This is a genomic window from Symmachiella macrocystis, assembly GCF_007860075.1.
Classification (GTDB): Bacteria; Planctomycetota; Planctomycetia; order Planctomycetales; family Planctomycetaceae; genus Symmachiella; species Symmachiella macrocystis.
Map to the genome: position 1 here is coordinate 980,417 of NZ_SJPP01000003.1, position 57,671 is coordinate 1,038,087.

Annotated in this window: 44 protein-coding genes and 1 riboswitch (2 of these 45 running past the window's edge); of the genes, 17 read left to right on the top strand and 27 right to left on the bottom strand. The window is 55.4% G+C overall.

From position 1 onward, the window contains the following. Positions 1 to 1,435 carry the 5' portion of a hypothetical protein gene (locus CA54_RS27235; protein ID WP_146374125.1) on the bottom strand. 422 nt of this gene lie to the left of the window's left edge, so only the first 1,435 of its 1,857 coding nucleotides appear in the window; its start codon is at positions 1,433 to 1,435; its stop codon lies off the left edge, out of view. Positions 1,436 to 1,667: 232 nt separating this feature from the next. On the opposite strand from CA54_RS27235, the gene CA54_RS27240 reads away from it, so the two are divergent. Further along, on the top strand, positions 1,668 to 3,317 hold the full coding sequence (locus CA54_RS27240; RefSeq protein WP_146374126.1) for a hypothetical protein: 1,650 nt from the start codon (positions 1,668 to 1,670) through the stop codon (positions 3,315 to 3,317). Between the two features lie 18 nt (positions 3,318 to 3,335). Here CA54_RS27240 and CA54_RS27245 read toward each other — a convergent pair whose 3' ends face one another. After that, positions 3,336 to 4,457 (bottom strand): prenyltransferase/squalene oxidase repeat-containing protein, encoded by a 1,122-nt coding sequence (locus CA54_RS27245; protein ID WP_197532878.1) that lies wholly within the window; start codon positions 4,455 to 4,457, stop codon positions 3,336 to 3,338. A gap of 241 nt (positions 4,458 to 4,698) precedes the next feature. Beyond that, positions 4,699 to 5,205, bottom strand: a complete 507-nt coding sequence (locus CA54_RS27250) for a CinA family protein (protein WP_146374128.1) — start codon at positions 5,203 to 5,205, stop codon at positions 4,699 to 4,701. Positions 5,206 to 5,382: 177 nt separating this feature from the next. Here CA54_RS27250 and CA54_RS27255 point away from each other — a divergent pair, with 177 nt between their 5' ends. Together CA54_RS27255 and CA54_RS27260 are read left to right on the top strand one after the other, a co-directional pair. Beyond that, on the top strand, positions 5,383 to 6,318 hold the full coding sequence (locus tag CA54_RS27255; RefSeq protein WP_146374129.1) for a dihydrodipicolinate synthase family protein: 936 nt from the start codon (positions 5,383 to 5,385) through the stop codon (positions 6,316 to 6,318). A gap of 162 nt (positions 6,319 to 6,480) precedes the next feature. Continuing rightward, positions 6,481 to 7,215, top strand: coding sequence for a Uma2 family endonuclease (locus CA54_RS27260; RefSeq protein ID WP_146374130.1), 735 nt, complete (start codon positions 6,481 to 6,483; stop codon positions 7,213 to 7,215). A gap of 46 nt (positions 7,216 to 7,261) precedes the next feature. Here CA54_RS27260 and fusA read toward each other — a convergent pair whose 3' ends face one another. The 3 genes from fusA to ppdK all read right to left on the bottom strand — a co-directional run bounded on the left by fusA (position 7,262) and on the right by ppdK (position 12,774). Further along, a complete protein-coding gene (gene fusA / locus CA54_RS27265; protein WP_146374131.1) occupies positions 7,262 to 9,379 on the bottom strand; it encodes an elongation factor G in 2,118 nt (705 codons plus the stop codon). Positions 9,380 to 9,726: 347 nt separating this feature from the next. Then, positions 9,727 to 9,918, bottom strand: coding sequence for a hypothetical protein (locus CA54_RS27270; RefSeq protein ID WP_146374132.1), 192 nt, complete (start codon positions 9,916 to 9,918; stop codon positions 9,727 to 9,729). Between the two features lie 108 nt (positions 9,919 to 10,026). Further along, positions 10,027 to 12,774, bottom strand: a complete 2,748-nt coding sequence (gene ppdK, locus CA54_RS27275; protein ID WP_146374133.1) for a pyruvate, phosphate dikinase — start codon at positions 12,772 to 12,774, stop codon at positions 10,027 to 10,029. A 629-nt stretch (positions 12,775 to 13,403) separates the two neighbouring features. Between ppdK and CA54_RS27280 the strand changes: the two genes are divergently transcribed. Then, positions 13,404 to 13,862: a response regulator gene (locus CA54_RS27280; protein WP_146374134.1), complete on the top strand. Its 459-nt coding sequence runs from the start codon at positions 13,404 to 13,406 to the stop codon at positions 13,860 to 13,862. 2 nt (positions 13,863 to 13,864) lie between these two features. Here the strand turns inward: CA54_RS27280 and CA54_RS27285 are convergent, their stop codons facing one another. Next, positions 13,865 to 15,661, bottom strand: a complete 1,797-nt coding sequence (locus CA54_RS27285) for an arylsulfatase (RefSeq protein ID WP_146374135.1) — start codon at positions 15,659 to 15,661, stop codon at positions 13,865 to 13,867. Positions 15,662 to 15,865: 204 nt separating this feature from the next. On the opposite strand from CA54_RS27285, the gene CA54_RS27290 reads away from it, so the two are divergent. The 5 genes from CA54_RS27290 (at position 15,866) to CA54_RS27310 (ending at position 27,187) form a co-directional block, all read left to right on the top strand. Beyond that, the gene (locus CA54_RS27290) at positions 15,866 to 16,588 is read left to right on the top strand and encodes a CAAX prenyl protease-related protein (protein ID WP_146374136.1); all 723 of its coding nucleotides are present in this window, start codon (positions 15,866 to 15,868) and stop codon (positions 16,586 to 16,588) included. Between the two features lie 193 nt (positions 16,589 to 16,781). After that, positions 16,782 to 18,026 (top strand): sugar-transfer associated ATP-grasp domain-containing protein, encoded by a 1,245-nt coding sequence (locus tag CA54_RS27295; protein WP_197532879.1) that lies wholly within the window; start codon positions 16,782 to 16,784, stop codon positions 18,024 to 18,026. Between the two features lie 70 nt (positions 18,027 to 18,096). Further along, positions 18,097 to 19,689 carry a hypothetical protein gene (locus CA54_RS27300; protein ID WP_197532880.1) on the top strand — a complete coding sequence of 531 codons (1,593 nt, stop codon included), beginning with the start codon at positions 18,097 to 18,099 and terminating at the stop codon, positions 19,687 to 19,689. A gap of 27 nt (positions 19,690 to 19,716) precedes the next feature. After that, positions 19,717 to 21,045: a diaminopimelate decarboxylase gene (locus CA54_RS27305; protein WP_146374139.1), complete on the top strand. Its 1,329-nt coding sequence runs from the start codon at positions 19,717 to 19,719 to the stop codon at positions 21,043 to 21,045. 413 nt (positions 21,046 to 21,458) lie between these two features. Next, positions 21,459 to 21,536: riboswitch (cyclic di-GMP riboswitch) on the top strand. A 41-nt stretch (positions 21,537 to 21,577) separates the two neighbouring features. Then, positions 21,578 to 27,187, top strand: a complete 5,610-nt coding sequence (locus CA54_RS27310; RefSeq protein WP_146374140.1) for a PKD domain-containing protein — start codon at positions 21,578 to 21,580, stop codon at positions 27,185 to 27,187. Between the two features lie 132 nt (positions 27,188 to 27,319). On the opposite strand, the gene CA54_RS27315 is transcribed toward CA54_RS27310, so the two are convergent. The 4 genes from CA54_RS27315 to CA54_RS27330 all read right to left on the bottom strand — a co-directional run bounded on the left by CA54_RS27315 (position 27,320) and on the right by CA54_RS27330 (position 30,840). Continuing rightward, positions 27,320 to 28,117: a transglutaminase domain-containing protein gene (locus CA54_RS27315; protein ID WP_146374141.1), complete on the bottom strand. Its 798-nt coding sequence runs from the start codon at positions 28,115 to 28,117 to the stop codon at positions 27,320 to 27,322. 124 nt (positions 28,118 to 28,241) lie between these two features. Continuing rightward, entirely contained in the window at positions 28,242 to 28,928 is a 687-nt protein-coding gene (locus CA54_RS27320; protein ID WP_146374142.1) for a class I SAM-dependent methyltransferase, read from the bottom strand. Positions 28,929 to 28,995: 67 nt separating this feature from the next. After that, positions 28,996 to 29,451 carry a GNAT family N-acetyltransferase gene (locus tag CA54_RS27325; protein ID WP_146374143.1) on the bottom strand — a complete coding sequence of 152 codons (456 nt, stop codon included), beginning with the start codon at positions 29,449 to 29,451 and terminating at the stop codon, positions 28,996 to 28,998. Between the two features lie 33 nt (positions 29,452 to 29,484). Then, entirely contained in the window at positions 29,485 to 30,840 is a 1,356-nt protein-coding gene (locus CA54_RS27330; RefSeq protein WP_146374144.1) for a carbon-nitrogen hydrolase family protein, read from the bottom strand. Between the two features lie 252 nt (positions 30,841 to 31,092). Here CA54_RS27330 and CA54_RS27335 point away from each other — a divergent pair, with 252 nt between their 5' ends. Continuing rightward, positions 31,093 to 32,613, top strand: coding sequence for a hypothetical protein (locus CA54_RS27335; RefSeq protein WP_146374145.1), 1,521 nt, complete (start codon positions 31,093 to 31,095; stop codon positions 32,611 to 32,613). 53 nt (positions 32,614 to 32,666) lie between these two features. On the opposite strand, the gene CA54_RS27340 is transcribed toward CA54_RS27335, so the two are convergent. Then, positions 32,667 to 34,145, bottom strand: coding sequence for an aspartate aminotransferase family protein (locus tag CA54_RS27340; protein WP_146374146.1), 1,479 nt, complete (start codon positions 34,143 to 34,145; stop codon positions 32,667 to 32,669). A gap of 344 nt (positions 34,146 to 34,489) precedes the next feature. Here CA54_RS27340 and CA54_RS27345 point away from each other — a divergent pair, with 344 nt between their 5' ends. Continuing rightward, positions 34,490 to 35,473 carry an adenosine kinase gene (locus CA54_RS27345; RefSeq protein ID WP_146374147.1) on the top strand — a complete coding sequence of 328 codons (984 nt, stop codon included), beginning with the start codon at positions 34,490 to 34,492 and terminating at the stop codon, positions 35,471 to 35,473. A 209-nt stretch (positions 35,474 to 35,682) separates the two neighbouring features. After that, on the top strand, positions 35,683 to 36,573 hold the full coding sequence (locus tag CA54_RS27350; RefSeq protein WP_146374148.1) for a sulfurtransferase: 891 nt from the start codon (positions 35,683 to 35,685) through the stop codon (positions 36,571 to 36,573). A 24-nt stretch (positions 36,574 to 36,597) separates the two neighbouring features. Here CA54_RS27350 and CA54_RS27355 read toward each other — a convergent pair whose 3' ends face one another. Further along, positions 36,598 to 39,483 (bottom strand): serine/threonine protein kinase, encoded by a 2,886-nt coding sequence (locus tag CA54_RS27355; RefSeq protein WP_146374149.1) that lies wholly within the window; start codon positions 39,481 to 39,483, stop codon positions 36,598 to 36,600. A 289-nt stretch (positions 39,484 to 39,772) separates the two neighbouring features. Continuing rightward, complete coding sequence (locus CA54_RS27360; protein WP_146374150.1) at positions 39,773 to 40,075, bottom strand: hypothetical protein; 303 nt, start codon at positions 40,073 to 40,075, stop codon at positions 39,773 to 39,775. A 331-nt stretch (positions 40,076 to 40,406) separates the two neighbouring features. On the opposite strand from CA54_RS27360, the gene CA54_RS27365 reads away from it, so the two are divergent. Beyond that, positions 40,407 to 41,117 carry a metallophosphoesterase family protein gene (locus tag CA54_RS27365; protein WP_146374151.1) on the top strand — a complete coding sequence of 237 codons (711 nt, stop codon included), beginning with the start codon at positions 40,407 to 40,409 and terminating at the stop codon, positions 41,115 to 41,117. A 53-nt stretch (positions 41,118 to 41,170) separates the two neighbouring features. On the opposite strand, the gene CA54_RS27370 is transcribed toward CA54_RS27365, so the two are convergent. From CA54_RS27370 to CA54_RS27390, 5 genes are all read right to left on the bottom strand, one after another. After that, complete coding sequence (locus CA54_RS27370) at positions 41,171 to 41,677, bottom strand: hypothetical protein (protein WP_146374152.1); 507 nt, start codon at positions 41,675 to 41,677, stop codon at positions 41,171 to 41,173. 210 nt (positions 41,678 to 41,887) lie between these two features. Continuing rightward, positions 41,888 to 42,736 carry a cell division protein FtsQ/DivIB gene (locus CA54_RS27375; protein ID WP_146374153.1) on the bottom strand — a complete coding sequence of 283 codons (849 nt, stop codon included), beginning with the start codon at positions 42,734 to 42,736 and terminating at the stop codon, positions 41,888 to 41,890. Between the two features lie 348 nt (positions 42,737 to 43,084). Continuing rightward, the gene (locus CA54_RS27380; RefSeq protein WP_146374154.1) at positions 43,085 to 44,161 is read right to left on the bottom strand and encodes an SMP-30/gluconolactonase/LRE family protein; all 1,077 of its coding nucleotides are present in this window, start codon (positions 44,159 to 44,161) and stop codon (positions 43,085 to 43,087) included. 194 nt (positions 44,162 to 44,355) lie between these two features. After that, a complete protein-coding gene (locus tag CA54_RS27385) occupies positions 44,356 to 44,769 on the bottom strand; it encodes a hypothetical protein (protein WP_146374155.1) in 414 nt (137 codons plus the stop codon). 67 nt (positions 44,770 to 44,836) lie between these two features. After that, on the bottom strand, positions 44,837 to 45,922 hold the full coding sequence (locus CA54_RS27390; protein ID WP_146374156.1) for a ChbG/HpnK family deacetylase: 1,086 nt from the start codon (positions 45,920 to 45,922) through the stop codon (positions 44,837 to 44,839). Positions 45,923 to 46,063: 141 nt separating this feature from the next. Between CA54_RS27390 and CA54_RS27395 the strand changes: the two genes are divergently transcribed. Both CA54_RS27395 and CA54_RS27400 read left to right on the top strand, forming a co-directional pair. Next, positions 46,064 to 47,821 (top strand): hypothetical protein, encoded by a 1,758-nt coding sequence (locus CA54_RS27395; RefSeq protein ID WP_231963218.1) that lies wholly within the window; start codon positions 46,064 to 46,066, stop codon positions 47,819 to 47,821. A 289-nt stretch (positions 47,822 to 48,110) separates the two neighbouring features. Then, a complete protein-coding gene (locus CA54_RS27400) occupies positions 48,111 to 48,509 on the top strand; it encodes a hypothetical protein (RefSeq protein WP_146374157.1) in 399 nt (132 codons plus the stop codon). Here CA54_RS27400 and CA54_RS30275 read toward each other — a convergent pair. Together CA54_RS30275 and CA54_RS30280 are read right to left on the bottom strand one after the other, a co-directional pair. Next, complete coding sequence (locus CA54_RS30275; protein WP_197532893.1) at positions 48,495 to 48,893, bottom strand: transposase; 399 nt, start codon at positions 48,891 to 48,893, stop codon at positions 48,495 to 48,497. The two genes, CA54_RS27400 and CA54_RS30275, sit on opposite strands and share 15 nt — an antisense overlap. Further along, positions 48,824 to 49,330 (bottom strand): transposase, encoded by a 507-nt coding sequence (locus CA54_RS30280; protein ID WP_146374159.1) that lies wholly within the window; start codon positions 49,328 to 49,330, stop codon positions 48,824 to 48,826. The genes CA54_RS30275 and CA54_RS30280 overlap by 70 nt, the downstream gene beginning before the upstream one ends. 1,032 nt (positions 49,331 to 50,362) lie before the next feature. Between CA54_RS30280 and CA54_RS27415 the strand changes: the two genes are divergently transcribed. After that, positions 50,363 to 50,803 carry a hypothetical protein gene (locus CA54_RS27415; protein ID WP_146374160.1) on the top strand — a complete coding sequence of 147 codons (441 nt, stop codon included), beginning with the start codon at positions 50,363 to 50,365 and terminating at the stop codon, positions 50,801 to 50,803. Positions 50,804 to 50,868: 65 nt separating this feature from the next. Here CA54_RS27415 and CA54_RS27420 read toward each other — a convergent pair whose 3' ends face one another. From CA54_RS27420 to bioB, 5 genes are all read right to left on the bottom strand, one after another. Further along, a complete protein-coding gene (locus CA54_RS27420; RefSeq protein ID WP_146374161.1) occupies positions 50,869 to 51,762 on the bottom strand; it encodes a metallophosphoesterase in 894 nt (297 codons plus the stop codon). Between the two features lie 169 nt (positions 51,763 to 51,931). Further along, positions 51,932 to 53,200: an ABC transporter permease gene (locus CA54_RS27425; RefSeq protein WP_146374162.1), complete on the bottom strand. Its 1,269-nt coding sequence runs from the start codon at positions 53,198 to 53,200 to the stop codon at positions 51,932 to 51,934. A gap of 213 nt (positions 53,201 to 53,413) precedes the next feature. Further along, complete coding sequence (locus tag CA54_RS27430) at positions 53,414 to 54,346, bottom strand: DNA integrity scanning protein DisA nucleotide-binding domain protein (protein ID WP_146374163.1); 933 nt, start codon at positions 54,344 to 54,346, stop codon at positions 53,414 to 53,416. Between the two features lie 266 nt (positions 54,347 to 54,612). After that, positions 54,613 to 55,677, bottom strand: a complete 1,065-nt coding sequence (locus tag CA54_RS27435) for a DUF6263 family protein (RefSeq protein WP_146374164.1) — start codon at positions 55,675 to 55,677, stop codon at positions 54,613 to 54,615. A 224-nt stretch (positions 55,678 to 55,901) separates the two neighbouring features. Then, a complete protein-coding gene (gene bioB, locus CA54_RS27440) occupies positions 55,902 to 56,945 on the bottom strand; it encodes a biotin synthase BioB (protein ID WP_197532881.1) in 1,044 nt (347 codons plus the stop codon). Positions 56,946 to 57,261: 316 nt separating this feature from the next. Here bioB and CA54_RS27445 point away from each other — a divergent pair, with 316 nt between their 5' ends. Continuing rightward, a complete protein-coding gene (locus CA54_RS27445; protein ID WP_146374166.1) occupies positions 57,262 to 57,468 on the top strand; it encodes a hypothetical protein in 207 nt (68 codons plus the stop codon). A gap of 22 nt (positions 57,469 to 57,490) precedes the next feature. Here CA54_RS27445 and CA54_RS27450 read toward each other — a convergent pair whose 3' ends face one another. Then, positions 57,491 to 57,671: the 3' end of a 3-deoxy-7-phosphoheptulonate synthase gene (locus CA54_RS27450; protein WP_146374167.1), read on the bottom strand. The gene runs 893 nt beyond the window's last position; the window shows 181 of its 1,074 coding nt (coding positions 894-1,074); its start codon lies off the right edge, out of view; its stop codon occupies positions 57,491 to 57,493.

Below are 57,671 nucleotides of genomic sequence, written 5' to 3' on the forward strand. Positions count from 1 at the left end.
CATAGGCCTGCATCGTGAGCTTGTTTCCCAATCCATCAAAGTACCGACCTGTGAAAGGCAGCGGATTGTCGGCCGGGTGATTTTCCGGTTTTTCCAGCGGCCACCACCAACGTCCATAAAAATTGACAATCGAGGGCACGCAAAACGACACGCCCGCATCTTCCCAGGAATTGATCCCGTGGTGGATCACAGTCGCCAAGTGCTGATCACCGGCGATGTGAAATGCGAAACTCCGTCGCATCTCCTCCAGCGCCCGCGCGCGACCTGCTTGCGGCCAACCGTTGGAATCGAGATCGGCCAGTAACCGACCATTGTGACTGCCGTGAATGTGCGCGCCCCCGGCAAAGATGGTTTGCGACAGCACCGCTTTCATCTCCGCCCCCTGCCAGGTTTGTCCCCACTCCCGTAAATACTTCAACTGCCGGTCTCCCAACAGCCGCGCTTCAGGAACATCGACCGAGGCGCGATCGTAGCTGGGATTATTGATGTGATCGGGGCGCGGGCCTTGCTGCGGAATCAACCCCGCCGGGCCGGTTTTCCATTTGCGATCTTCGATGATGGCAAAATCGATGCCCCCCACATTCAGCGATGTGTAATAGACCGTAATCCCCTGCCCGACCGGGGTCGCGTCGTACGGGTCGGGCAGATGGCTGGTTTGGGCCCGCTGCACCATGTTCACGTATTCCGCCGGCATGATATATCCACCATCCGCCCCGCCGCGGAGTTTCGACACCTTGCCCGCTTCGCCCCACAGGTTCCCCTGCCCCACATCGTGGTCATCGGGGATCGTTATCGTCGGCCGGTCTTTGATGATCTCGCCAAACTGCCGGCCGAACAACAACCACGCCGCCGTGTGTGCGCGGTGGTCGTAACTTTGATCACCCGAGAAAAACAACAAGTCCGGGTCCTGCGCTTTCACGTTCCGTACAATGTCTTCCCGCATGCCGCGATCGCTGTTGGAATTGCCCGTGAAAGCGGCGACCACGATTTCCTCCTTGTCGCGGGGATCCTTACGAATCCGGCCTTCAAATTTCGCCCCGCCGGGATGCGTGACGCGATAACGGTGATCGCGGGAATGATCCCAATCCTCAATCCGAAACGTCGCCAACCAACCCGTCTCGTCGACGTTGGCTCGGGCAATCGTTTTCCAATTCGTGCCATCATGAATCTGCAGCGTCACCTCGCGCGACTCACCATCGCGGAGCGGATAAAGTTGTGCGGACAATTTGAGCACGCCGTTTTGCACCGTATACAGCGCGAAACAAATCGCCTCATCCCGCGGCACCTCGGGAATCGTTGGCTTGCCCCCTTTGCGGTCAATCGTAATCGGCTCCGGAATGGAGTCCGAGGGGAATGCCGTAGTGGCCGTCGCCGTTATGGTGATCACTGTGGCGATTAAGGTGATGTATTTTCTGATGAGGCGTGAGTGGTTCATCGTGGCGCTCGTTTGGCTGGTGGTCTGTGCTAACGGTTTGTGGTCATTGTACGGGCGTTGCGTTAGTTGTGCCAACGTCGTGGAAATTTGAACTTGCCAGGGAAAAGTGGTGGTTTTATGCTCAAAATCAATGTAATCTGGCGTGAGCAAATCGCCGTCCTAAACTAAAAATTGGTTGCTCGACATGTCTGATCTCCTCGCCTCGCGGGAACGTTATCGGCCCGATGGAAAAATGAAATGGGAACGTTTACCACTGCTACTTGGAGGTTCTTTGCTGGCAGCGATCGGTTTGGCATGGCTGCTCAATCTTGCTCTTGAAACCGGCTGGTATTACCTCCCGTTCACACCTCTCATTGCCGCACTGGTACTGAGTGGTGTGCTGGTTTTTCTCATTCAGTGGAGCCATTGCCGCAAGCCGATCTTTGCTGCGTTTCTCGGACTGGTGATGTCATTGATTGCCTTTTTGGGCGTTTATCATTTTGGTTTGATCAATGCATTGCCTCCAGGAAATGCGCATCGCATCGACCTGCTTCCTGAATATATCAAACTGCGCATGCAGTTTGACCAACAGGACGAAATTGGCAAACCGGATAAAGAAGCGGCAAACCCGGCAGGCAACCAGATGCCGCTTCGGCCAAAGAACCCTGCTGACGAAGGGCATAATTGGTTCTTGTTTTTTTGGAGCCTAGTTTTCTACGTTGGCTTTAGCCTTTTTTTTGCGTGGGCGCGTGCGCGTCGCGCGTACTGTCCAGAACTCAAACAGTGGATGATTCGCGAAAAAATTCCACTTCAGAAAGGGGTATCCAGAACAGCGCGTCCACTCTTTGAACAACAGGACATCGCGGGATTCATAAAGGTGATTAACAGTTCTCGCGCTGTGGAACCAAACCGAGCGTCTTATTGTGCAGTCGAATATGCCCCAACAGATGACGAATCCCCCTTGGCGTATCCCACCTATCTCAGTCTCATTGACCCGCATTGGGGATTAGGAACTCTTCGGATACTCACCGGAATGAGTTCGCGATTTCACCAGATACGGCTCGAGCCTCAAGAATCGTTGGCGTTTCAGCCTCTGTTTCCGAATTTCGCCGACAAGTTGGCCGAGGCTCATAGTGAATTGAGAAATGCGCCGGAAGAGGATTTGGAGACAATCAAATCCACCGAACTGCCGTTTTCGCAACATTCCGGGGAAATTGCTACGATCGCGGCGGTCTCAGAGCCCTTTCGCGGAAAGGTCTTTACGAGGGGGCGTTCGATCGTAGGTGGTTTTCTAGTGCTCTTCCCGCTTATTTTGGCAGTCGCCGGATTGTTCGTGGGCGGATGGGGCATTTCAATGCTCAGTCAAGGTGCGAACCCGATCGTTGCAATTTCGATGCTAGCAATGGCGCCAGTACTGGCCATTGGCGGCGTGCTTGTTTTTTACCGTGGGGCGTATTTATTCGAATGCTGGTATTGGTCCCGATTATTGTTTTCTGCATTACGGCAACGTCCCGATCCATATGTGGATCCAAATGACCCAGACGCATTTTTGGTTGGAATCACTTTGCGAGAACGCTGGATGCGCACTCAATTGGAAACCGACAGCGACTTGGGTCTTATGAAGTTGGCCCCGAAAAAGTCGCTAATATTGCTGGAAGCAGACTTCAATCGTTATTCCATCCCTGTAGGTGCCCTGCTGGGAGCTACGCCGGAATGTTTTCGCAATCCGATGGATAACAATAGCGAGTTCTGGTACGTGCGTCTTATCGTACGTACTGAGGAAGGCAAGGAAGAGATTCTTGTCTGCCATCGACTTGCAGAATTCCGCCCACGCGCCAACGAAATCCGCCAATTCTTGGCCGTTGATCTGTGTCGTCGAATTCGGGCATTCACTGAAACTTAAAGGATGTCATCACAACCGCTACTTCGCCGCCACCTTCGGCAGCGCGTCGCACATTTGCAGCGCCAACAACGGATAAGCCGTTCCGCTGAACGTGATGAAATGCCATTTGTCGGTGTTCAGCGAACGGGTCCACCAGCGGCCGGATTCGCGCTGGTTGGCTAACAGCCAAGTGATGCCCTTTTGAATCCGGGGATCATCCGCGGGGAGGCCTGCTTCTCTGAGCACGATGATTGCCAGACCGGTTTGATGACCGTCGCTGGGAGGATTGGCGAATTCCGGTTCGCTACGCAGTTTCTCCGCGCGGTTTCCTTTGCCCCAACTCTCCGGAGCGGCAAACGAGCGAATTGACCAGCCGCCATCCTCGCGTTGATGTGACAGTAACATTTCGATGAGTTCTTGCTTTTGCGTCTCATCGATCAGATCCGGCATCCGTGTGGAGGCCCACAACAGTAACGTCTTGCCGTAATCATGCGGCGGTGTTTCGCTGCGCAGAAACTGCTTGAGCTTGCTGATTCCGGCTTTGGCTTGTTCGTCCGGGGGATTTTGCAAATACCCTGGTGCGGTCGCCAGGGCCATCGCGGCGGCTGTGGCAACGTGATAGGTGTCCGATTCATACGGCGGCCAACAATCGGTGTTTGCCCAAGTGCCGTTTTCCAATTGAATTTCAAACAGAAACGAAAAGGCGTCAATCGTCTCGGGCGACAATTGCCCGGTGATGTGTGCATCCCATTCCGCCAAGCCCCCGGCAGCGTAGACCACCTTGACAGGGTTCACACCTTTGAGCAATGTCTCACGCTTCATCATCTTTAAGTCGATGATTTGCTCCAGCGCGAACTGCCGCAAGTTGTCTTCCGGTTTTCCCAACGATGCGGAAAGCGCCGGACGTGTGACCAAGTGCACTCCGGTGGTATGGCAGGCGATGCACTTGCGTGTTCCAATCCAAGCCGCTGCGCTTTGTTGCAAATACGTCGCCGCCTTGTCCGTCGAAAACGCCGCCGCGACCGGTTCGTCCGCCGATGCCGCGGGAACCAGAATATCATCGTATTGATACTGATAATCGGTCTGAGCAAGGGTCGTCGATGCTGACATCAGCACAACAACCACCGGTCCGGCAAAGGCAATAAAGCGGCTCGATTTCATCGTCGATGCTCCGAAAGCTTTGGCACGACCGCTGGTTGACTTCGCTCCGCCGATGGACAATTCCGCGCAAATCCCGATGGGATTGCTATGCACAGAATTTTTCAACGTGGCAGGCGGAAATCGACGCTGTGGTCGTTTCACACGGGGTGGGTCAGTGGGTGGGAGCATCCATGCCAAGGTCTTCCAGCGAGCGCCTATGCCGCATATTACACTTTTGACACGTTGTAATCCAGCAAGCCGACTAAACAAAATCCGCTTGGATACTGGAATTTAGGCAGTTTAGCAGCACCCCTGTCGCCTCGCGTTGTCGCTCGCCGCGCGTCGAACTCTCCAAGACTACCCGTTGGACGCTGGTGACGTGTACCGTCTGTTGTTGCCGCTGCGCCACAGCGACATAGACCACACCATCTTGTTCCGCCGGGGCATCGGGCCCCAAGTGCCCGGTAATGGCGGCCGAAACATCGGCCTCCACGGTGTTTTCCAACACGCCGATGGCCATTTGCCGCACCACCGGTTCGCTGACCGCCGTAAACCGGGCCAAGTCTTCAGCCGATACTCTCAACCAGTCCTGCTTTGTCCGTTCGCGATAGGTCACCGCCGAGCCGCACAAATACGCCGATATTCCCGGGACGGATGCCAACGTTGCCGCCGCCAATCCCGCGGTACAACTCTCAGCAAAGACCACCCGCAATTGCCGGTCGGCCAAAGTGCGGGCCAAGTCTTGTGTGATTTCGTCAAGCGATTGCATACGGTCCTCATTTCAAAACAGCCCTGGGATTATTGGCTTTGCGCATGATAACAGGTCCTGAGCACGACTGTCGTTGTCCGACACTTGACCGCGCCGCCGGAGGGACATACAAACGACTGCAACGCTCGTCTCGAACCGGCGGCGGCATTTCATTTATCGGTGAGGAGTATCAATATCATGGCGATTGACCCGGCTGTCTTGCGCGGCGTGCATTTGGTGCCGCTGACGGCTTTTGATAAATCTGATCACATCAACGAAACTCTGCAAGCGCAACATACCCGTAATATGTACGACGCCGGTGTGCGTCTCTATTTGCCGGCAGCCGGCACCAGTGAATTTCAAAGTCTCTCGTTGGATGAAGTTGTCAAACTGGTGAAAATCACCCGTGAGAATTCCGGGCCTGATGCACTGATTTTTGCGCCGGTGGGATTGCAACTCCAGCACTCCATCGAAATCGGCCGCCGCGCGCTGGAGGTCGGGGCGACGGGGATCATGTTCATGCCCTTCGTGCATCCCTATCTCAGCGACGAGGGTGCCCGTGATTATTATTTGCAGGTGATCCAAGCCACGCAATGCCCGACGTTGATCTACAAAAAAGCAGCCATCCCCAGCGACGCACTGCTGTTGGAGTTATCCGACAACGAACATGTCGTCGGCATTAAGCATGCCACGAATGCGATGCACGAATTCCGTAAAGTGATCCAAGCCGACGGCGGTCGCACGGAGTGGATTTGCGGTTCCGCCGAGCGGTTCGCGCCGTACTACATGTTGGCCGGCTCACCCGGTTTTACCACCGGGGCGGGTAATTTGTGTCCCCATTTGAGCCTGGCCTGTCACGCAGCCTTTGCCGCTCAACAATGGGATGAAGGCATGCGGCTGCAGTCGATCATTCAACCCATCGAGGATTTCCGCGCCCGTAGCGGCGACAGTTACAACGTGAGCATGCTGAAGTACGCCATGAGCCTCATCGGCCCCGACTTCGGCCCCGCCCGCGCGCCGCAACGACAACTCACCGCGCAAGACCACAGCGAAATCGATGCACTGATGCAACCGATTCTCGCCGCCGAAGCGGAAGTCAAAAGCGAAGCACAAAGCGTCGGGCTGTCGCGGTGAATGGAGGCTTGAGGCTTGAGGGGACAGGCTTGAGGGAGCCTGTGGTTGTCTTTGGGTGATGAGGATCGTCTTGATGAGGTGGGTCGTCTTGTTGGTCTCTGACGGGCTACGATAGAATGGAAAGTACGACTGTTTCCCTCCCTTGAATAAGTCGGATTCGCTATGACTTCAGCTGCCGACAATTCTGCTGACAACCGGTCCCAACCCGGTACGTTTCCACCGCTTGCTTCGGGCGACCGCCTGACGCGCCCCGAATTTGAACGTCGCTACGCAGCTGCGCGCAACGTGCGAGCGGAGTTAGTAGAAGGGGTGGTCTACGTGCAAGCTGCGATTCGTCATCAACAACATGGGCAACCACATGCGCTCTTATCGGGGTGGTTGTCCTCTTATTTTATGGCCACGCATGGAACAGATGTCGGCGATGCCAGCACTTTGAGACTCGATGCGGACAACGAGCCGCAGCCTGATATCTTATTGCGGATTGATTCCGCATGTGGCGGCGCGTCGTCGATCGACGCGGAAGGTTACCTCACCGGGCCGCCGGAGTTGGTGGTGGAAATTGCGGCGAGCACGGCGAGTTATGACTTGCACGACAAACTCAACGCCTACCGCCGCAACGGGGTGCAGGAGTATCTGGTCTGGCGGGTTCTGGACGACGCGTTTGACTGGTTCGTACTTCGCAAAGGACGCTACGAACGTTTACCCGTGACCGAAACGGGTGTGATCCACAGCGAACTTTTTCCCGGCCTGTGGTTGGACACCACTGCCCTGCTGCGTGGCGATTTGGCAGCGGCAATCGCGACGCTCAAACCGGGGCTGGACTCGCCTGAGCATGCGGCATTTTGCCAACGGCTCGAGGAGTTGCGGACCAAAGAAAACAGCAAGGACGACCGATAACATTCGGCCGTCCTTGCTGCGTATCTTCAAGCGACATAAATCCGCGTTAGCGGGCCATCGCCATTTTTTCTTCCTTCTCCGCACGACGACGTTCAACGACTTCTTCCTGCACCGACTTAGGTGATTGCTTGTAGTGTGAAAACTCCATGCTAAACGAGCCTTTGCCTTGCGTCATGCTCCGTAGTTCGTTGGCATAATCGAACATGCTGGCCAACGGAACTTCGGCCAAAATGAAGCAGCTTCCCGAACGGTCTTCGCTGGAGGTCATAATTCCCCGCAGGCCGGACAGATGTCCGACAACGGGTCCTTGGTACTCCGTGGGGATTTCAACGTCTAACTTCATGATCGGCTCTAACAATGCCATTTTGGAATTCTTAAGAGCATCTCGCATGCAGTTGAACGCCGCAATGTTAAACGCCATGTCCGACGAGTCGACGTCGTGGTAGCTACCATCTTGCAGCACCATCTGCACGCCCACCACTTCGCATTCGCACAGCGGTCCTTTGACCAATGCACGTTGAAAACCTTGGTTGACGGCCGGGATGTATTCTTTGGGAATACGGCCACCGGTCACTTCGTCGACAAATTCGTACGGCTCCGGAGCATCCTCCGGCAAGGGAGTCAGTTTGCCCACAATATGTGCAAATTGACCGGAACCACCCGTTTGCTTCTTATGCTTGTGATTGAACTCAACCGGTCTTGTCGGACTTTCCCGATAGGCAACGCGCGGTTCACCCACAAGGCATTCCACTTTGTATTCGCGGCGAATACGTTCGAGGTAAACCTCTAAGTGTAACTGTCCCATACCCGCGATGATCGTCTGGGCCGATTCTTGGTCCGTTTCCACGCGGAACGTGGGATCTTCGCGGCGGAACCGCTGCAAGGCCTTTGCCAGTTTGTCCGCACCGTCCCGCTTGAGCGGTTCGACCGAAAGTCGAATGACCGGTTCGGGCACGAAAATGTTTTCCAAAGCATAATCCACACCGTCGCCGCAGAATGTATCGCCCGACGCGCAATCAACACCGATCACCGCGACAATGTCGCCGGCTTCGGCCAAGTCGACGTCTTCGCGATCATCCGCATGCATCCGCACAATCCGGCCGAATCGCACGTTGTTTCCGGTCCGTGTGTTGCGGTAGGATTGCCCTTTGGCCAACGAACCTTGGTAGATTCGCATGTAGGTCAATTGACCGAAAGTTTCGACGACTGTTTTGAAGGCCATCGCCACGAGCGGTTTTTCGGAATCTGATTCCAAAACGACTGACTCACCCTCTTCGCCTTCCTTGACGTTGGAGACATCCATCGCCGTGATTTCGCGATCCAACGGGCTGGGCAGATAGTCATAAACAGCATCGAGCAACGGCTGAACACCTTTGTTCTTAAACGCAGTCCCCATCATGACCGGCGTCAGATCTTGACGGAGGGTCACTTCTCGAATCAACGTTTTAATGGTGGCGACATCCACGTCGCCCTCTTCGAGCAACGTTTCCATCAACTCGTCGCTGAACAGCGACAAAGTCTCCAGCATGTGTTCGCGATATTCGTTTGCCAAGTCGGCGACCTTCTCCGGGATCTCTTCGTAGCGAACAATCTCGCCGTCCGTACCGTCAAAATAAATCGCCCGCATATTGACGAGATCAACAATGCCTTCGAGGTCCTGCTCTTTGCCGATCGGAATTTGCAAAGGAAGCGGGGTGCATCCCAGTTTCTCTTCAATTTGCTGAATTACGCTGAACGGATCGGCACCGGTGCGGTCCATTTTGTTAATGAACGCAATCCGTGGCGTGTGATACCGCTTCATTTGGCGATCCACGGTGAGCGATTGGCTTTGAACGCCGCCCACAGCGCAGAGCACGAGCACGGCCCCATCAAGCACGCGTAACGAACGTTCGACTTCGACCGTGAAGTCAACGTGTCCCGGCGTATCGATGACGTTGATCGGATTCCCGTTCCACTCCACGCGTGTCGCGGCGGAGGTGATCGTGATCCCCCGTTCTTTTTCCAGTTCCATGTGGTCCATGGTCGCGCCGTCACCGCCACCTTTGACTTCATTCATGCGGTGGATACGTCCGCAATAAAACAACATCCGCTCGGTGAGCGTCGTCTTACCGGAGTCGATATGGGCCGAAATGCCGATGTTGCGAAGTTTTTCTAAGTTTTTCATGGAACGTTCTCAACGCATTCTCAAAGGAATGTACGTCGCGGTTTAAGTGATACGGGCGTTCTCCGACGCTGGAGAATAGCGGATTCGATACGTAACGAACCCACCGCATGCTGCCCAAAAAAACTGGTTATTGTCTCCTCAATCCTAAGGACTGAGGATGAATCTCCGATGAACCTTTTTCGCTGTGCCGGGATTTAGCCGCGTCAATTGATCCGCAAATCATACGTTGATCGGCCAGACCGGGGCCGCTCAATCATCTCATAGACACGCTTGTGCCCATTAAGTTCTGTCCCGCGACGGCTTCAGTGCCCAAAGGCAATTGCCACGTGCCGAGGTCGGGGTGCGGATCAATACGTGCTCTTCACGCGGAAGGGAAGGTCGTCGCCGACGTTCATGCCGATCACAAACGTCATCCGGCAATCTCCGCGCCAAGGAGGAAGGAACTGACGAATTCTATCTGCGATGCCGATCGTAGGGAAGAGAAACTTTCCCGCAAATCGGTCAAATTCCGCGAATTCCACAACCAAAAAGGTTTTCACCGCAGTTCGGTGGCCGTTTTTGGCCTCTGAAAGGTGTAAAAAACACGGGTGAGTTGCCATGGCCCCCCACCCGTGTGAATCCGATCAATTCGCGGCATTTTTTGCCCGTCACCCCTGTGAAACTGCTGCTTGGGCCGCTGCCAAACGGGCAATCGGCACGCGGAACGGCGAACAGCTGACGTAGTTCAACCCGATACTGTGGCAGAACTTGACACTGGCCGGGTCGCCGCCATGTTCGCCGCAAATCCCGATTTTGAGATCTTTTCGCGAGCTACGACCCCCTTCGACACCAATTTTCATCAAGCCCCCCACGCCGTCGAAGTCGATCGTCTGGAACGGATCGTTGGGGACAATGTCGTGTTCGCGGTAGTAGCCAATAAATCCGCCGTAGTCGTCGCGGCTGATTCCCAGGGCGGTCTGCGTCAGGTCGTTGGTCCCGAAGCTGAAGAATTCCGCACCGGTGGCGATCTGATCGGCACAGACGGCGGCTCGCGGAACTTCGATCATCGTCCCGACCATGTATTCGACCTTTTGGCCGGTTTCAGCCATCACGGCTTCGGCTTGAGCCCGTACGATCTTCTCTTGGTCCTTGAATTCAGCCAAGAATCCGACGAGAGGGATCATGATTTCCGGATGGACGTCGATGCCTTCTTTTTTCACCGCACATGCGGCTTCCATGATGGCACGTGCTTGCATCGCTGTGATTTCCGGATAAACGATGCCCAAGCGGCATCCCCGGTGACCCAGCATCGGGTTCGACTCATGCAGCCCTTCGACGCGGCGATGAATCTCTTCTTGGGATTTGCCGGTCATTTTGGCCAACTGTCCAGCCAAGGCCGGGTCTTCTTCCAAATGCCGCTCCGAGAGGAACTCGTGCAGCGGCGGATCGAGCAAGCGAACCGTCACCGGTCGTCCTTCCATGGCGCGGAATAGACCCTCGAAGTCGCTGCGTTGGTACGGCAACAACTTGTCGATCGCCTTTTGACGGACTTCCTTGGTCTCAGCGAGAATCATCTCCCGGATTTCGTCGACATGATGGAAGAACATGTGCTCGGTCCGGCACAGTCCAATCCCTTCGGCTCCGAAGGCAATCGCTTCGGCGGCTTGTTCAGGGCTGTCCGCGTTGGTGCGAACATTCAACGTGCGGTGCTCGTCGACCCACTCCATCAACTGAGCGTAGCGCTTGTAGGTCTCTGATTTCTCCGGATCACCCGCTTTGTGGATGACCACATCCAAGACTTCACTTGGTTTGGTCGTGACACTCCCTTCGAAGACTTCGCCGGTGAATCCGTCGATGCTGATGTAGTCCCCTTCATTGAAGGACTTGCCTCCCACCGACATGGTTCCGGCTTGGTAGTCGATGTCCAATTCGGTCGCACCCACGATGCAGACTTTACCCATTTGCCGGCTAACGAGTGCGGCGTGGGAACTGGCTCCCCCGAAGGCGGTCAGAATGCCTTTGGCCGCTTGCATGCCTCGCAAATCTTCCGGGCTGGTTTCGCGGCGGACAAGAATCAATTGCACATCGTTATCGGCATTGTATTGGGCTTCCGCATCTTCGGCGTGGAAGCAGATCTTACCGTACGTCGCACCGGGACCGGCGTTGATGCCTTTGGTCAGCAGGCGACCTTCGGCGTCTGCTGCTGCCTTGGCATCGGGGTCGAAAATTGGCTGCAATAGTTGGTTGAGGTCGTCGGCCGGAATCCGCCGTGGATTCAGTGCTTCCTTCGGATCGATCAGGCCTTCGTTCACCAGATCGACAGCGATCCGCACAGCGGCAAAACCGGTCCGCTTGGCGTTACGTGTTTGCAACATCCAAACTTGACCATGCTGGACGGTGAACTCGATGTCCTGCACGTCTTTGTAGTGTTTTTCGAGGATCTTGCCGATTTCGTTCAACCGATCAAAGGCGGCCGGCATGTCGTCGTGCAGGCTTTCTTCGACGCGTTTGGTCGACCGAATTCCAGCCACCACGTCTTCGCCTTGGGCGTTGATCAGATAGTCGCCGCGAAATCCAGGTTCTCCCAGCGAGCAGTCGCGGGTCAGGCCGACACCCGAGGCGCTGTCGTCGCTGAGGTTCCCGAACACCATTGCCTGCACGTTGACGGCTGTGCCCCATTCGTGCGGAATGCCGTATTGGCGGCGATAGACCATGGCCCGGTCATTCATCCAACTGGAGAAGACAGCCCCGATGGCGCCCCACAGTTGATCGAGTGGTTCATCCGGAAAGTCGTTGCCGGTCCGTTCTTTGATAGCCGCCTTGAATTCCCTAACCAATTCCTTCAGGCCTGCGGCGCTCAAACCGGAATCAAATTCGACCCCTTCGGCCTCTTTTTTGACTTCCAGCAGGTGTTCGAACGGGTCGATTTCCTTTTTGTCCAGCGTCTTCATTTCCAAGACGACGTCGCCGTACATCTGCACAAAGCGGCGATAGCTGTCCCAGGCGAATTGTTCGTTGCCCGACTTTTTGGCCAAGGCGGCGACCGTCGTGTCGTTCAGTCCGATATTGAGCACCGTGTCCATCATGCCCGGCATCGATTCGCGGGCACCGCTACGGCAGGAAAGCAGCAAGGGGTTTTCGGTGCAGCCGAATTTGGCCCCCATGGCTTTTTCAATTTTCTCCAGAGCAGCAGCCACATCATCGCGCAGTTGTTCGGGATAGGTTTCGCCGTTGTCGTAGTAGTAAGTACAGACACCGGTCGAGATTGTGAATCCAGCCGGAACCGGCAGACCGATGCTGGTCATTTCGGCCAAGTTGGCGCCTTTGCCACCCAACTCATTTTTCATGGTGGCGCCGCCATCGGCTTTTCCGTCACCAAACGAAAACACGTATTTCGTTGCTGTTGCAGTCGTCATTCCAAACGTTCCTTGAGATGGCTCCGCGCGATTCTAATCTGAGCGGAACGAAAATAGAGGTTGTTAGTGATTCCGTCGGCGTCTCTGTCCCCACGCGAATCCCGGTGGGCGCAAGCCCTTATTGGGGGACGAGTACCGGTCATTGGCCCTCGCACAACCCGCACGCTCACCTGGTTTGTCGGCAGGTCGTGGGTTGCGCGAAAAAGGTCCTGTCTGCAGCCGTTCTGGATGAAACCGGACCTCCGGCGCAATTTCCCCTGAAGCAGACAGAAACCTATCATCGCCGCCGCCGACCGTCAACCCACCCGGCTCGACCCGATTACGCCGGAACACTCGGCCCACAGTCGGAATTTCTTTCCCGAACCAACCCGTGTCACCCGCGAGGGATGGTCATCCTCGGAAGAAAATACCCCGTCAGGGCGAAAAATCGGACGAACGATCCAGGTCACCGCACATGTTCCACCATTTTTCGGGATGACATGTGCACGGAGTTGGGTACAATAAATACGAGTTAACCGGTGTCAAAAGCGATTTGGCGGGTGGTACGAAACATTTTGAGGCGAGAACGGGCGAAACCCGATTAACGGCTCTGGACGAGAGTTGTCAATTTCGGCGACGCAGGTGGTGTAATGGACCAGAACACGGTCGGCAGGCCCATGGAAATCCTCTTGGTCGAGGACAGCCTCACCTTTGCGCGGATTGCGTTCGGCGCGCTAAAAAAAGGGGCCGTTCAACACCGCCTCACCTGGGTCACTGACGGCGAAGAGGCGATCGAATTCCTCTATCAACGCGGAAAGTTCTCCCGCGCTCCCCGACCCGACTTGATTCTGCTGGATCTCGGTTTGCCCAAGAAGGACGGTCGAGAGGTTCTGACGGAGATCAAACATGACGAGGAATTGAAACAGATCCCCGTCGTAGTCATGACCGCCTCGACCAACGCTATCGACATCCAACGGAGCGAAGAACTGCAAGTCCAAAGCTACATGACCAAACCGCTGAATCTGAAAAAGTTTCGCAAACTGGTCAAGGAACTTGCCCGCTACTGGCAGGAAGACATGATCCTGCCGGCTGAGCCTGCCGTTGACTGAAGCTACTTTGGCGATTCCGCCTGTTTGCTGACCAAGACCTGCCACGGACCGCGGACCGCTTCACGTTTTCCATTGTGCGTCAGTTCGACCATCAACCGCGCATCCCCGGCAGGCAACTCCACGTCGCGAAACGTGTGCTCCTTGGAATCCGCCGCCAGCTTAGCCGTTAAGGTTTTGTCCCCCACATTCAACGACAACGTCTCCTTAAATTCGCGCGGCTTATAGGTCACAGTTACGTCGTACCGTCCTGCTGTGGCCACGAACAATTCCCAGTAGCCACGCGAATCGGGTTGCCAACCGCTGTCACGACTGGTGCGCCGCCAATCTTGGCGGGTCAGCACCACTGGGTTTTCGTGCGGCGTGCCGAGATGAATTCGCGGCGGTGCATAATTGTCCGCCCGTGTGCTGCTGACGTCGTCGAACCAAGTTTCATACGCCTGCCGCATTTGCTTGGCGACATCAGCCTGCTCGGCAACAACATTGTGCATTTGCAGCGGATCGGCCGTCATGTCATACAACTCAAACTGCGGTGGTCGCGGCAATTTCTCGCGGCCAAAACCGGAGTCGTTCAGCAGCGTCCAATCTTGATTGATGGCGACAAAATTATGAAAGCGGACTGGCACATTGCCGCGGTGCGCCTGAATGTAAATCATGCGATCGGGCCAATCTTCCGCTTTGCCTTCCAACAATGGCAAAACACTCCGCCCATCCAGTTGGACTCCCTCGGGCACCGGCACCTCACAGGCATCCAGCAACGTCGGTAGTACATCAATATGTGCCGCAATGCGGTCGGAGCTTTGCCCCGCTTTCAACCGCGCCGGCCAATGCACATAAAACGGCGAGCGGACGCCCCCTTCATGAACACGTGATTTCATGCCCCGCATCCCAGCGACATAACGCATGCCGTTGGGGCCGTTGTCGACCATGAAGATCACCAGCGTATTGTCGGTGATGTTGAGCGCGTCGAGTTTTTCGAACAAGCGGCCTACGTTCACATCGACATTGCTGATCATCGCATAAATCCGCGCTCGTTTGTCTTGGTTCGCTTTTTTCGGCAAGCGGTGTCCCCTCTCCTGTGGAAATTGGTCGTTCCCTAGATCGACCTTCTTGTACTGCGCGTATTCCGCTTCCGGGACGTCATCAAACGGTCCGTGCGGTGCGTTGGTTGGGATGTAAGCGAAAAACGGCGTGTGGGAATCATGTTGCGTCTCGATCCAATTCATTGCTGCGTCGAAATAGACGTCGGTGCAATACCCTGTTTGCGGCGCCTCTTGGCCGTTGTGAAACAGAATCGGATCGGTGTATTTGCCTTCGCCGCCCGGGGGATCAGAGGGTTGCCCAATCCCGCCGCCACGGATCACGAATGATTCCTGAAATCCCTGGTCCATCGCGCGCAGCGGATAGTTGTCTCCCAAATGCCATTTGCCGAAGATGCCTGTCGCGTATCCAGCGGCGCCGAGCATTTCGGCGATCGTTACCTCCTCGGTCTCCATCATCGCCCGCCCAATGTAGGTATCGATCGCCCGCGTGCGGTAGTTGTAGCGGCCCGTCATCAAGCAGGCTCGCGTTGGGGCGCAGACCGGAGAGACATAAAACCGCTCCATCTGCGCGCTGCGTCTGGCCATCGCATCGATATTCGGCGTGCGAATCAACGGATTGCCCGTTGCTCCCAAATCGCCGTACCCCTGATCGTCGGTCATGATCAAAATCACATTCGGCCGATCCGCTGCCGTAACAGCAGCCGCATCCACGAATCCGACCAGACCGTACAACCCGACCAAGACTAGGAACGCTCTCATACCAGATACTCTCCAGTGACGTGAAAAGAAACCAACCCTAACGTTACCCGGAAACCGATGCTGTGGGGAGTCTCCGCCGCAATTCGATCCCGTATCCCGCAGGCCCGGCGGATGTTATTGGTAATTGAAACAGCTTGCCCGGCATGAGCCCATAGATGTGCTAGAATTTGGCGAAACCGCTCCCCACTCCGAGAATGCCGCGCCATGTCCACACCTGACGAAAATAGGGATCTTGCTCCCGCTGCTTTCGGCTCCAGTCCGGTATTGGCGTATGTGCTTCCGTTTGTGCTGTTCATGGTACTCGGCGCCGCTGAAGGTTGGGAACCGCTCAAACCGTATTATCCGTTCGTCTATACCGCCAAGATCGCCATCGTACTGGGGAGTTGGTGCTATTTCCGTCGTCGCTACCCTGCCCCTTCAACCGCCGGCCTTGGCTGGGGTGTCCTGGCGGGTATCGTTGGTGTTGTCGTCTGGATTGCGTTGTGGAAACTCAATCTCGAACGCCATATTGCCGACATCCTGCCGAGTTGGCTCTATTCCGCTGAACGCATCGGCTACGACCCGTTCACGGCCATCACCTCAACCGGCGGCGCCTGGGCGTTCATCGCAGTCCGCCTGTGCGGGTTGGCGCTGGTTGTGCCGTTGATGGAAGAGGTCTTCTGGCGCGGGTTTTTGATTCGTTATCTGGTCAAAGATGACTTCGAATCGGTCCCGGTCGGCACGTTCACCCCTTGGAGTTTTTCCGCCGTGGTCGTGCTCTTTACATTAGCGCACCCGGAACTCCTAGCCGCCGCCATTTGGTGCGCCGGCATCAACTGGGTGTTGTACCGGACTAAAAACCTCTGGGCCTGTATCACTGCGCATGCGGTGACGAATCTGTTGCTTGGGGTCTATATCCTTGCTACCGGCTCCTGGGCGCTCTGGTAAACCGATCGCTGCGGTCTACTCGTTGCTTGATCAAGCAACAGGCTGTTGCCGGCATAACCGGCACACTCCTCCCTACCCTCCTTTGGGAGGCACGTTGCGAAATAGCATCACGCGTTTTCCCGACGCAACGTGATATCGCAAAGTAGAGTTGAATGTCTGAACGCAGAAGCTCCGAAATATGAGGAATCTAGAGATGGCGAATACCGATTTTGCATTGGATCAAAAAACCGAAACTCCCGGCTTGGAATACCTACGCTGGATGCAAGAGGCGACCGCGCAAGGCAAAGGCTTGGGTGGACTGGTTCGCGAAATCGCCGGCCTGATGTGGGGACCGGGCAAGTTGCAGCCGAACGAATACTTTATGTACAAGCTGTACGACGATCAGCGTTATGGCGCCGACGTTAAAAAAACCTTCTTGGGCGCTCAGCGGCACCACGAATTGCTGGCTGCTCTGGACATGCCCTGGCCGAAAATCGCCAACGACAAGCCGACTTTGACGGCGCTGTTGCGAGGCCACGAATTGCCGATTCCCGAAACACAAGCCATGCGGCATGCCGCTCGGACTTTTCCGGGAGCAAAACCGCTGTTCAGCCGCGAGGACGTGCTGCGATTTCTTCGCCAAGAGGCCGTCTATCCGCTGTTCACAAAACCAACCGCCGGCGCCTGTAGCTTAGGCGTGGCCAATATCGAATCCTATGACGCTGACGCTGATTGCCTGCTGACCAGCGACGGACGGCAGGTCTCAGTCGAAGATTTCGCCGATCAAGCCGAACAATTCGCGGCCGATGGCTATTTGTTCCAATCACGACTCACACCACACCCTCAGATGGCCGACATCGTGGGAAACCGCATTAGCACGGTGCGTATGTTCGTGTTGGTGGACGAACAAGGTCCGGTGCTGTTGCGAGCTGCTTGGAAAATCCCGGGCGCCGAAACAGTGGCCGACAACTTCTGGCGTGCCGGCAACATGCTGGGCGGCGTCGATGTTGAAACGGGCAATGTCACGCGGGTGTTGATGCGAACGGCTGAAGGAACCGAACCGGTCGAGGAACATCCGGTGACCGGCACCAAATTTGACGGTCTGACATTCCCCGAATGGGATGCGATGAAAGATCTCGTCATGCGAGGCGCAGCGGCGGTCCCCTCCTGCCACCTGCAAGGTTGGGATGTCGCACTGACTGATCAAGGCCCTGTGCTGATTGAACTGGAAGGCGACGGCGGCGATTCGATCATGGAACAACTCTGTTTCGATACTGGATTGCTGCAAGGCCGTTACCTGGACTTCCTGAATAAGGCCATGCTGCAACGCAAAGAAAACGCAAAATCCGCCAAACGCCGCTCACGCAAAAAGCTGTGGGCCAATCTCTCGCAGTTGAACATGAACGCACAACGCAGCGGCGACACGGAGAGTGAACCGACCACGACGCACAGTGCGTGAAACCACGGAAACCAACCGCGACTGGAAACGGACGTCTTACTTAGATTTGCACAGCACCAAAGAAGTACTCATGCATCCGAATACCAAAGCGCCGCTGGAAGAGCTTCTGGTTTCCGGCGGCGACAACCGTCTCAACCTGCTAGGCGGGGAACGGCTCAATAAATATGGATGCGGTCCGCAACCACGGTCCGTCGTTCCATTTGGATCGTGCACGAGTTCTTCTACTTCGCTCCGCGGTTATGCGAAAGCGATGCGAACATTGCGTATACTGCAGGGACAAGAGGACTTCGACACGGCGGTCTCCCAGTGCGCACAATCGATCCGCACACGACTGGCCGAACTGCTTGAGTTGAACGCCGACGTCGACATTGCCTTGGCCCCCTCGGGGACGGATGTCGAATTTCTTGCCGTCGCATTGGCGAGTGGGATTTCTAAGAAACAGATCGTCAACATCGTTGTCGGCCCGGGCGAAGTCGGCAGTGGAACCCCGTTGGCGGCCGGATGTTGTCACTATGACACCCAAACGCCCAATGGCCGCAGAAACAAACAGGGAACGCCGATTGACGACGAACTGGCGTCGCGCGTCAGCGTAAAAACCGTCGACATTCGCGGCGCTGGCGGACGGCAGTTGGAAGAATCAGAAATCAACGCCGAAGTCACCCAACTAGTCGTCGATTCCAGCAACGAAGATACGGTCGTGCTCTTGCACATCGTGGCCCACAGCAAAACCGGTGTCTTCGCTCCCAGCTATGCCTGTGTCGAGCGGTTACAAGCTGCCTTTCCTGAATTGGTTGTGGTCATCGATGCTGCTCAAGGACGCATCAGCCGCGCGGGATTGCGTGACGCGTTGGACCGCGGCTATCTGGTGATTTTTACAGGATCCAAATTTTACGGCGGGCCCCCCTTCTCCGGTGCGCTGCTCATCCCGCAGACGTTTGACGAAACCATCCAATCACTGGGCCAACTTCCGCAGGGATTCGGCGATTATTTTTCTGCCGCTGAAATGCCCGAACGGTGGACCGCCATCCGCGACGTACTGCCCAAGAAATCCAACCTCGGCGTTGTGCTGCGCTGGACAACCGCACTGGCGGAGATCGATGCCTACTACGCTGTGCCGGAATTGACGCGGGACTGGGTATTGAATTGCTTTGAAACCAAAGCCCTTCAGATCCTCGGCGAATCCTCAGTCTTCAAATTACTGCCAACCACTCCGGCTCCGCATGACGAAGAAATCGACCGTCCGTTAGAAGCGCGGACAACCGTCGTGGGCTTCTGGATCAAACCAGCGGGAGCGGAAAGCAATCTGGAGAAAACGGACCTGGCCCATCTGCATTACAATCTGAATCGCGACATCTCCGCTCAATACCCTGAATGGGACACGGACGTGACTTCGCAATGTTTCCATATCGGGCAACCGGTCAACCTCGGTACTGCCGGCTATATTCTGCGGGTTGCGATTGGTGGAGAGTTGGTTGTCCGCGTTGCGACCGACGCACGCTTGGGGCGTACATTCGACGAACGCTTGACTTGGTTGCAGCGGCAAATTATGAATCTGCGACGCAAAGTGGAATGCCTTGTTGGAGTGGATATCGACGCCGATTCGGCAATTCGCGATCCTGGCATGGAGCTGCCGCTCAAACTGCCTGCCGCCAACTTAAAATAAGTCTCTGAGTTTTGCGAAAGCGGACGGATGGATGCCTTCGGTCGCCGAATTTCATTGGACGAAGCTGCTGCCGTAGTGCAAGCCGCGCAGTTGCACGGACCGCTAGCTGACGCGCCATCCGCCATTTTTCACAACCTGCGTCTCATGCGGTCGCGGTTGGTCGAACTCCAATCAGCGTTCCCCCCCAACACGTTGCACGCGATTGCAATCAAGGCCAATCCAGTGTTGGAAATCCTCCGCACTGTCGTCCGCGAAGGCTGTGGGTTGGAGGCAGCTAGTCTTGAAGAAGTGCAACTCGCTCTCGCCGCCGGATGCCCGCCACAACGGGTGATCTTCGACTCGCCCGCAAAAACCACGGATGAAATCTGCCAAGCTTTGGACGCGGGTATTTATCTGAACGTCGATAACTTTGAGGAACTCCAGCGGATCGCCACCCAGTTGCAGACGCGTTCCTCGAACTCTGTGATTGGCCTGCGGGTGAATCCTCAAGTTGGCGGCGGTACAATCTCGCTGACAAGTGTTGCCAACACCGACTCCAAATTCGGCATTCCGCTCTCCACAAACCGGGCGGCGATTCTAGAAGCTTTTGCGACCCACGAATGGCTCAGCGGCCTGCACATCCATGTCGGATCGCAAGGCTGTGCCATGGGACTGCTGACCGACGCCATTACGATCGCCGACACGTTGCTCAAAGAAATCGAACAACACAGCGGCCGCGCGGTCACGCATCTCGATATCGGCGGCGGCTTGCCAACCGTGTACCAATCCGAATTGACCGCTCCCACGCCGGCCGAGTACGTCGCTGAGATCCGTAAGCGCGCCCCGGATGTTTTGTCTCCCACGCTGCAACGAATCACCGAATTTGGTCGCGCGGTCCAAGCCAATTGCGGATTCGCCGCCAGTCGGGTGGAATACTACAAATCCGCACAACAGATGGCGGTGATCCACCTCGGCGCGGACTTCCTGCTACGCCCCGTCTATCGCCCGGACGATTGGCCGCACGAGTTTTTTGTATTGGATGCACAGGGCCTTCCTAAAAAAAGTGACCTACGCCCCGTGACGATCGTGGGACCACTTTGTTTCGGCGGCGACATCGTGGCCCGTGACGCGCTCCTGCCTGCGATCGCAGCGGGCGATTGGATCGTCATCCGCGACGTTGGCGCCTATACGCTGAGCATGTGGTCCCGGCATTGCAGCCGCGGCATCCCAGCGGTCATCGGCTACGAACCTGATAGCCTGGAGGCCATGCGCGTCCTCCGGCCGGCCGAATCGCCGGAGGATATTGTGCGCTATTGGGGCAACGGCGAATATATTCGTAGCCACGAGCAAGACGAATGGTCAAACCTAGATTCGTGAGATGTGAACAACTTGCACGGTGTGATACGGCTGAAATCGTAGGACTGAGCATTGTGCTCTATTCCATGTTTTCGTCCGTACTTGACTCAATCCAGAAAGTCTGGTTAACTAACATCCCTTTCGGAAACCCCCTATTGTCAATAGGGCAAGCAGACAACCAAAACGAGACCTATCCCCACACGTTTTGAGGAGTGAGAGTCCTGCTAAATCAGTTGTTGTTGGGCCAGACAACATACACGGCGGGTGAAACCTCTTCGCCGCAATTCTCTGTCTAATATTCCGAGCAGCATCAGCGGGTTCTCTTTGACACGATGTCATTTATGAGACACGTTTGAATAGCAACAGCGTGTTGCCGCTTTTTGGTAACGCGCTGCTGTCATAAATACCGCGGGCTGCTGCAACTCCTCCAGAGCCTTCGATAAAGGCAAACCCGTCGTGAGGCGGGGACGCAAAGCCATGGGTCTCGCTCCAGAGATTGCCAGGTTCCCGAAAAGGTCGATCCCAACTCAAACCGGTTTGGAGGAATGCAGCCATGCTTTTCCGCGCACGATCAACTTCCACGTCCACGCAAACCCCTGAAGCGGACACTGCTTCGCTGCTCTCGCGTTTGATCGGCTGCGCACTTCCCAAGCAACTTCGGCCACGCAATTCGCGCTCCACCGATTCGTTGAAATTCGAGACGCTGGAAAGCCGTCTCGTCATGTCCGGCAGCCTTGAGCTGAATGGCGGGATTGAAGAGGACAATAACACAGGTCACCCTCAGTTATGTGGCTGTGGCTGCTGCGGCGCTGGATACTTCAACGAACTGAACACCCTCGAATTGAATTCGACCTCTGACGAATCAGGAGACGGAGAACAATTCCCGCTGGAAAGTCTGCCGTTGCTCTCCAGCAATTCCAACGCATCGGTGAAATTGTATCTGGATTTTGACGGACACTTCGAATCCAATTGGGGCTCCTATAGCAATATCACAACGCCGGCTTTTAGCCTGGATGGAGATTACAGCTCATTCAGTACCGCCGAAATCAATTCGATCACCGAAATCTGGCAACGCGTCTCTGAGGACTATGCCTCTTTCAACATCGACGTGACCACGATTGATCCCGGCGACTTCAGCAATGGAAATGCCCTGCGGGTGGCCATTGGCGGCAACAGTAGTTGGTACAGCAGCGGCGCGGGGGGCGTGGCCTACATCAATACGTTCACCAACTCCATCGTGAACACGGTCTACGTGTTTCCCGACAATCTGGCAAAAAACGCCAAATACATCGCCGAGGCATCATCGCATGAAGCGGGGCATGGGTTCGGGCTGAGACATCAAAGCACATATGACAACGGCGTTAGGACCAACGAATACAATCCAGGCAGCGGCGACTGGGCGCCGATCATGGGGGTTTCGTATTACAAAGCGCGGACCACTTGGCACGATGGCAATTCGACATCAGCCAATACGTATCAAGACGACATGGCGGTCATTGCGCGGGGGACAAACGGCTTTGGTTATCGGACCGACGATCATGGCGATATCAATTCGGCAACGACCTTGTCCTTCGCCGGCAATAATGCGACCGCTTCGGGTATCATCGAACGCATGAGCGATGAAGACGCGTTCTCCTTCTCGACAACCGGGGGGCAAGTGGACTTGTCCGTCAATGTCGCTGAAGTCGGCGCAAATCTGGACTCCGTCATCGAGTTGCGGACCGCATCCGGTCAACTGATTGCCACCGCCGACCCGTCGGGAAGCTACGGAGCTGTTATTTCGACCAATGTCGCCGCCGGTGATTATGTGCTGATCGTCCGTAGCACCGGTGAATACGGTTCGGTGGGACAATTCACGGTTTCGGCAACCCGCAGTGATTCCGCTTCGACGAACGAAATCTCGATTACTGGAAACACCTCGGTGGCAGCAGGCGAGTTGTACACGTTGAATCTCACAGAAGCCAATGCCCAATCCTCAACGATCAGCAGTTGGACCATCAATTGGGGCGATGGCAACATTCAGACCATCAATGGAAACCCCAGTACGGTCACCCACGTTTACGCCGAAGGTCCGAATGCGTTCAGTATTTCCGCAACCGCCACCGACGCCGCAGGCACCTACCAATCCAACACGTTGACGGTCGATGTATTCGATCCCGCACCGGAATTGGCGATTTCCGGTTCGAGCATTGTGGCAGAAGGTTCGACTTACGCACTAGGTCTCTCAGCCGATGGCAGTGGCGCAGCAACGATCACGGAGTGGACCATCAACTGGGGCGACGGCACGATCCAGACCATCAACGGCAATCCCAACTCCGCCAGCCACGTCTACGCCGATGGCACTGCTGCTTACACAATCCAAGCGACCGCCACCAACGCGACCGGCACATTTTCCGCCAACACGCAAGCCGTCACGGTGAACAACGTCGATGCCACGTTGAATATTTCCGGAAATAGTTCGGTTGGCGAAGGCATCACTTATACGCTGTTCCTTGCCTCCACTGACCCTGGTGCGGATACGATCAGTAGCTGGACGATCAACTGGGGTGACGGCACGATCCAAACGATTAACGGTGATCCGACTTACGCGACGCACGTCTACGTGGGCAGCGGACAGTATGCGATCTCTGCCACCGCTAGCGACGAAGATGGCAGTTACCTGTCAAACGCCGTGGCGGTTAACGTCCAAGAAGTCGCTCCGCAATTGAGTATCGCCGGCTCGGGAAACACTGCGGAAGGTTCGACCTACAACCTAACGCTCAATGCCGATGGCAGCGGTGCCGACACGATCTCGCAGTGGACCATCAACTGGGGTGACGGCACAATTGAGACAATCAACGGCAATCCCAACTCGGCAAGTCATGTTTACGCCGACGGTACTGCCGCCTTCACAATCCAAGCGACCGCCACCAACGCGGCCGGAACATTTTCCGCTAATAACCTGGCCGTCACGGTGAACAACGTCGACGCAACCTTGAACATTTCGGGAAACAGTTCGGTTGGTGAAGGCAACACCTATACACTGAACCTCTCCTCCACCGATCCCGGCGCGGACACGATCAATAGCTGGACGATCAACTGGGGTGACGGCACGATTCAAACGATCAACGGCGATCCGACCTACGCCACGCACATCTACGCGGGCAGCGGACAGTATGCGATCTCTGCCACCGCTAGTGATGAAGATGGTAGCTACCAGTCCAACGCCATGGCGGTAAATGTTCAAGAAGTCGCTCCGCAATTAAATATCTCCGGCTCAGGAAACACTGCCGAAGGTTTGTCTTACAACCTGACACTGAATGCCGATGGCAGCGGTGCCGACACGATCACGCAGTGGACGATCAATTGGGGCGACGGCACGATTGAGACGATTAACGGCAACCCCAACTCCGCCAGCCATGTCTACGCCGACGGTACTGCCGCCTTCACAATCCAAGCGACCGCCACCAACGCGGCCGGCACATTTTCCGCCAATACGCAGGCCGTCACGGTAAACAACGTCGACGCCACGCTCAATATTGTCGGCAACAGTTCGATCGACGAGGGCGAAACCTACACGCTGAGTCTCTCTTCCACTGATCCCGGTGCCGACACAATCAGCAGTTGGACGATCAATTGGGGTGACGGCACGATCGAAACGATTAACGGTGATCCCTCTTCTGCCACGCACCTCTACACCGGTGGTGGACAGTATGCGATCTCTGCTACCGCTAGCGACGAGGATGGCAGTTACCAGTCCAACGCTGTGGCGGTCAATGTCGTCGCGGACTTGGGTCCGGTGTTAAATTTCAACGACTACACAATCGACTCATATGCGGGACGCCAAGACAAGAACGGAACGGTGAGCATCGAAGATGAAGGAGCAACGCTAAGGCTGGTCGGCAACCTATGGAAAAGCATTGAGTTGCCCACGACGATCACAGCCGACACCGTGCTGGAATTCGATTTCCGCAGTTCGGCGCAAGGAGAAATCCACACTATCGGGTTCGACAACGATTTATCTCTCAGTCCAGAGTTCAGTTTCCAATTGTACGGAACGCAGAATTATGGATTCAGCGACTTTCGCAACTATGAGAATGACGCACCCGGCACGGTCCATTATCGCATCCCTGTCGGCGAATTCTTCACAGGAAGCATGCAGTGGCTGACATTTGGAAATGATCATGACGTCGCTGGCGCCGATGGAGAGAGCGTTTATTCCAACATCAAGATTTATGACTCGTCGGCAAGCGTATCAATCTCAGGATCGAACGTGAGTGACGAGGGTTCCGAGTACGTCTTGTCGCTCAACGGCGGCCAACAGATCGACCCCATTAGCAGTTGGGAAATCAATTGGGGTGATGGCACGATTGAGACGATCAACGGCAACCCCAACTCCGCCAGCCATGTCTACGCCGACGGTACTGCCGCCTTCACAATCCAAGCGACCGCCACCAACGCGGCCGGCACATTTTCTGCCAATACGCAGGCCGTCACGGTGAATAACGTCGACGCAACGCTCAATATTGTCGGTAACAGTTCGATCGAAGAGGGCGAAACCTACACGCTGAGTCTCTCTTCCACTGATCCCGGTGCCGACACAATCAGCAGTTGGACAATCAATTGGGGTGACGGCACGATTCAATCGATCAATGGTGATCCGACTTACGCGACGCACGTCTATGCGGCTGGTGGACAGTTTACAATCTCTGCGACGGCCAGCGATGAAGATGGTACGTATCAATCCAACTCATTCGGTCTCAGCGTGATTGGAGCGGCTCCGCAATTAAGTATCTCCGGCTCAGGAAACACTGCCGAAGGTTCGTCTTACAACCTGACACTGAATGCCGATGGCAGCGGTGCCGACACGATCACGCAGTGGACGATCAATTGGGGCGACGGCACGATTGAGACGATTAACGGCAACCCCAACTCCGCCAGCCATGTCTATGCCGACGGTACTGCCGCCTTCACAATCCAAGCCACCGCCACTAACAGCGCCGGCACATTTTCCGCCAATACACTGGCCATTACGGTGAACAACGTCGACGCAACGTTGAACATTTCGGGAAACAGCTCGGTTGGCGAAGGCAATACTTATACGTTGTTCCTCGCCTCCACCGACCCCGGTGCGGATACGATCAGTAGCTGGACGATCAACTGGGGTGACGGCACGCTTCAAACGATTAACGGTGATCCAACTTACGCGACGCACGTCTACGCGGGCAGCGGCCAGTATGCGATCTCCGCTACCGCTAGCGACGAGGATGGCAGTTACCAGTCCAACGCTGTGGCGGTCAATGTCGTCGCGGACTTGGGTCCGGTGTTAAATTTCAACGACTACACAATCGACTCATATGCGGGACGCCAAGACAAGAACGGAACGGTGAGCATCGAAGATGAAGGAGCAACGCTAAGGCTGGTCGGCAACCTATGGAAAAGCATTGAGTTGCCCACGACGATCACAGCCGACACCGTGCTGGAATTCGATTTCCGCAGTTCGGCGCAAGGAGAAATCCACACTATCGGGTTCGACAACGATTTATCTCTCAGTCCAGAGTTCAGTTTCCAATTGTACGGAACGCAGAATTATGGATTCAGCGACTTTCGCAACTATGAGAATGACGCACCCGGCACGGTCCATTATCGCATCCCTGTCGGCGAATTCTTCACAGGAAGCATGCAGTGGCTGACATTTGGAAATGATCATGACGTCGCTGGCGCCGATGGAGAGAGCGTTTATTCCAACATCAAGATTTATGACTCGTCGGCAAGCGTATCAATCTCAGGATCGAACGTGAGTGACGAGGGTTCCGAGTACGTCTTGTCGCTCAACGGCGGCCAACAGATCGACCCCATTAGCAGTTGGGAAATCAATTGGGGTGATGGCACGATTGAGACGATCAACGGAGACAGTGCCGTAGCGGGCGTCCATGGAGACGGGGAATACTATAAAGTTTCCAAAGAAAGCAGCCAGACTGCTGTTGAGTTGTCCCGGAATTCTCAGCAGACACAATCGGGCAATAGCATTTCGACTGGCACGGTAAATCGTCTTGCCCGGTGGGAGCAATGGTTTACTATCCAAGCAAACTCAACAAACTATCAACCGCTGTTCCCGGCGTCGCAGTCCGACGAGATTGATCCAAGAGAATTATTCTTCGCGGAATACGGCAAAGAGGTGTAATAAACCTGTTGCGTAAAGCAATCATCCGGGGTACTCCCAAACCAATACGGCGGCAGCGCATTGTCGCTCGTTTCTGTTGGCGGGCGGAATACCGACCTAAAACACTCAATGGACTCACCGTCGCGTGCCGCTTCAGGCGGGCGGCTGGGTGAGTTGTTTGACGCGAACTTCCATGCGTAATAGCTCCACGGGATCGCCGAACTGGGTGTAAACAGCTACATCGGCCGCGTCCCGGCCGTAGGCGATGGCTACGCGGCCCCCGCGCAAGTTGTCCTGCGTGGGGTCGAAGGTATACCACCTGCCGCCGACGTATGCCTCGAACCAAGCGTGAAGATCCATCGGCTGCAGCGTTGCCAGATAGCCGACCACCATCCGGGCCGGGATTGCCAGCGCACGACATAGTGCGATGCCCAAGTGGGCCATATCGCGACAGACGGCTTGCGAGTGTTCATTCACTTCGCAGGCGCTAATGATCTGTTGCCCTGCTCCCGGCGCGTATTGGATCGTCGTACGAATGTAATCGACGATGGCTTGGCACTGATCGTACCCGGCCCAATGCCCCGCTACGATCGATGACGCCATTTCAGCGAAGCGATCGGACTCACAATATCGACTGGGCAACAAGAAAGGCAATGTCGAGTCCGGTAAGTCTTGTACTTCGACAAATGAAGCCCCCGGAGCGGCATCGGACTCCTCAGCCGATTCGATATCGGCGGTCGTGCGAATTGAAAAGGGACCAGATGGACCCACCAACCGTTGGCACAGGTTCCCAAACGGGTCGGTGAATTCGACTGCCGGCACGCTGGGGGAAAGCAGATACTCTTCGCGGGCAATCCACTGCTGCGTACCGCTCCGCGGTCGGAGCATCAACAAAAATGGCGTCGCCACCGGAAAGTCGAATTCGAGCAAACAAGAAGCGCGCAACCACATGATTTGATCTTCGTTATAAAGCAGGGGCAACGGAGGGCAGGACGCAGGATTGTAGGGAGCAATGCGCTCACTCGACAAGCCCCTCTCTCGAAGCACCGCTGCTTAAAAAACGTGCACGGAATCGTCAGGCAATTTCTCCGGCTGTTATTAACACGACGTCTTTGCCTACAAACTCCAGCTCGGCATTCCACTGCGTTGCTAGCCAAACAAAGGTCGCCCGGGAAAAGAAACTGACGTGGGTCAGGTCGTCTTTGTAGTGCCAGCCGGCGAACGCGGCTTGGTCGAGCGACAGTTTCGTCATGATCCCCAATAGCCCACACGGCTTCACACAGCTCCAGATTCGCGCTAAACCGTCTGCCGGCCGGCAGAAGTGTTCGACGACTTCGCTGGCGGTGACAAAATCGTATTGCTTTGCCAGCGGAGCGGTGTCAGCGGCGTAATGGGGATCATAAATCGCCATCGTATGCCCCGCCTCCTCGAACATTACCGACAACGTTGGCCCTGGCCCCGACCCAAAATCCAGCCCGCTGCTCGCCTCGGCGACTCGACCATGAACTGGTTCAAAAACGCGGCTAAGAAACCGCCGATAACCCTCGTCCTCCGGCGAGTTTTGATGCAAATCATACTCCGCCTTCTCCGCTGAGCGCGAGAGATGGTAAAGGGGCGGGACGAAGATCAACTCACAATTCTCGCACCGCAGATATTCGCGAAACTGGTCGGTATGCCAGGGCACAATGCCTGCTGCAGCACACAGGGGGCACCTTGTCTGTTTCACAAATTGCGAATTGGTGTCGGTGGGAGGATTGGGCATACGGCTTGGATCATCGTTGTTTCGGCGGCGGATGCAATGGGTGGGAAGATTCAATCAAGACCAAGCATCAGACAACATCCGATGTTAAATTTAAACAATGGGTGGAATCGTTCGATTCCACAATCGGCACGAATCCAAGTTCTCGATAGAAACTGTCCCCTTGCTCCGTATTGGTCCGCAGACGAAGCATGCGAAAACGGTGTTGTGAAATGTTGATCAACTCTAAAAGTAATGCGCGTCCCATACCACGTCGGCGAAATTGTCGAGACACATAAACGTGCCGCACCCGGCCAATGCATGTATCCAATGCATAGGGATCGACGTTGAGCCCACCCACTCCAACCGGAACACCGTCGTTCCAAATGAGGAATAGCACCTCACCCCGTTGATCAAAAGAATTCTCTCCAGATTCCCAATCGCGCATGAGCCGCGATAGAAATTCAAACCCTTCGTCTAATGCTTCTTCGACGAGGGGTAAAATGGGCGGGCATTCGGCTCCCATATATTGCTTGATGTGAAACACTTGCCTTTCTCCATAAGCCCCTCCAACCGCCCATCAAGGCTTCGCCGGTTTCACCGGGGGGCGGTGGGGGGCGATTTGGGCTTTGAAGTCTCCCAGGCTGTGCCACAGCAGCGGTTGATTGAGATCGACTTCGGCGACAGCGATGCTGCCCCATTCCTTGCCTTGTGCTAGCAGCTTGCCGTCTTGACCGTAGACGGCTGAGATCATCCAGTTGGCGGCGACGTCGGTGTAGGTGCTGCTGATCACATAGACATGGTTTTCGCAGGCGCGGGCGGCGCCCAACATCGGGTTGCAGCCCCACACCGGCCAGGCGATCACCTCCGCCCCGCGATTGCTCAACTCGCGGGCGACTTCCGGGAAAAATCCGTCGTAGCAGACCATCATGCCCACTTTTCCAAAGCGCGTGTCGAAGACTGGATAGTCGTCGCCCGGCGTGATCCCGCCTTCGATCTCACCGCGGGGCAACGTCACCTTGCGGTATTTGCCAACCACTTTGCCATCGGGACCAATCAACACAGCGACGTTGTAGACAAGATGCTTGTCACGTTCCATCAGCCCCGCCACAATGTACAGATCATGTTGCTTGGCCAGTTTTCCAAAGTATCTGGTCGACGGGCCGGGAATCGGTTCCGCACTGTCGGCATAGGTGCCGCCGGTCCCATAGAAGGTCAACGTTTCGGGCAAAACAACCAGATCGACGTCCTGCTGGGCCGCCTTTTCAATCAACGGCTGAAACAGTTGGCACTTCTCCGCACTGGTCGTGCCCTCTCTGGGCTGGTAGTGCACGGTTGCCAGTCGCACCTTGCGCGGTTTTGGCGCTGTTGTTGGTGTGAGTTGCACGTCGGTCCATTCCACACGGCCTTGCGGCGCCCAGCGGTAGGACAACTCGATCACCGCTTGCGTCGCTTCACTCGGAGCGCGGTACACGGCTGAGACGGTCGTCCAACCATTTTCGTCGGTGCCGCGACGTGGTGGGTATTCCGGTTCGGCACGGGGACGCGATCCAGGATTGTAGGAGGCGGTCGAAATGGAATCGTGCTTGACCGGGCGGCCTTGTGAATTTTGCCACAATACGCGTGCGACAATCGCTCGCCGCGGATTCTCGATGCCGTCGACCTGAAACCGTGCAGAAAACTCATAGTATTTGCCGCCGGTGACGTCCCGCGAGGTTTCCCACCAGCCGAACAAACCTTTGCGCTCATCCGCAGTGATCACAAAACTGCCCTTACCGCTTAGTCCTCCTTCAGGCAGGTAGGAAAACGCGGGGCGAATCTCCTCACGCAGCGATTTCGCCGCCCACCCGTCGGGGATTGCATCGTCCGCTGCCGTAAGAGGACTGGTGATCAGTAACAACGCTCCGAGCAATCCAACGGCTGTTTTGCAATGCATCGTCGTTTTCCTGTAAAAAGTTCAGGCGAGGTATTCAGCGCGAGCGCGGCTGGCAGTTTCGTATTTCTTGAGGATAGCCGAATCTTGCCGGACGTTCCATGACGGTTTCGGTTTTCGACAATCCAAAGATTTCCGCCGCGGAGAAGTATTTCTAGCGCGCGTGATGTTACAATAATCGCCAGCACCGCTCTGAGCTCGCGCGGTCTGCTTCAACATCGACTCCTCACAAATCCTTCTGTTGGAATTTGACCTATGCTTCGTTGTCTTCTGTGCGTCGCCGCTTGCGTCTCATTTATCACCGTCAATGTTGTGGAGGCCGAAGAACCGGTTGATATCGGTTCGCGCCGCGAGCCGTTGGTGGATCGCGCGTTGATTGATTCGCTGGATGGGAAAGCACAACTCAAACTGCATCACCCCCAGCCACGCGAAATCGCCATCACCTTCGACCAAGTCTGGGAAGGCAATGCCAGCGGCTATCCGACCGTCTTTCAGGATGGCGACATCTACCGCATGTATTATCGCGGTCATAAATACTTGATCGACAAACCGCCGCTACGGCAGGCGCAATCCGAGGCGGTCTGCTATGCCGAAAGCGATGACGGTATCCATTGGACGAAACCGAATCTCGGGATTCATAAATGGCCGGGAGTCGACGACGACAATAACATCATCTGGATGGGCACTCCCGAAGCGCACAATTTCGCTCCGTTCAAAGACACCAATCCCAACTGCCCGCCCGAGCAGCGCTACAAGGCCATCGGCGGTACCGTCACCAGCAAAGGGCTGTGGACGTTTCAATCGGCCGACGGGATTCATTGGGAGCGGCTCAGCGACGGCCCGGTCGTGACCAAGGGGGCGTTTGATTCGCACAACACCGCCTTTTGGGATCCAATCCACAACCGCTACACGATGTATGTCCGCTTTTTCAGTGAAGCAAAATTCAAAGGGTTGCGGCTGATCGGTATGTGTCATTCCAAAGACTTTGCAAACTGGAGCGAACCGGTTGGGTTGGAGTACCCCGGTTCGCCGCCGCAGCAGATGTATACGAATCAAATCCTGCCCTATTATCGCGCGCCGCACATCCTCGTCGGCTTCCCCACCCGCTACGTCGCGCGGCCGCTCACTGAGCATGTGCAACAGCTCCCGCCGTTGGAACTGCGCAAGCAACTGATCAAGGTCTACGAACGTTGCGGAACGGATCTCACCGACGGGTTGTTCATGTCCAGCCGCGATGGTTTGGATTTCAAACGCTGGGACGAAGCGTTCCTCCGCCCCGGCCCCGAAGCAGAGGGGCGTTGGATCTATGGCGACAACTATCAAAGCTACGGGCTATTCGAAACGAAATCTGAGCACCCGGGACTTCCGCACGAAATCTCGATGCATTTCGACGAAGGAGCCTGGCGCAACGAATCTCGCCGCATCCGCCGTTATACCATTCGCCTCGACGGCTTCGTCTCGCTGAACGCTCCGTACGCGGGCGGAGAAATGACGACCAAGCCGCTGACTTTCACCGGCTCACAACTGATACTGAATTACGCCACCTCCGCCGCCGGAAGTTTAAAAGTTGAAATCCAAGAGGCCGACGGCACGCCGATACCCGGTTTTACCCTGGATGAGTCGGCGGAACTTTTCGGCGACTCAACGGAACAGGTTGCGAGTTGGAAGAACGGTGCGGACCTCAGTTCCCTCGCCGGCAAGCCAGTGCGACTGCATGTAGAACTCAAGGACGGGGATCTGTACTCGTTTCAATTCACAGACGGCGAACAACCGTGATTGTGGGAGATCGCTACGGACTTGGGTGTTCGACGTTTCGCAACGAAGGATCATTACGCCAACTTCAACACATCTTCGAAACGATTCAGTGCTTCGTCGATCACCTCGTCCGTATCGGCCAGCGACGTATACAGTCGGCTCCCGGCCAGCGTGATCAAGCCGTGCGCGCAGTACGCCGCGCCGAATTCCTCCATCGACCGTTTGCGCGCCTCGGCTTCCTGGACCAGCTTCATCAATTTGAATGGATTCCGGGCGTCCATCAGCATCACACCGGATGTCTGCAAGTGCACGATGGATCCTTGGTTGTAGGCAACGTACGGCAGGCCCAAACGGTCGATGATTTCCGTCAAACCCGCGCACAGTCGATCCCCGGCGCGGCCCGCGTGCTGCGCGGCTTGAGTTTTTTCCATCTCGAGGATCGAATAATAACCGGCAACACACGACAGCGGATTGGCCGAGAGTGTTCCGCCGACCAGTACCTTCTTTTGACTACCGCCCAGACCGCCGGCGAGATTCATCATGATGTCGCGCGGTCCGCCCACGCCCCCTGACATGGGATATCCACCGGTCAGACATTTGCCAAACACGGTCAGATCGGGCCGCACGTCGAAGTAACCTTGCGCGCCCGCAAGCCCCGTGCGAAACCCGGTGACCACCTCGTCAAAGATCAACAACACCCCGAATTCGTCACACAACGCCCGCAGCTCGCCGTTGAATTCCGCTGTGACCGGTCGCGTGCCGCTCTCGGGGCCAAACGGCTCGACAATCACCGCAGCTGTTCCGCCTCGCAATCGATTGAGTTGCAGACGTCTGCGCAGCGCATGGAGATCGTGCGGAAAACTCTCCTGAATCCGCGCCGTCGACGACCGCGGAATGCCGGCCGCATCCATTCGCCCCGTGCCCGGGACGCGAATTCCATAAACCATTTGGTCCGACCAACCGTGGTATCCGCCCCCCATTTTGATAATCCACTTCCGCCCGGTATGCGCACGCGCCAGACGAATAGCAGCCATCACCGCTTCCGTCCCCGAACCGAGCATGCGAAACATCTCGACCGACGGAACGTGTCGGCAAACCAACTCAGCCAGTTTGACTTCATATTCGTGCAACAGGCCGGTCACCGGACCGCATTCCTCCAGCACAGCCTGGACACGTTCGCGAACCGGCCGATAATTCGCCCCCAGCAGCGTCGCTCCACCCGCCTGCAAAAAATCGATGTAACGATTGCCGTCCACGTCCCTCATGTGTGCCCCGTCGGCGGCACCGATGGCCAAGGGGTGCGGATAGTTGAACGCCAAGTTGTGTTGCACGCCACCGGGGATGACATGCTCGGCCGCTGTGGACACCAATTTCGATTGCCGGCAGTGCGAGTCGAAATATGACAACACCTGCGGCATATTCTCCGCGCGAATCGGACGTATCGGTTGCTTGAGCAGTGCGTCCAGCCGCGCCAGCACATCCGCAGTATCGCACCAACGGGAGATCGAAAACTCCGACACAAACTTATCAGTCGCGGGTGCCACAGTCGTCATGCGAAATTCTCCCCACGGACATTCGCCCAAAGTACCGCACAGCGGCAGTCCCAGTACATGTCCTTAAAAACATCTCCCGCCGATTAAATTTTAACGACTTTTAGAAAACGTCGCCATCGGATTTGACTTGGCCAAACTGTGAGTCTCAATGGCACGATCGCGCACCGCAAGGCGAACTCCATGGCGGCTCTGCTTCAAATCGCTGATCGCTCTTGCGGATATTGTCCGCTAACCTCTGCCGCATGCATCCACAAACGCCCCGCGTTTGCTACAATGCCCCCTTCCATTCGGTCAACGACCATAATCAAAACAATCAGATAAACATTCGCAGGAAACTAAACGGAATGACTTACGACGTATACGGCGTGGGAAACGCCTTGTTGGATATTCAAGCTCGGGTCTCTGATGAAACCTTGCTCAAGCTGGACTACGCCAAGGGAATCATGACCCTCGTCGATGATGCCACGCAGGCCGATGTGTTGGGAGAACTGGACGGGCATCCCGTCAATCGCTGTGCGGGCGGCTCGGCGGCCAACACGATAATCGGTGTCGCCGACCTGGGTGGCACCGCCGCCTATGCCGGCAAAGTGGGCGCCGATGCGTTGGGGGAATATTGCCTGGCTGACATGCGAAAAATGGGCGTCGCCATCGAAGTTCCCCCCGCCGACGGCCAAACCGGCACCTGCGTGATTCTGATTACCGAAGACGCGCAGCGGACCATGCTCACCAGTCTGGGCGTTTCGTCAACTCTAGGTCCGGATGACATCGACGAAGCTGAGATACGTAAAGCGAATTACGTTTACGTCGAAGGGTATCTGTTCACTGGGGAATCGACGCGAGCGGCGGCCATGAAGACGATTGAATTGGCCAAAGCCAACGACGTAAAAGTAGCCTTTACGGTGTCCGATCCATTTTTGATCAACTTGTTCAAAGACGACTTCTGGAAACTGATCGAAGGGCCGGTCGACTTGTTGTTCTGCAATCTTGAGGAAGCCCGCAGTTTGACCGGCAAACAGGATGCGATCGACTGTGCCCAGGAGATTCACCGGCATGCGGAGAACGTCGCCCTCACGTTGGGCGGAGACGGTTCGCTCTTAATGCACGACGGAAAGGCGATCCCCATCGAAGGAGTCGAGGTGGATGCGATCGACACCACCGGAGCGGGCGACATGTACGCCGCCGGATTGTTGTACGGCATCAACAACGGCATGACCTGGAAACAGGCCGGCCATTTGGCCTCGCACGCCGCCGGACGCATCGTCTCGCAACTCGGCGCTCGTCTGGAACGACGGTTCACCAAAGAAGAAATTGCCCAATTCATGTCGTAGTGTGAAATAAAAGCCACGGATGAACAGAGATGAAACACGGATAAAGAAAATATCCTATGTCCAGGAAGTTAACTTCCCAAACCGACGGCTTGACGTCGTGCGCGACATGGCAGACAACAACATGGCGCTTCCCTAAAAGAGCTCCGCACATTTTTGTATTCTACTCAATCGATGATCGACGCTCGTAAATCATTAAGGAGTCACTCCCCATGTTCATCAACCTTCGACACCCTTACGCCGTGATTGTGGCCGCTTGCATTGTGATGACGTTCATGCCGGGTGCCGCCGGCGCGGATGAGGCTGCGAAGACAGAGAAAACCAAACTTCTGCTGTCAGCCCGCGAGGTCGAAGAACTGGTTGATGCAGCTGATCAATCGGCGGTCATTCTGCTGGATATCCAAGAACGTGACGCTTTTTCCAAGGCGCATCTTCCCGGCGCTCGATGGATTGACGTAGCGAGTTGGAAAGCGGCCGCTATGGCTAATAGTGGCGACGGACTGACGAATCAGCAGCGTTGGAGCGAGCTGGGAAGTGAGTTGGGATTGGCACGCGACGGGCGAATCGTCGTCTATGGCGGCGCGCTTCCCAATGCCGCGCGGGTGTGGTGGCTGCTCAAATATCTGGGTTGTCAGCACGTGAGTTTGATGGATGGGGGCATCGATGTCTGGCGCAAACAGAAACTCCCCATTACGGACGAGCCTGCCGAATTCAAAACCACCAAATTTCAGCCAGCGTTTCAAAAGCAACGCCTCGCCCGCATCGATCACGTCAAACAGGCGGTCCAGGATGGTAGCCTGTTTGTCTTTGACACCCGCAGCAAATCCGAATTTGCGGCCGGACGTGTACCCGGTGCGGCGCATTTGGAATGGGTCCGCTTGCTGACCGACGATGGGACCTTTAAGTCTGCAGCTGAATTGCGACGAATGTTTCAGGCGCTGAATCTGGGCCCCCAGCACACGGCTGTGACTTATTGTCGCAGCGGCGGTCGGGCTTCGGTCGAGGCCTTTGCGTTGGAGTTGGCGGGCTACAAAAACGTACAGAACTACTTTTGTAGTTGGCAGGAGTACAGCAGCGATGAGGATGCTCCGGTGGAGAAGTGAGCACCGTCGGCTCTCCGCCGCGAGCTACTCTGCCTCACTCCTACCAAGCCTGGGTAATTCGTCGAGACGTGCGCCGGCTTGGCTGCCGGTGGCGGTTCCGCTGGATGCGCGGTTGGTGATCGTGGGATGCAGTCGCACGTTGTTGGGAGTCAGCGTAGCGGCCGACATGTCGCGCCAGCTTTTCTGTTGCCGCTCTTCCCAGTAAATGCGTTCGTTGTAGGCATCGACCTCATTGACAGTTCGCCATTTCTGCCAGTCTTCAAAATCCAATGTGTCCAGACCCTCATCGGTCGAGTTGGATTCGATTTGCCAAAAATCGGTGAAATCATCATAGAAGTTGTACTTGCCGGTCCATTGAATTAAATCACGAAAATCGTTCACCGGAGCGCGACCTGACATTTCGACCAGTGGGCAAATTTCAAAACTGCTAATGATGTTGTTTGTGGCGGTGACTTGCACGGGAATCAACTTGTGCGGCACCGTGTCACTGGACATGACCACCAAGCTGTTACTCAACAGTACCGTGCAGTGTTTGAGCGTGAAATCGACATACTCATCATCATCTTGTTCATACATTCCGCCCAAAACACGCACGACGGTTCCGTTTGGCCAAAACGCCAACAGAGTATTCTCGATGGTGAACTGCGATCCCGTCTGTTGATGGACCGTTAAAAAATCGCAACCGCCGCGAAACACACATCGAGAAATCATCACCTGCAACGGCTTCAATGTACCGTTGTCCGGCAAGGGCATATCGCTGAAATTGGTTCGGGAGGAGAGATCGAAAACCGCAATTTGGCGATGTCGATCACGGTTTTCCACCGTCACTGTGACTCCCTCCATCTGCACCGACTCGGGCTGCTCTAACGAAAAGATCGCCCAGCGATCCGACGGGAATCCTTCAGTGATCGACAATAACAAATTGACATTGGCCATCTCCAAGGCGCCGCCTACGACGTTGATGAAATGATTTCGGTAACCCGCGAGCGGACTCTGCGACGGGGCCAATTCTAGCGTCGGTCGAAAACCGATCCCCGCGCGAATCGTGATGCGTTTGCCTTCAATCCGGATCGGCGTCCGTTCTCGGCGAATGCCGTTATACCGCAACTCAATTTTGCCGCCATCCACCGCATCGGTACAGGCCGCTTCTAAGGAGCGATACTCACGGTTCTCAGCGCCATCGATTCCCAATACGATGAAGGGACGGTCTGCGATGGGCTCGGCGGGCATCTTTCGCACCCGAGGTTGCTGCGACTTATTCCCAATTTCATCCGGGATAGGCTGTGCAACCGGTTCGGCCGTCTCGAGCTGCAGCGGCGGTAACAAGGCCGTCACATAGCTACCGCTGCCTTCGGGGCCCAGACGAAATTGTTCATTTTCCGCCGGGCCGATGACAAAACTGTTGAGCAAATCTTGGTCGGTGCTCGTCGCTGGGGGAAACTTAGGATGGGTTGTACTGTTCTCCGCGACAACCGCAGGCCCCTTCTCGCCGATGGGACGCGGTTTTTCTTCTTCCGTTCCGTTACTGTCCGGGGGAGTCGCCCCCGTGTCGATGGTTTGGCTTTTCACAACATCGGTATTAGGTTGTAAATCATTCGGCATATCGGGGCTTTCGGTACCGGCGGCCTTCGCATCAGTTCCGTTGTCCGCTTGATCGGTCGTGGGATCGGCATTGGGGGCGATTCCAGGACCATCCGCAACCCGACCTGGCAGAAAACTGGCGACTGTCACCAGGATGATCAAAGCGGCGAATGTCGACATCCAGGGTAGATGACGTTCCCAAAATGGTGCCGACAAAGGTCGGGAGGACATCCAGACCAACCCTTCGGGATTCAGACTGCGTAGGCCCATTGCCCCGGCGACCAGCATCAAATCCCGCAATAATTCGTCCGCCGTCTGATACCGCCGCTTGGGGTCGCTGGCCATCATTTTGCGGACGACTGCCGCCAAATCATCGGAGACGTACGGATTTTTAGCGGCCGGATCGGGCGCATCTTTGCCTTGGTGGTCCAGTAATTTTTGGAGCATCGTCCCGCCGGGATACGGCGCTTGGCCGGTGAGCATGTGGTACAAGGTGCACCCCAGCGAATAAATGTCGCTGCGAACATCGACCGCGCGCGGATCCTTGGCTTGCTCCGGCGAAATATAATCGAACGTGCCCAAAGTCGTGCCGGCGACTGTCAGATCGGCACTGGCCTCACGGTTTTCATTGCGGGCCAGCCCCATATCGACCAATTTTGCCCGGCCTTTGGGGGTAATAATAATATTCGATGGTTTGATATCACGGTGCACCACCCCCCGTTCCGAAGTGTGCACCAATGCCGAGGCGACCTGTAGCGTGTAGTTCAACGCGTCGTCGACCGGCAACCGCCCTTGTTTAGAAATCATCTCGGCAATGTTGATGCCGGTGACGAATTCAAAAGCGATGAAGTGCAGCCCCTTGTCTTCGCCTACGTAATACGCACGGGCAATATTGTCGTGATCGAGTTGTGCAGCCGCTTGTGCTTCGTTTTGAAATCGGCGGACGGCCGCTGGGTTGAGAGTTTGACGCGGAGGCATCACCTTCAGCGCGACGCTGCGACCCATACGGATGTCCCGCGCGCGAAACACCGCCCCCATCCCTCCGGAGCGAATTCTCTCTTCAATAACAAAATGGTCCAGTTCCACACCAATCGGACTGGCATCAACCGATCCGTTTTCATTGGTTGCGGGAAACAGATGATGCCACGCTGAGGGATCGGTGACCGGAGGCGAAACAGAGGCCTGGACAGGCGGTGCATAATCGGGCCGTCCTTCGGGATTGACAACCGTTTCCGGTCCACTGACCGGCGGCCCCCCGCTCGCGTCTGCGAACGAACTGCTCGGAGTCGATTCGCCCCGCGAATCAGGTTGGTCAATCGGTAGGTTCATGAACTTTAAGTTCGAAGAAAATTTATAGTTTGACGGAAGCTTTTAAAATCCGCTTCCAAGCAACTCGCTGTCAGACCGCAGCATCGCTGCAATGCTTCGTGGTCAATCCGGGCGTGAGAGAAGTCGCACGTCGCACACATTCCAACAGCCGAATCGCCAGATGTAACCCCTTAGACAGCGGGCCCACGCCGTCGAATTCGACGTTCACACTAAGGTTTTCAAAAGGAAGGACTATTGCAAAGCCGCGGTGGTCATCTTGTCGTTGTCGATGCTGCTTGGGGCAAGTAGTTTATGACCCAAGTTCACGCGCGACATCGATGTCAATGGCCTTGAGGCAGTCGTCAAGCAGGCGGCTTTGTTCGTGCGTGAAGTCGTCGCTGGAGATGACATTTGCCGCATAGTTTCTCACTCGCAAATTGGTCACGTCCTCCTGTTGTCCCAGTGCATCAGGATTGGGACGTACCAGACGTTCCAAGTCGTTCACTTTGGGGAGAAATCCCCGTTCGATATGATCCATGATGGCCCGCGTTGTCTGGTCAGCTTGTTTAAACTTATCGACAAGTGTCAAATGTTCGATCGGTCGATTTGCCACGCGATCACTCCAGATTATTTGAGGGCCTATGTTGTCTATCTCATTAGACACGTTTCCGACATTCCAGGTCAAGATGTGTCTGTAAAGTTGCGATTTGAATGCAGAAAAGTCCCTAGTTTTTATGCTGAAAATAAGGGTCAGTCCGCCGATTGCGACCAGCACCTTGCCTACCGGTCGATCGTTTTGAAGTGGCTGGACTCTTCCATCTTCCTCGCTCCAATTTGCATTGTGGAATCCGACAGCCTAAAACGGATCTTTAAAAATCACGGCAGATGTGCGGCAAGCAGTGCCGGGCAGGACAACTCAAAGTGCAAACGGCACTGGGTAATTTATGAAAATTCTTGTCGTTTCCGACATTCACGCCAATTGGCCCGCACTCCAGGCGATTGAAGAATCATTCGACGCCTGTCTTTTTTTGGGAGATTTGGTCGACTATGGCACGGACCCGCTCCCATGCATCGACTGGGTGCAAAAAAATGCGACGCTCGCCGTGCGCGGGAATCATGACCACGCCGTGGCGCAGCGCGTCGCCGTGCGCGGCGGATCACCGTTTCGGAGACTGACAGCTGCCACACGTCAGGCCCAATACAACGCGATCACCCCCGATAAAATGCGGTATCTTTCCCGTCTGCCGGTGACTGCGTCGCAAACAATCGACGGACTCAAGTTTCATCTAGTACACGCGACTCCGCGTGATCCACTGGACGAATACCTGTACGAAGATCCCGAAGGCTGGTCCGCCCGCCTGAAGCACGTCGATGCCGACTTTGTCTGCGTCGGCCACACGCATCAGCAGTTTCACCTCAAACTGGATGGAGTGGAAATCCTCAACCCCGGCAGCGTCGGTCAACCCCGCGACGGTGACCCCCGCGCCGCCTATGCGGTGATCGAGAATGGAAAAGTCGAATTACGACGCGTGGCATACGATATCGATGCCAGCTTAGAACAGATGCGTAGCGCAGGGGTGGAGAGTTGGGTGCTACAGATGGCCGAAGCCGTGTTACGCACCGGCGGACGATCGCGCGGCGAACATCCCGAGTAATCCGCTTCCTCGGCGAAATCACAGTCGAAGCAGTTGCCCGGAGAAAAGAGCCATTATTGCAAGGGGCGTCGCGACGATTCCGTTGTGGGAACATCGTCGTATTTCGTGTCGTAACTCAATGCCACCAAAACCCATTCCCGGGTGGCATCATCACGATGAAACGTCAGTCGCCAGATGACAGGAAAGCGCCGACAATGCAGGACGTAGACTGCCCGAATGATCGACCCTCCGATAGGTTCCAGTTGCAATTTTTCGCTGCGTAAAAACTTGCCAAACTGTTGTTCAGATTGATCGATTTGAATTTTTAGTTGCGCTAGTTTCTCGCCATCCTGCTCCAGGGGACTTCCTTCCAGCAGATCGTTGACTGCTTCATCGGTGCGGCCGTTGACCAATCCCCGCAAGAATGTCGCAACCCGCGAACCAATATCGGAGACATCATCATCCAACGGCGTTCCCGGCGGGGGTTGAAAATTGTACATCTCGGCTGTGATATGAGGCTGAATGGCAAAACCCAGGCAAATCGCCACCAAGATCAACGCAAAAAGATAACGGCCCTGCATCGGATTGACTCTCACCCATCAGAGAATTGGGAACATTTTGCGACGGCACCACATGCCGTTTGCCTACCGCCACATTAGTCGTTTGAAGACCAAAATTGTAGTGCGGAGGGAGTTGTGAGGCATGAGGGAACAGACCTGAGGGTCGGCAAAACAAAGCCCCCGCCACGAACATCACTGCCTACTGCGTACTGCCTACTGGCCACCGGCCACTTACCGCACAGACTTCTCCAATCCAACAGTCAACGGCATCCGTGAAATCTCCTGCCAGTGGCGAATATCAATTTCGTAGGGGCCGTCGGGCTTTTCGAAGTTTCCGAAGTGCTTCAAGTATTTGCGAAGTCGTTGGATTTTTTGTTCAGCATCCGGTTCACCGGGACGCGCCTCGGTCGGCGCGCAACCCCACATGATCCGGGAACCGCCGCGCGAAATCAGTTCGAATGCTGGCGTGCTGTCGGAGGGACTGGAGCGGCAATGGATCTTCTCCAGTTGAAATTCTTCCCAGGAAGACTCAAGCAGCGTTGCTAAATCAGCAGCGCCGTTGACCGCCGGATCCCCCCAATTCGTCCCTTCCGGACCTTGTGGTGTCGAAACGATTCCATCCACCAACGGGTACCGCTGGGCATCGCTGACCGTAAAGTCGGCGGGCGGGAGCAACGTGCCGTCGGGGTCAATCGGATAGACTCCGCGGGCAACTTCGACCATTGCAATGGGGCGACGATATTTCAATTCCGCCACAATCCGCCCCGGTGCCTGTTTCGAAACACGGGAGACTTCCGCGACCCAAGGATGGCGCTGCAGCGCATCGTGTACGCGTTGGGTGACGGACTCATCCAACAGCGACAACTGCTCCGGCATGTCGGATCGCTCGAACGCCTGCTGAATAAAATTCGGCGGAACCATTCGCGGCGGCGACGTCACTTCCACGGTCGTTGCATTGACGATGTATTCGTCACGATCGGCCAGATCCGGCAGCCAGCTGACGGTGACACGTATCAGCATCGCCGTGACGATCGCAGCGGCAAGAACCAGCAAGCGTCCGGGCTGAAACAATCCTTTCACCAACGCAGATCCCCATCCGGAGGCAGGCGACGGTTTGGACCGGGTCCGCGTTTTGGTTCGTGACTTCTTCGCCATAATATTCCGCGTGGTCAATCCAGGAGGTTTCCAAGGGACGTACGCACGCCCCACATCCTTTGATATCGACCTTCGTTACCAGCCGGTTGACAGCGATCTCAAAACCAATTGCTATCGCTGCGATCGTGCCCATCGGTGAAGTTTCCGCAAACAGATTTGCGAGAGTCCCCGCAGGACGGCGACCAGATAATCGGTATAAAACTCAGGGTTTTACCGCTGGTTTGTCCTAACAGTGCGCACAACACAACGCGTACGACTCCGGCAGACAAGTCGTCAGTGGCTGCGATCGCCGTATTGCACGTGAAAGCCTTTGCTCTTGAGTGGAATGCGGTACAGGCTCAGATCGGTCGTAACGTACAACACGTTGATCTCGTCGCCGATCCCGAACTCCGCATTGCTGGGGATGCCCACCGGAGGATGGTTCGGATCCCGTTTTTGATTTGGCGGACCGGTGGGAATAAAGGCAACTTCCTCGCCATCGGGATTCACGACCAACACGCCGGGACGTTTGAGGCTCCGTGCGGTCAGATAAATATTTCCCTCCGCATCAATCGTCATCCCATCACATCCCGCTTGATCGCCGAAATCGACGATCGTCCGCCGTTCGCCATCGACGGTTCCCGCTTCATTCAGCGGAAAGGCATAGATCTTCATCGGACCGGGCAACGGCGGCGGATTGGTGTTTGCGCCGATTTGGTCTTCGCCGTTATCGTGGTCAGCGACATAAAGCGTTCGCCCATCCGGGCTGAGAGCAATGCCGTTGGGTTTGAGCGTGTCGCGAGTGATCTCAATCACATTGCCATCGGGGTCGATGCGATACACGGCGCGGTATTCAATTTCGCGCGGCTCGGAACCCAAGTACCGGGGGTCGGTGAAATAAATGCGGCCCTGAGCGTCGACGCAGAGGTCATTGGGCGCATTGAATTTCTTGCCCATGAAGTGGTCGGCAACCGTTTCGGATTCGCCCGTTTTGACGTCCCAACGCGACACGCGCTGCCCACCGTCGTCGGAGCCTTCGCAGGCCAACAGAAAGCCGTCCGCATCAAAGATCAGACCATTCGCCTTGCCACTCTTTCCAGTAAAAAGCGTCGTCTGCTTCGTCTTCGGATCAAACCGCATGATCATGCCGTGATCCGGGGCGAGCGGAATATCGGTGAAATAAATACTACCATCGGGCGCAACTGCGGGGCCTTCAGTCAGTCCCCCTTGGACATCGGCGGACCGGGTGAATAGCAATTCCCATTTGGCATCAGGGTCCACGATGGACGTGCCGGTGGGCTTGGGCAGTTCCTCAGCGTGCGATGTTACCACACCGCAAACGCATATCGTGATTGTAATCAGCAGGCGCATGGTCAGTTCCTTACGTGGAAAATGGAGCGTGCTCATCCCAATCGGCTCGGGAATTCAGTTTCCCATGATACTCGGACAAGTATCGCCGCAGGACATGTACTCCGAAATAATTTGCCGACTGGGGCAAACTTTTTCCACATTGAAAACAGCGCCATGGCTGTCAATCTGGCCGCTATGGGGCCGATTGCCGAGGTTTACCAACTCCGGTTGGTCTTTGGTTCGCGAATAAAACCATATCCACCGTATCGACCGCCCCCACCGTACCGACCGTAACCGCCATAGCTGGGGAATTGGTAACTTCTCTGGGCTTGGTTATAACGACTCCGTTGTTGGCGGCGGGCGGTGTAATTGCTCCCCGCACCAAAAGTGGGATTCGATCCGCGTGACCTATATCCAGTCGAGCCTAATTGCGAACCACCAGCCGGCGCCAGCGATTGAAACGCCAACCGCATCGCATCGGCGGGCGACGTACCGCTTAAGTCCTCGATCTTCCAGGCTTCGCTCCACGCTGGGTGCGTGATGTGTCCGACGGCCGGTGGACCAATCAGACTCGGCGATTGGGTATCGATGGTGGCGATATGCAACACGAGTAAAACGCAGACGCTCATTGTCTTGACCTGACTAGCTGATCACGTTGGGTATCGAAAAGACGGTGGTTGTCGCATCCTGGTGTTGTTACTCGAATTTGATCGACAACTGCGGTTCCTCGAATGTCGGAATCCGCACGACCGCTTCATCAGTGATGTCCCTCTTCTGGCCCAGGTCTTCTTGTTCTTTCGCAGCTCCACGCTTGCCAGGTCTCTGGCCGCCGGCATTTTCAAACCGGGCCATAATTTCCCGCCAATTCGTGAAGATCACGTCCTGTTTCTTCAGAAAGTCATGGACGGCTTTGTCGTTCAACAATTGATTTTCCCAAACGCGTTGTTGCCAGTGTGGAGCAATTGCTTCGAGTGCCAGCGACTTGTCGGCAGGACCGGCAGTGATCTGTACCAGCCCCGGAGGCAGTCCGTTGACCAATTCATAGAATTGATCCCGTTTCTTTTCGTAGCTGTCCGCTTCGGGAACAAAATGCGCGTCGTCGAGTTTGGGTAACCGGTATTTTTGGACCGTTTCAATCATCTCGTCGGACAGCGTAATTCCGCCGTCGCGAAAATGCTGAATTTTTTCAGGGGTCAATTCCAAAACCACAGCTGGAATCCAATTCTTCTCTGCGGTTTCTAAATAGATTTTCAGGAGATCTTCACGCATGAACAACACGCCCATGAAGGGATGCAAGTGCGTGGGTTGGATCCCCGCGGCACGGACTTTGGCGATCTGGGCTTCGATCTCGCGACGAATCTCCTCAGGATCAGCCATCAGCCCCAATTGCAGTTCCGTTCCCCACATGTAGCCTTTGGGGTCAACCAAGGTGGAGGTCTTGCTATTCAATCCGGTAAGCGGACGCCAGCGATACAGCTGTCCCGGACTGTTGAGTGTCAAGCAAACACCAATGTCATGCTGCGGATTTTCGCGGGACCAGTTGGCGAATTCTTCGAACCACGGGCAGGGCGACATGACGCTGACTGAATTCAAACGCCCTTTGACCAGGAGTTCCTGGCCGGGACGACTGAACTCATAGGAGGCGCCCATCGTGTCGGCATACAGAATCACAACGCGTTTCCCGGCGGGATAGCCCAAACGTTCCGCCCAGGTTTCTTGGCTATAAGCCGTCTGTGAAACGGCCACGAGGATCGTTATCCCTGCCACCAATGCACGCATCATCTGTTCTCTCCGTGTCGGGAATGTCGTGAAGCTACAACTCTCACCACGTTAGTTCGTAGCCGCTGGAAGTGCAAATTTTCCTAGCCCAGATCCGCCACGATTGGGGACAATCCGGAGGGAGTCTACAAATTGAACCGCGAAATGCAGTTAATCCGAAAACCCTCTGCAATCACGTCCGTCGGCAGCATCGTCACCACACGCGACCCGTCCGTATTGCTGTTGCGACTCGCGAAATCGGCCAAAATCGCGCATCATGGAGACGATGAGCGCCCCATTCCGCGCCAAAAACCACATGACGCAACCCTTCGAGACAAGGCCTGCATGATGAACACGACTTTGACAAACCTGACTGACCACAGATCGCGATTCTGCACAAACGACCAACCTAGCCGTTGCAGCCGGGGCATGACCATGCTGTTGATCGCTGCGGCGCTCGTTGCCACGTTACTCAACAACACCGCCTCCGCGGCGACGTTGCAAGCTGGTGTTGGCAAAGTCGACGTGACCCACCCCGATGGCTTGGTGAACGACCGGTCGTATGTCCGGGCGCTGGTACTGAAAAACGAAACTACAACCGCCGCTATCGTCACGATCGACGTCGTCGCCATCGGTGAGATCGGTTCGATCGGCAACGACTATCTCGCCAAGGTGCGGGCACGGATTGAAAAGGAACTCGGCATTCCTCCCACGCACGTGATCATCAACGCCAGCCATTGCCATAGCCGGATTTGTCACGACATCGGTGAGCGGACTTTTCAAGCGGTCAAACAGGCGGCCGACAATTTGGTCCCCGCCCGCGTCGGCGTCGGTCATGGTCACGAAGACCGTGTCTCGGAGAATCGTCGGCTGATCATGAAAGACGGCACGCAAATCGATGTGCGACACGCCTACTCTCTGCCTCCCGACGAAGAGGTCGCCAAAGTCGGGCCGATCGATCCGGAAATCGGCGTGCTCCGTGTTGATCGCGAGGACGGACGAACCTTGGCCGTGGTTTACAACTTCGCCTGCCATCCGATTCAGGGGGCTCAAAATGGGGGGAACACCGCCGACATGACCGGCTTCTCCTCGAAAGTCATTGAAGAAAACCTCGACCCGGGAACCGTCGCCCTATTCGTGCAAGGTTGCGGCGGCGATATCAATCCCGTGTTCTATAAAGACGTTGATCATCCCCGCAACGCCGAACCGCTGGGGAATATGCTAGGCCTGAGCACGCTGAAAGCGGTCCGCGCGATCGAAACCAAACCGGACGACCGACTGAAAGTCGTCAGCGAGAATATCGCCCTGCCCCGCTCCGATCTGGCGACGCGCATTTTTGATATGGAAGCCGAACAACTACGCTTGGCCGGCTCACTGGGCGGCACCAGCTTGAATCTGAAAACGTTTATCCCGTTGGTCGTCAAATACAACGTTGCCGAAGAGTTTCCCTCGTATTACTCGCACGCTTACTTGCTCGACAAAGCCCGCGGTCGCAATGATTTGAGCAAGCTCGACGCCGAAAACCGCCGCAACATGCAAAACTACATCCGCAACATCCACACCATGGAAAAACTGACGCGGCTCAACACCAACCTGCGCCTGTTACGCAAACACCACGCCCGCGGCTACGCCTCCGGCAACCGCACGATCGACGTCGAACTGGCTGGCCTCCGCATCGGCGATTTCGTGTTGACGACTTTCCCCGGAGAATTGACCGTCCAAATCGGCCTGAACCTCAAAAAAGTCTCCCCCCACAAACACACCTTCGTCGCCGGCTATACCAACGGCTACATCTACTACTGCCCCACCGCCGAACAGCTAAAAAACGTCGGCAACGCCCAAGAAGACAGCGACTGTCTGGTGGCCCCGGAATGGCAGAAGATGTACGAGGACAAGGCGGCAGAGTTGTTGCAGGCGCTCTGATGATTCGTCAGCAGAAGATGGGTGCCACTGGCGGCTTGTTCGCCAGTGCGAATCGCGGGGCCGTCCACAATACTGCTGGACAAGCCAGCAGTGGCACCCTTCGCCACACTTCGAATCATCCCAAATATACAAATTGATCGAAGATATATTGTACGAGTTTGTTGAGCAACACCCAGGTGTTTCAGATAAGGATGTTGCTATCCATGTTCGTTCAATTGCAAGTCGCTTCTATGAGGCATTTGACCAAACTAGCAGCAGGCTGAGCGCCAGATCTAAGGGCCTATAAATCATGCAGTGGCGACAAGAACCGGGGGGGGTGCTTATGGCAGATGCACCACACGGTGCATCTATAAAAGAATGCATGGAAGAATTGTTCGAATATATCGAGTCTTATCTGATTCCCAAGAACGCGAGTGTCGACTGCAGTTACATCCGTGTGGAAATCTGGTTCGACTCAGGAGATATTGTAGTGTACCCTGCCTCTCTTAACACTCGAGAAAGGAGGGAAAAGGCTGTTTGTTTAGTAACCTTCGCGGACTTGCTGGAACGTAGTGACGAACTCTTGGACACTCTGGAGGCGCGACAAGCGAATGGTGACTTGAAGGAGGGTGATGAGTTATTTGATTCAATAGCTCGGGAAGAAATAAAAAAGTGGGCCAGCTTCCAACCAGTTTCAAAACCTCTGTAACGTAGTGAACAAACACGCGAGTTGTACGAAGCCCTTGAAGAGGTGCGCATGATATTCGTAACGTGTTACAAGACGCCGGAAAGATTGCAGCCAAGCAATCGTGCGTTCGACTTTGTAACGCCGTTTGTAGCGTCGCAATTTGCGGCCGTCCTGCGTGGGACGCCTTTTGCGGTTGCGGCGATGCGGACAAATCAATTCGATGCCCCGCGCCGCCAAACGTTCACGCAACGGATCGCTGTCGCCGGCTTTGTCGTAAATCAACCGCTGCGGCTGCCGCTGCGTCGTGCGGCGGTCCACCAACCGTTCGATCAAATTCACTTCGGCAGTGTTGGCTGATTCGGTGTCGACTCCCAACGGCAAACCTTCGCCGTCGATGAGCAACATGATCTTGGTTCCCTTACCGCGTTTGGTTTTGCCGACCTCGGCGCCCCTTTTTTTGCTGGGGAAAACGTGCCATCGGCCATCGTTTCCTCCCAGTTGATCTCGCCCAGATCGTCGAGTTCCTGCAGCAGCCGCGCCCAAGCGACTTTGAAGATGCCCGCCGCGGTCCATTCTTGGAACCGTCGCCAGCAAGTTGAAAAAGAGGGAAAAGTGTTTGGTAAATCTTTCCAACGCGCACCGCTGCGAAGCACCCACAGGATGCCTTCCAGGCAATCGCGGGGATGCTTGCGGGGGCGTCCGCCATATCTCGTAGGTGGTTCCCACGGAAAGAGGTCTTTGATCCGATCCCATTGCTCATCCGTAAGTTGTGTCTTGGCTCCGTCCTGGACGCCGTGCTTGTGCCGTCGAACAGACGGCCAGAACACAAACGTCAATCTCATAATCAGGGTCTCCTTTCACCCCGATCACAGAGCAAGACTTATGCCAAAATGTTCAGTGAGATAGCGGTTTTGCAACTGGCTCTCGTCGAATCGGCTGCTCGAGAAAGCGATTTGCACAATTGCAGAGTTATAGTATTTAATGCGGATGGTGATTCTCCACTTGCGATATGTAATTTATAACCTCGTGGTGCCATTGTGGCGATTTGACCGTTAAGGGTATATGCAATGAGGCGAAAACTGTTTACGTTTACAGATAGTCTTGATGGCCCCGTTCACGAAGACATGGGACCGGGATACGATTATGATGCGCCTGATTCGGTTCATAACATGAGGTTTGATGCATTTCCGGAATTTGAGCCAAACTTTCATACTGTTCACCTTAAAGGGTACGTACACATAACGGACCTTATCAATTCAATTCCAATACCGCGTGCAGGGTGGATTGTTAGTGGTCGGCTTCGCTCTATATTTGAGTCGTTTCGGATAACAGATCATCGATATTATTCTTTGCCTGTTGTGCACCTCGGAAAAGAAGTGCCGGACTACTGGTGGTTTCACCTTCTGCCAACGCCAGTCGATATCGCAGCTGAAGCAAAAGTGGAGGAAGCAGAAGCCATTATCGAATCGTGTCAAGCATTGCAAGACGTCGCGTTGTTTCGATTGTCGAGTCCGCCGAGGTTCGCAAAATGCTATGTGCGCGAAGACCTAAAGATTGCGATCGAGGAAAATGGAATGACTGGAATTCGATTTGGCACATCACGATTATTTCGATAACTTGCAGTGGTGTAGTTGTCCAACGGGTTGCCAGTGGTTGCCTCGCGATTCAAATACAATGACGGACGTAAGTTTAACTGGCAAAGGATGTTTGCATGAATCAGGCATTGAAATACTGACGGCCATAATAGGCAAACGATGAACAATTCGCGGGTGGCCCGAAAGATTCTTTCGGGTCGGCGCAGCCGCGGGAGAGATTTGCGGATTGCCACCAACTGTGCGTCCAGACCACCTGTCAACCCTGGCGTCTAGGAGAGCATGATGAAATGGCTGCAAAGCTGTGATCTCTTTAACGACGTGGCAGAATTGGATGAAAGGACGGGCGTTTGGAGGGTTAGAAGCAAATCCTCGGAAGGCGGGGAGATTCCTTCAGAGATAGACGGATCCTACTCGATTCTGTCCGGCGTATTTTGCGCTATCTATCGCTCAAATGGTGAGTTGGTCGTGCGGATCGGCGAAGCTCAGATCAAGTTGTCCGACAAAGTCGAGATAACGGTCGGTGGCCCACCTGAGAAGCGTTGTCTCTCGCTGATGGAGAATGGCATAGAACATGTGAAACACGAATATGCCGTAAATTCTGAACCTATCGAAAACGACCCGACGCCATTTGTTGAAGACGAAGACTTTGACTTCGGCCTTTTCCTATCAAACATTGCCCACGACCCGAAGCGTCAAGCCCGTTTTAAACGGGAATTATAGTCAGGGCAGTGGGTGACAAGAATGGACATCAAACATTCGCCAGCCACTTCTCCGACAGCTGCGGGCTACTTTTGTTTCAGTTCTTCGAATTGGTTTGTGAGAGGCACGAATTCATGTTTCGCTGTTTGAAGAGATTCAACGGTCCACAAGCGAAATCCCAGGGGGCGTTTGTCAAAACTTTTGCTGGTGACTTCGCCATTCACCAATTGCATGCCGTCATAGTCGTTGATGATCGTGGTGTGTGTATGACCGGCAAGGACTGCCAGCACGCCATTTTGTTTGTAGAGGTCCAACAATTGATGGCGTGTCTCTATCGGGAGATTGTAATACGTTTCCTTTTCGTCCGGTTTTTTCACAAACAACGGAAAGTGCCCCACCATCATGACGGGCGATTGGTTTTGCTTGGCTTCTGACAAGATCTGCGCGACCCAGGCAGCATGCTTTTCAGATTCTCCTTTGAGCGGAGCTTTCCAAAGTTGAGTGTTGGTGAACACAAACGTGTAGCCTTTGTGTTTGAGACTGAAATAGTCTTTACCGATCGTCTCACGGTAACGTTTCAGAGCCTTGGAATCTGGTTTGCCCACATCATGATTTCCCGGAGCGCAATAACAGGCGACCGTCAAATCACTCTTGATGGTCTTGAAATCCACGAATGAAGTATCATTCGCAGTATTGACCAGATCGCCGCAAATCACGACAAAATCGGGATCCATTTCATTGATCTGCTTCACCGCTTGTCTGAATGTCTGGATATCATGCTCGTATCCCCCCATTCCCAATTGCGTGTCACAAAGCTGCACAAACGTAAACGGCTCGAATTTCGCATCGTCTTCAGCGAAAACGGGAGTCACGAAAGAACAGACGATGACGCCAATGAAAGCGACCTGAATCCAAGAGGGTTTGAAAGCGCGCAGGTTGTTGAGGACTGTCATGAATGAAACCAGGTCTAATGAATTCAAGCGAAATTTCTGATTGTGACAAACCTGAAACCACTCCAGGCTTGCATGTCGACTAGCGTAACAGAATTACGTCGTGTGCCACTGCTGACTTGTCCAGCAGTCTTTTTCCGGTCACGCTGTTTGCACAGGCGGACAAGCCGTCAGTGGCACTCTTTTTCCAGGCGGGCTACTATGCCGCCAACCGTCGTTGTCGAATCTGATCAATCGCCACCGCTGCGACGATGATTGCTCCCAGAATCATGTCCTGCACGGGGTTCTTCAGTCCCAGTTGCGTGCAGCCGCTGGTGATGACCGCCATGATGGCTGCTCCGGTGAGTGTGCCGACCACCGAACCGCGGCCGCCGCTTAGGCTGCCGCCGCCGATGACCACGGCGGCGATCACGTTGAGTTCCAAGCCGATGCCCGAAGTCGGATTGCCGACTGACAGCAACGAGAATTGATACAGCCCGGCGATGCCGAAAAAGAGGCCAGCCAATCCATACAGGGCGATCTTGTTCCGCTCGACATTGATTCCACACAACCGCGCCGTCGACTCATTCGATCCCAGTGCAAACACGTAACGCCCGAACACCGTATACCGCAAGACCGCTGCCAGGATGAGGGCCAAGACGAAAATCAACCAGACACCCAGCGGAAATCCCAGCCAGCGCGCGTCCTGTTGCAGGCTGAGAAAACTCCCCAGCCAGTGCGGAATTTGCTCATTCAAATCGGGTCGCACGGTGGTCTCGTCGGCGACTTCCTTGGCCATACCCAGATACAGCCGCATCGTTCCCAACGTGACGATGAACGGCACCACGCGCAAATAGCTAACCAGTATCCCATTGAGCAGACCCGCCAGACATCCGGTTCCGATCCCGGCAAAGACGGCCAGCGCCGGGGAATAGGGCGAGATGTTCGGTGCTGCCTTCTGGATTGTCTTCGACGTTTCCTGCAGTTTCGGCAGTTGTCGTTGCAGCGATTTTTGTTCCGCCTCGAGCTCGGCAATTTTACCCGGATCCGCGTTGTTGCGTCGCTGTGCGCGCTGGATCTCGTTAGAAATGCGGTCCAAGCGCTCCTGAGCATCGTCGATCTTCTGTTGTATTCCGGCCACATTGTCGCCATGCACGATCAACAGCGCCGCGTCTTCCTTCAGACACCAAGCCAGCACCGTCGCACACAGCGCCAGACTGGTCCCCGCGGAAAGATCAATCCCGCCGGCAATCACGATGATCGTCATCCCCAAAGCGGCAACAGCCACCGTCGCGGTTTGGACGGAAATGGAGCGCATGTTCCTTAAGGATAAGAAATTGCCACCGTCCGCTTGCAGACCATCGGCGAAACCGAACAGTACGATCACCAGGGCCAATGCCAAAAACGGTCCCAGCGCGCTGCCCAGCATGCTCCACCGCGAGCGCGTCAGAACAGGAGATTCGTTTTGATGGGGCAGCGGTTTCGGCATAGCAGGTCTACAGGTCGGAACGACGTTTTTAGTAGGATATTGCGCCCAGCCCAGGGTGGATTAGGCGGAATCGTCCTACCACTGTAGCGGCGCGGCGCTGCGATATCATCCGCACGCAGTGAGAAAGCGGGGCAAAAATCGACGGCGCCGCCTCGGCGACCCTAGTATCCCACGCATGGCGACGTAGGCGTTTGCCTGTTGGTCAAACGACATTCAATCGGTGGTCGGCGGCGGTTCGAATTCAAAGGCTTGCCATTTCATCGCCCGGTCGAGTGGTTCGATGCGGAGCATGACAATGCCGTCCTGAAACAGTCGCACCGTTCCGGTCGATTCGGAGACGGTGATGGCAATCCCTTTGGTCGCTTTAGAAATGGCGGCCGCCGCCCAATGTCGCGACCCCAGGCCTTTGGAGAGCGTCAATCCATGCGCAGGAGCGTCGAGATATCGCCCGGCCGATTCGACAAACCCATCAGAAGAGATCACAAACGCGCAGTCGATCTGCGCAAATTCCTTGATGCTTTCCCGCGTACGCGCATCGCGAAACTGGCGTTCCTTCTTCGCATACCCCCGAAACGGATTGTGGATTGTGGGATGCGACAACCTGAGCACCTTGCGGTGATCTCCCACCACAAACGTGGTCCCCACCGGTTTGCCTTCCCGGCCTTCGCGGCCGATTTCGCAAGCCAAGTCGACCACCATTCGCAACGTTTCCAGCGGAACTTGGGTTTCGAGCCGCTGCAGATCACGGGCGGTCAAGCGGACCAAATGCTCGGTCAGATTCACGACGCTGATCGTATCAATCGCATTGACTTCGAACCCGGGATAAAGAGCCACCACTTTGACGCCCGGCCGCAGCAGATCGTCGGCGATCGCCTCAAGCAACGCCTGGCTGAGCTGCATTTGAACCGTTTCCGGTTCATTGATCAGCGGAACCATGGCAATTTCATCCTCGACCGCACAGCGTTGCACATCCGGTTTGTCGCTGGCGACCAGCAACAGGGATTTGCCAATGGAGCGTTTGACGGCTGTGAAATCATAGGGCAAATCGGCCAGCAGTACGATTGCCTCTGCCTCGGTTCGCTGCGCAAGGCGACGCGCGGAAACTAAAACCGCTTCGAATTGTTCGGTGATCGCAGTTCGTTTCATCGGTCAGCGGCCAACGTCCCAATGCATAATTCGGAGGATTCGTTCGAGCGGTTCTATAAACGGCATCTTAGTCGGGACGTGCCTGAAACCAATGGTCATCCTGCCCCGTGAAACCTAACAAGGGCGGAAAAATGTCCAGCAATAGAAAAACGGCAAGACGGTTCCGCATTCCCAGTTTAGGCGAATTGCGAGCAAGGTCAACGCACGAACACCTTCTCGCGGCGCACCGCTGCTTCGGGAAGGCCGAAATCCGCCCGGGATGTGCGTCACTTCGTTTCCGTGGCGGCCTGTTTTTCGTTTTTCGCGACGACGTTTTCCGGCACGGTCGACTCTGTCAGTTTTGTGACCGCTTGCATAAAGGTCCCCGGGCCGAACGCATTGACCACCGACTCATTGACCGTGATCAGCTTCTCCACGATCAGCCCTTTTTTCATATCGAAGACCATGGTCCCTTCAGTTTGACGCTGAATCAGTTGCACAAGGATTTCCTTGTTGTTCACCGGCGTCAAAATCACCGTTTTGAATTCGATCGTCGCTAAGTCCCCGTCGACTGACTTCAATTCGTAGACCCGCAGCATGTCGATAATGCGGGACAACCCACCCTTGATTCCCACGGACTGCTGATACGGGTCCTTCCAGGTTTCGCCAACCGAGACCGGCTCACTAGGCAGTGGAATCAAAAAACCTTGGTGGTCCTGCGGCGGCCGTTTGCGGACGGCGACCTTATTCGTCCCAGCGGGGTCGACCACTTTCAGCAGTTTTCCTTGCGCCGAGTAGTCGATGAGAGCAGTGGGACGGCCGATCTTTTTCAAAGTGTCGCGAAATTTGCGATGATGGAATTTGGGGTCATCACTTTTGAAAACTTCCGGCGGATGATTACCGAATTGCGCTTCCTGGTGCGCCTTGTCCAGTTGCAACTCCAAGGTCCCCGAACCATCTTCGGAAACAGCCACCACCGTGTAATGCTTCCAAAGCTTGCTCTTATTCTTGTCGATCTGCTTCGCTTCTTTGAAATTAACCGTCATCTGAGCGTGATAATTCGACTGCAAATGCACCACTTGGCCCGGTGTAAAGATGTAGGTCAATTCATATTTATGAGATTGATCCGCTTGCTCTGCAGTCTCCTGCGAGGCTGTGGTCTCTCCCGCGTCGGACGATGCGCTCGGGTCCGTCTCGGCTGTTGTCGCAGCCGTGTCCGTCGCTGTAGTGGAAGACTCGTCGGCAACGGGCGGGGCCGTCACTTCCGGTTTTTTGTCGGCCGAGAGAGGCGACGTCCCAATTGCGCAGGCAATCAAAATCAAAAATGATCGGCAGACCAAACAACGATGCATCGTGCGGTTCCTTCCATGAAACGCAACCGGCGTAGTTTTGGCCGGAAAATGAGATGCGGGGCGGGTGGTTCTGTTGTGTCCGGCACAAAAAGACCCCGGCCCAGGATTTCAAGGAGGCGGATGCTAGCAGAATCCACGCAGTAGGTGGAGATGAGATTCACCAAATCCCACTTACCGCGCATTAACCGACCATTGCCCGAAAAACCAGAGCGTTTGCAGCCAGTTCAGTCTGCTGTCACAGCCGTTTCGCAGCTCTCCACCGCGATTTCGCCGCCCGCCAACACGATCTCAAAACCGAGGTCTTCGATCATGGAGACATCTTCTTGCGGCGGCTGGCCGGTCGTTGTCAGATAATCGCTGACAAACAGCGAATTCGCCGCATACAACGCCTGGGATTGCAGGCTTTTGAGATGCAGTTCCCGGCCGCCGGCGATGCGAAGTTCCGTCTGGGGATTGGTAAAGCGGAACATGCACAGCGCCCGCAGACAATCCAATGGGCTCAAATCCCGTTTTCCTGCCAACGGCGTGCCGTCGATGGGATGTAGGAAATTCACCGGAATCGACTCGACCTGGAATTCCCTTAGTGACAGCGCCATCTCCACCACGTCGCTGTTCTGTTCGCCCATGCCGATAATCCCGCCGCTGCACAATTCCAACCCGACATCACGGGCCGCTTTCAACGTGGCGACCCGGTCGGCATATGTGTGCGTGGTGACGATTTCTTCGTGGTACGTTTCGCTGGTATTCAGATTGTGGTTGATCCGATCCACCCCAGCGTCCTTCAGAACCCGCGCGTCCTCAGGTTCCAACAAACCGAGACAGGCGCAAATGTGGAGCGGATAGGCTTCTTTGATTTTCCGCACAGTCGAAGCCACGTGCTGCAACTCCCGCTGCGTCGGTCCGCGGCCGCTCGCAACGATACAATACGTCTTCGCCTTAGATTCAAAAGCTCGTTGAGCACCCGCCATCAGCGTTGCTTCGTCGCTCATGACGTATTTGGGAATGGCCGCTTCAGAGATTTTTGACTGCGAACAGTATCCGCAATCTTCCGGACACAGCCCGCTTTTGGCGTTCTGCAGGAAATAGAGTTGCACCTTGCGACCAAAATAGTGATGGCGGATGCGGAATGCGGCCGCCAACAACGCGGGAATCTCCACATCGCCCGCTTCGAGCACCGTAGTCGCTGCCTCGCGACTGCAAGTTTCGCCGTCCAGTATGCGGCTGGCCAAGTCGTTCCAACGCTGTAGTCCGTATTCTGTGGAATCCATCAAACTCATTGATCACTTGTCTAAGGGAATGACGGGCAATCGCCCGACGTGCGGAAAAACGGGTTGGGACAGGGCCCATCGCTATCAATCGAGCCAATTCTACCGCCATGCCCCCCTGCTTGACCAGTCGAGAGAGAGGATCTGCGTCAACTTAAAGATTGGATTTCGAGGGACTTGGGAAAACTTTGTAATTTTGTCAATTTTCCCTGTAACACTCTTCACGGCATTACGCTTGGCATGGGGCAAAGACTGTTGGGCAGGCAATATCTACCCATATTTGAAGTTTCATACTCTGAGAAAGGCTAGGCACTGAAAAATGACGAGAATACTTGGAAAATTCACGCGTGTTTTAGAATTGGAGCAGACGCCGGGCGGGATGGTCTATTCCGCAAACCGCGCCGTCATGCCCAGAAAGCCAGGAGGCGGTTCAACCGGTACTCAAAATCGAAATGAAGCCTCACCGGATTCGCCGATGATTCAACAATTGGCATCCGCCCTGCTCAGCGAGTTTGGCACACGTTAGCCGTTCACGGCCAGGTCACAACCTACGTGGCGCTGGCCGATTGCCCCAGAACTTGACTCATCGCCGCAGCCGCTTCACGGAGCAATACCTCGGTCTGATCCCAATCTAAACAGGCATCGGTGATCGAGACTCCGTACTCCAATGCCGACGGATCGTCACTCAGGCTTTGATTGCCCGCACAGAGATTGCTCTCCAACATCATG

What these genes read in the sequence shown, in the direction of transcription:
- CA54_RS27280 (WP_146374134.1), top strand. Translation starts at nt 13,404, where the DNA reads ATGGACCAGAACACGGTCGGCAGGCCCATGGAAATCCTCTTGGTCGAG.
- CA54_RS27245 (WP_197532878.1), bottom strand. Translation starts at nt 4,457, where the DNA reads ATGAAATCGAGCCGCTTTATTGCCTTTGCCGGACCGGTGGTTGTTGTG.
- CA54_RS27395 (WP_231963218.1), top strand. Translation starts at nt 46,064, where the DNA reads ATGCAGTTAATCCGAAAACCCTCTGCAATCACGTCCGTCGGCAGCATC.
- fusA (WP_146374131.1), bottom strand. Translation starts at nt 9,379, where the DNA reads ATGAAAAACTTAGAAAAACTTCGCAACATCGGCATTTCGGCCCATATC.
- CA54_RS27415 (WP_146374160.1), top strand. Translation starts at nt 50,363, where the DNA reads ATGATGAAATGGCTGCAAAGCTGTGATCTCTTTAACGACGTGGCAGAA.
- CA54_RS27340 (WP_146374146.1), bottom strand. Translation starts at nt 34,145, where the DNA reads ATGACGACTGTGGCACCCGCGACTGATAAGTTTGTGTCGGAGTTTTCG.
- CA54_RS27370 (WP_146374152.1), bottom strand. Translation starts at nt 41,677, where the DNA reads ATGCAGGGCCGTTATCTTTTTGCGTTGATCTTGGTGGCGATTTGCCTG.
- CA54_RS27365 (WP_146374151.1), top strand. Translation starts at nt 40,407, where the DNA reads ATGAAAATTCTTGTCGTTTCCGACATTCACGCCAATTGGCCCGCACTC.
- CA54_RS27300 (WP_197532880.1), top strand. Translation starts at nt 18,097, where the DNA reads ATGCATCCGAATACCAAAGCGCCGCTGGAAGAGCTTCTGGTTTCCGGC.
- CA54_RS27295 (WP_197532879.1), top strand. Translation starts at nt 16,782, where the DNA reads ATGGCGAATACCGATTTTGCATTGGATCAAAAAACCGAAACTCCCGGC.
- CA54_RS27305 (WP_146374139.1), top strand. Translation starts at nt 19,717, where the DNA reads ATGGATGCCTTCGGTCGCCGAATTTCATTGGACGAAGCTGCTGCCGTA.
- CA54_RS27240 (WP_146374126.1), top strand. Translation starts at nt 1,668, where the DNA reads ATGAAATGGGAACGTTTACCACTGCTACTTGGAGGTTCTTTGCTGGCA.
- CA54_RS27250 (WP_146374128.1), bottom strand. Translation starts at nt 5,205, where the DNA reads ATGCAATCGCTTGACGAAATCACACAAGACTTGGCCCGCACTTTGGCC.
- CA54_RS27290 (WP_146374136.1), top strand. Translation starts at nt 15,866, where the DNA reads ATGTCCACACCTGACGAAAATAGGGATCTTGCTCCCGCTGCTTTCGGC.
- bioB (WP_197532881.1), bottom strand. Translation starts at nt 56,945, where the DNA reads ATGGATTCCACAGAATACGGACTACAGCGTTGGAACGACTTGGCCAGC.
- CA54_RS27355 (WP_146374149.1), bottom strand. Translation starts at nt 39,483, where the DNA reads ATGAACCTACCGATTGACCAACCTGATTCGCGGGGCGAATCGACTCCG.
- CA54_RS27400 (WP_146374157.1), top strand. Translation starts at nt 48,111, where the DNA reads ATGCAGTGGCGACAAGAACCGGGGGGGGTGCTTATGGCAGATGCACCA.
- CA54_RS27315 (WP_146374141.1), bottom strand. Translation starts at nt 28,117, where the DNA reads ATGTGGTTGCGCGCTTCTTGTTTGCTCGAATTCGACTTTCCGGTGGCG.
- CA54_RS27385 (WP_146374155.1), bottom strand. Translation starts at nt 44,769, where the DNA reads ATGAGCGTCTGCGTTTTACTCGTGTTGCATATCGCCACCATCGATACC.
- CA54_RS27310 (WP_146374140.1), top strand. Translation starts at nt 21,578, where the DNA reads ATGCTTTTCCGCGCACGATCAACTTCCACGTCCACGCAAACCCCTGAA.
- CA54_RS27390 (WP_146374156.1), bottom strand. Translation starts at nt 45,922, where the DNA reads ATGATGCGTGCATTGGTGGCAGGGATAACGATCCTCGTGGCCGTTTCA.
- CA54_RS27445 (WP_146374166.1), top strand. Translation starts at nt 57,262, where the DNA reads ATGACGAGAATACTTGGAAAATTCACGCGTGTTTTAGAATTGGAGCAG.
- CA54_RS27320 (WP_146374142.1), bottom strand. Translation starts at nt 28,928, where the DNA reads ATGCCCAATCCTCCCACCGACACCAATTCGCAATTTGTGAAACAGACA.
- CA54_RS27330 (WP_146374144.1), bottom strand. Translation starts at nt 30,840, where the DNA reads ATGCATTGCAAAACAGCCGTTGGATTGCTCGGAGCGTTGTTACTGATC.
- CA54_RS27260 (WP_146374130.1), top strand. Translation starts at nt 6,481, where the DNA reads ATGACTTCAGCTGCCGACAATTCTGCTGACAACCGGTCCCAACCCGGT.
- CA54_RS27425 (WP_146374162.1), bottom strand. Translation starts at nt 53,200, where the DNA reads ATGCCGAAACCGCTGCCCCATCAAAACGAATCTCCTGTTCTGACGCGC.
- CA54_RS27345 (WP_146374147.1), top strand. Translation starts at nt 34,490, where the DNA reads ATGACTTACGACGTATACGGCGTGGGAAACGCCTTGTTGGATATTCAA.
- CA54_RS27255 (WP_146374129.1), top strand. Translation starts at nt 5,383, where the DNA reads ATGGCGATTGACCCGGCTGTCTTGCGCGGCGTGCATTTGGTGCCGCTG.
- CA54_RS27430 (WP_146374163.1), bottom strand. Translation starts at nt 54,346, where the DNA reads ATGAAACGAACTGCGATCACCGAACAATTCGAAGCGGTTTTAGTTTCC.
- CA54_RS30280 (WP_146374159.1), bottom strand. Translation starts at nt 49,330, where the DNA reads ATGAGATTGACGTTTGTGTTCTGGCCGTCTGTTCGACGGCACAAGCAC.
- CA54_RS30275 (WP_197532893.1), bottom strand. Translation starts at nt 48,893, where the DNA reads ATGTTGCTCATCGACGGCGAAGGTTTGCCGTTGGGAGTCGACACCGAA.
- ppdK (WP_146374133.1), bottom strand. Translation starts at nt 12,774, where the DNA reads ATGACGACTGCAACAGCAACGAAATACGTGTTTTCGTTTGGTGACGGA.
- CA54_RS27335 (WP_146374145.1), top strand. Translation starts at nt 31,093, where the DNA reads ATGCTTCGTTGTCTTCTGTGCGTCGCCGCTTGCGTCTCATTTATCACC.
- CA54_RS27285 (WP_146374135.1), bottom strand. Translation starts at nt 15,661, where the DNA reads ATGAGAGCGTTCCTAGTCTTGGTCGGGTTGTACGGTCTGGTCGGATTC.
- CA54_RS27435 (WP_146374164.1), bottom strand. Translation starts at nt 55,677, where the DNA reads ATGCATCGTTGTTTGGTCTGCCGATCATTTTTGATTTTGATTGCCTGC.
- CA54_RS27350 (WP_146374148.1), top strand. Translation starts at nt 35,683, where the DNA reads ATGTTCATCAACCTTCGACACCCTTACGCCGTGATTGTGGCCGCTTGC.
- CA54_RS27380 (WP_146374154.1), bottom strand. Translation starts at nt 44,161, where the DNA reads ATGCGCCTGCTGATTACAATCACGATATGCGTTTGCGGTGTGGTAACA.